This is a genomic window from Pseudomonas sp. CCC3.1 (genome assembly GCF_034347405.1).
Classification (GTDB): domain Bacteria; phylum Pseudomonadota; class Gammaproteobacteria; order Pseudomonadales; family Pseudomonadaceae; genus Aquipseudomonas.
Genome location: NZ_CP133778.1, coordinates 5048908 through 5105173, shown reverse-complemented (window position 1 = coordinate 5105173; position 56266 = coordinate 5048908). Strand labels below are relative to the sequence as shown.

Genomic DNA, 56266 nt, shown 5'->3' with positions numbered 1-56266 from the left:
CCATGCACAAATAAATCAGCGTGGTCAGGGCGTAGGTCTCAAATGCCCGGAAGTTGCGCGACTGAATGAAGTTGGCGAAGAAACTCAGCTCTTCGGTGGCAATTTGTGAACACACCGCCGAACCCAGCATCACGATGATGATTTGGCTGCTCAGCGCCGGCCACACTTTGGCCAGCGCCGGTTGCAGGACCACATGGCGAAACGCCTCGAAACGGGTCATGGCCAATGCCGCTGCCGCCTCCAGTTGACCTTTAGGGATGGCTTGAATACCGGCGCGAATGATTTCGGTGGAATAAGCCCCCAGGTTAATCACCATCGCCAGCACCGAGGCTTGCCACTCACTGATATGCAGGCCGAGGCCCGGCAGGCCGAAGAAGATAAAGAACAACTGCACCAGAAACGGCGTGTTGCGAATCAACTCGACATACAGCCCGAACAGTGCGGCGAATGGGCGGATGTTCCAGGCGCGCACCACGGCGCCAACAATCCCCAGGCTGACGCCAAGCAGCGTGCCGATGGCGGTCAGTTCAAGGGTGAACAGGGCGCCGCGTAGCAACAGGTCACTGTTTTGCAGCACCGATAAAAAGTCGAACTGATAAGCCATGATTGACCCCGTTGTGCGTGATCAGAGGTCGGCTGGTAGCGGCTCTTTAAGCCATAGCAGCGCATTCTTTTCCAGGCTGCCGTCGGCTTTGGCGGTGGCCAGAATCTGGTTCACTTTGTCCAACAGTTCGGGCTGACCCTTGTTCACGCCCACGTAAACCGGCGAGTCCTTGAGTTTTAGCTTCATGGCCGGGATACGTTTGGGGTTGCGTTCGCTGATGGTCACCATCACCACGTTGCCGCTGGCGATCAGGTCCACTTGGCCGGCCAGGTACGCCGCGATGGTCGAGTTGTTGTCTTCGAAGCGCTTGATCGTCACGCCAGCGGGGGCCACGTTAGTCAGCTCAATGTCTTCGATGGCGCCGCGAGTCACGCTGATGGTTTTACCTTTGAGGTCATCCAGCGTCTTGATTTCAGCGTCCGGCGGGCCAAACACACCGAGGTAGAAGGGCGCGTAGGCGTGGGAGAAATCGATGACTTTCTCGCGATCAGGGTTTTTGCCGAGGCTGGAAATCACCACGTCGACTTTGCCGGTGGTCAGGTAAGGGACGCGGTTGGTGCTGTTGACGGGCGTGAGTTCAAGTTTGACCTTGAGCTGGTCGGCCAGCAGCTTTGCCGTATCGATGTCCAGGCCGCGTGGTTTCATGTCGGGGCCCACCGAGCCGAACGGCGGGAAGTCTTGCGGGACCGCAACCTTTAGCGTGCCGCGTGCAATCACCTCATCAAGGTCATTGGCGTGGGCCGCAGGCTGGCTCAGCATCAGGCTGGCAAACAAGGCGCATATCAGGGCGCTGTAACGCTGGGTCATGGCAACTCTCCGAAAACAAGCGGACGGTGATGTCTGCTTCTGGACAGAGCACAGGCCATGCCAACAGCCATTGACGGGCTGAAGAGGCTGAATTCAAAAGGCTCCTGGCGGTCTGACTGGTCTGAACAGTTCGCGAGTTTTTTGCACCTCAATCGAGCATTGGGTTCAGGGCCTGAACCCCTATGGGGCGTGACTTGCCGAGCGCTGGCAATAGCTTTACAACTACGCCTTTCCTCAGCCGATCAAGCCGATTTGTGATGAATTCAAGCGCGCGCGCTGTACCCGAAGTGGCGCTGTTAGCCATTCGTAAACTGATCGATGAGCACGGATTTGCGCCGGGTGACGCGCTGCCCTCGCAACGTGATCTGGCCGTGCAGCTAGGTGTTAGCCGAGCCTCGTTGCGTGAGGCGTTGTCGTCATTGAGTGCGCTGGGCGAAGTCAGTGTGCAGCCGGGTAAAGGTGTGTACGTGCAGTCAGTGGATGAGCCCGCGGTCATCGCTACGGCTTCTGAATGGCCCTTTGCTGCACAAGCGTGCCCACAAGACATCTTTCAACTGCGCTACGCGTTGGAGGGGTTTGCGGCGGGTTTGGCGGCCGTGAGGCTGACCCGCGATGAGTTGGACGTGCTGCAAGACAATGTCGACGCCATGCGCAGCGAGTTAAAGGCCGAGGACTTTGTGCAGGCGGCCCATCTGGACTTTGAGTTTCATCAGATTATCTTGCGGGCCAGCGGCAATCAGGCCATGGCGAATATTCTGATAACGCGCGCTGATATATTTCTGGAAAGTCAGAAGTTGCCCTTTATTCGGCCCGAGCGAGCGATGGAAACCTGGCAAGAGCACCGAAAAATCCTTCGAGCATTAGCCCGACACGCCAGCGGGCCTGCGCACAAAGCCATGTGCGAGCACATCAGGCATGCGGCTTCGCGGACCGGGATCGCTTTTGTGACACCCGCAACGTCCTGAAAGGGTGCAATACCCAGACTCATGCACCGTCATAGTAAGAGTCAATGACGTGTCAGCTTCCTGAACGCGGTGATGACGGCTATGATGTGCTACGTTTTTGCTTACAACCACGGAGACTTCCATGAGCAGCGATCTTATTAAACACGTTAGCGACGCTAGCTTTGAGGCCGATGTTCTCAAGGCTGAAGGCGCTGTATTGGTCGACTACTGGGCTGAATGGTGTGGCCCTTGCAAAATGATCGCGCCCGTTCTGGATGAGATCGCCGAGACTTACAAAGGCAAGCTGACGGTTGCCAAGCTGAACATCGATGAAAACCAGGAAACCCCTGCCAAGCACGGCGTACGCGGTATTCCGACGTTGATGCTGTTCAAGAACGGCAACGTTGAAGCCACCAAGGTCGGTGCGCTGTCGAAGTCGCAACTGGCTGCATTCCTCGACGCTAATATCTAAGCGTTGATAAAAGCCCCGCAAAATGCGGGGCTTTTTCATGGCTCAAGGACTAGACGCTATGAAACTCAAGTGGTACATTCGGCCCCGCACTGGTTTCTCCACTGCCCCCTGCAAGCCGTCGCCGACGCACTCCTTATCGAATTAGTACGCGATCCTGTCGCCTTCTCTGCGGCGCGGCCTCATTAAGCCAAAAGCTTAATTTCCCCCTCCATAAATGATTACGTCATTCCTATATGAACCTGACTGAACTCAAGCAAAAGCCGATTACCGAACTGCTCGAATTGGCCGAACAGATGGGCATAGAAAATATGGCCCGTTCGCGCAAGCAGGACGTGATTTTCTCCCTGCTGAAAAAGCACGCGAAAAGCGGCGAGGAAATCTCCGGTGATGGCGTGCTGGAGATCCTCCAGGACGGCTTCGGCTTCCTCCGCTCTGCTGATGCCTCTTACTTGGCCGGCCCAGATGACATTTACGTCTCGCCTAGCCAGATTCGACGTTTCAACTTGCGTACTGGCGACACCATCGTCGGCAAAATTCGCCCGCCAAAAGAAGGCGAGCGTTACTTCGCACTGCTGAAGGTCGACACGATCAACTACGATCGTCCAGAGAACGCGAAAAACAAGATTCTCTTCGAGAACTTGACCCCGCTGTTCCCGACCGTACGCATGAAGATGGAAATCGGTAACGGTTCCACCGAAGATTTGACCGGTCGTGTTATCGACCTCTGCGCCCCGATTGGTAAAGGTCAGCGCGGTCTGATCGTTGCTCCGCCAAAAGCGGGCAAGACCATCATGTTGCAGAACATCGCGTCGAACATTTCGCGTAACAACCCGGAAGTGCACTTGATCGTTCTGCTGATCGACGAGCGCCCGGAAGAAGTAACCGAAATGCAGCGCACCGTGCGCGGCGAAGTGGTTGCTTCCACGTTCGACGAGCCACCAACCCGCCACGTGCAGGTTGCTGAAATGGTGATCGAGAAGGCCAAGCGCCTGGTTGAACACAAAAAAGACGTGGTCATCCTGCTCGACTCCATCACCCGTCTGGCCCGTGCCTACAACACCGTGATTCCAAGCTCCGGCAAGGTACTGACCGGTGGTGTTGATGCTCACGCCCTTGAGAAACCAAAGCGTTTCTTCGGTGCTGCGCGAAACATCGAAGAAGGCGGCTCGTTGACCATTATCGCCACCGCACTGGTTGAAACCGGTTCGAAGATGGACGAAGTGATCTACGAAGAGTTCAAAGGCACCGGCAACATGGAACTGCCTCTGGACCGCAAAATCGCTGAAAAACGCGTCTTCCCTGCGATCAACATCAACCGTTCCGGCACACGCCGTGAAGAGTTGCTGACCGCTGACGACGAGTTGCAACGCATGTGGATTCTGCGCAAGCTGTTGCACCCGATGGACGAAGTCGCCGCCATCGAGTTCTTGATCGACAAGCTGAAACAGACCAAGACCAACGATGAGTTCTTCCTGTCGATGAAGCGTAAGTAATTCGCCGGAAGCTAAGCAAGAGCCGGGGAAACCCGGCTTTTTGCTGTCTGACCTTTCTTGATCAGGTCTTGATTTGGGCAGCTCTCCCTTCAGAACACGCGGCTTGGGCGCTACACTCGTTGCCCCAACGCCACGGCCAACACGAGGCTCAAGCATGCAGTATCGCGACTTACGCGACTTTATCAGCGGCCTGGAAAAGCGCGGCGAACTCAAGCGCATCCAGGTTCCGGTGTCTCCCAAGCTGGAAATGACCGAAATCTGCGACCGCACGTTGCGCGCCAAAGGTCCGGCTTTACTGTTTGAAAATCCGATAGGTCACGACATTCCTGTGCTGGGCAACCTGTTCGGCACGCCTGAGCGCGTGGCCTTGGGCATGGGCGCCGAAGCCGTCAGCGAGTTGCGTGAAATCGGCAAGCTGTTGGCGTTCCTCAAAGAACCTGAGCCGCCTAAAGGCCTGAAAGACGCGTGGTCCAAGCTGCCGATCTTCCGCAAAATCATTTCCATGGCCCCGAAAGTCGTCAAAGACGCGGTGTGCCAAGAAGTCGTGATTGAAGGCGATGACGTCGACCTGGGGCTGTTGCCCGTTCAGCATTGCTGGCCGGGAGACGTGGCACCTTTGATCACGTGGGGCCTGACCGTGACCAAAGGCCCGAACAAAGATCGCCAGAACCTGGGCATTTATCGCCAGCAAGTCATTGGCCGCAACAAAGTCATCATGCGCTGGCTGAGCCACCGTGGCGGCGCGCTGGACTACCGTGAGTGGTGCGAAAAACACCCAGGCCAGCCGTTCCCGGTCTCGGTGGCGCTGGGTGCCGATCCGGCAACCATTTTGGGGGCCGTGACCCCGGTGCCAGACAGCTTGTCCGAATACGCCTTTGCAGGCCTGCTGCGCGGCAATCGTACTGAACTGGTGAAGTGCCGCGGCAATGACCTGCAAGTGCCCGCCACGGCTGAAATCATCCTTGAAGGCGTGATTCACCCCGGCGAAATGGCCCCCGAAGGCCCGTATGGCGACCACACCGGTTATTACAACGAAGTCGACAGCTTCCCGGTGTTCACTGTTGAGCGCATCACCCATCGGATCAAACCGATCTATCACAGCACCTACACCGGCCGTCCACCGGATGAACCGGCGATTCTGGGCGTGGCACTCAACGAAGTGTTTGTGCCGATTCTGCAAAAGCAGTTCCCGGAAATCACCGACTTCTACCTGCCGCCCGAAGGCTGCTCGTACCGCATGGCCATCGTGACCATGAAAAAACAGTACCCGGGACACGCCAAGCGCGTAATGCTGGGTGTGTGGTCGTTTTTGCGTCAATTCATGTACACAAAATTCGTTATCGTGACCGACGACGACATCAATGCTCGCGATTGGAACGACGTGATCTGGGCTATCACCACGCGCATGGACCCCAAGCGCGACACGGTGATGATCGACAACACGCCAATCGACTACCTTGATTTTGCCTCGCCGGTGTCAGGCCTTGGGTCGAAGATGGGCCTGGATGCAACTAACAAGTGGCCGGGTGAGACCACCCGCGAATGGGGTCGGGTCATCGTCAAGGATGAAGCAGTCACTCGCCGTATCGATGACATCTGGAATCAATTAGGAATAGATTGATGCGTGTAACCTTGCAGCCTTCAGGCGCCGTGTTGGAAACCTTGCCTGGCGAGCGGATTCTGGATGCGGCGCAGCGCCTGGGCTATGAATGCCCGCAAAGCTGCCGCAATGGTAATTGCCATGTGTGTGCGGCCTTGCTGGTTGAAGGCCAAGTGGAGCAGGCGGGAGCGATACGCGACCACGGCGAGGTCTATACCTGCCTGGCGGCGCCGCTTGAAGACTGTGTGGTGTTGTGGGATGGCGTGCTTGCGTTGGGAGAATTACCGGTGCGTAGTCTGGCGTGTCAATTGACGGAATGTGTCGAGTTGGGTGGCGATGTGTGGCGGGTGCGCTTGCGTGCGCCTGCGGGTAAGGTGCCGCGTTACCACGCCGGGCAATACGTGATGCTGGAGCGTGAAAACGGCGAGAAATCGGCGTTCTCGTTGGCCAGCGCGCCGCACTCGGGGCGTGACCTAGAACTGCATGTGCTGGTGCGTGAAGACAGCGCCCGCAGCCTGATCGAGCAGCTGCAACGCAACAAAATGGTCCGCCTTGAGCTGCCGTTTGGTGACACGCATTTGTCTGAATTGCCGGACGGGCCGCTGGTACTGATCGCCGCGGGTACCGGCATGGCGCAAATGCACAGCCTGATTGAGCATTGCCGCGCCAACGGTTTTACGCACCCCGTGCATCTGTATTGGGGCGTACGTCGCCCTGAAGATTTTTACGCGCTGGAAGCGTGGGATGCCTGGCAGCAGATTCCTAACCTGTTCCTGCATAAAGTCGTGAGTGACTTGTGCGGCTGGGAAGGGCGTTGCGGGTTGTTGCATGAAGCCGTGTGCGAAGACATCAGCGACCTCAGCGCCGTCTATGTATACGCCAGCGGCTCGCCTGCGATGATTTACGGCACCCTCGACGCCTTGCTTGAAGCCGGCATGGACGCGCACCAAATGCGCGCCGACGTATTTGCCTACGCGCCACGGCCTTGAGTCCGCCTCAGAAACGTATCCCGGTGGTAATCATTGCGGCATTGAAACCGAGCAGCACCAGCTCGGTGGCTACAGGGCCGTAATGAATTCCTACCGAGGGGATAATCACCGGGGCCACGCCGAAGCGGTTGAGCGGGATCTTGTCTTGATATTTGCCGTGGTAGCCTTCCAGCAAACCTGCCGTCAACTTTAAATACACCGGATAAGTGTCGCTCTCAAAGCGTTTACCCGCGTAGGCGTAATACGAGCGTTGGCGAAATGAGTTGCGAAAAGTGGCGCCGCCCACTAACCAGCCAGAACCATCATTGCGCTCAATGCCAATAAGGTCTTGATTGTTGTTGTGATCAGGGTCTGGCGAAAAGTGCCGTGTATAGACACTGGTTTGTAAGTACCAGAAACCCTCATCTTTGGTTTGTTGCGTGTTGTCCTGTGCCATCGCTGAGCTGGCTTGAGCCAATAACAGCAGATCGCAGATCCCGAAGCGTTTCATTAGTGGGGCCTCTGTTGTCACGGTAATGCGCGTAGGGCGAGCCACTATACAGACGTGTGTCTGTTAGTCGGCTGAACCAGAACTCGATATAACACTGAGTTTAGACGTTAGTACCCAGTTGTCTGCCATACGTCTTGCCGCGCGGGTCATTTCATTTTTAGTGCTATAAGATTCGTAACGTTATTTCTTAGTTTGCTGCATGTAATGCCTGTAGGACTCCATGCCTTCTGTGATAACTACTCCCGAATCTGTTTGTTTAAACATGTCTTATCCGCCGCGACTTGATCTTGGGGCGCCTCTGACCCCGGAGCAGCTCAAACAATCCTTGCAAGCCACCATGGCGTGCCATCAAGGTGGCCCCGTCTGGTTGTTCGCCTATGGCTCGCTGATTTGGCGCCCTGAGTGTTCGGCGGTAGAGCGCGTGCGTGGCCGGGTCCATGGCTATCATCGCGGGCTGTATTTGTGGTCTCACGAGCACCGCGGCACCCCGCAACTACCCGGCCTGGTCTTTGGCCTGGACCGTGGTGGCTCGTGCAGTGGCTTTGCCTATCGCCTGCCTGAAGACAACCTTGAAGCCGCGCTCAATGCTCTGTGGCTGCGTGAAATGCCCGTCCCCTCCTATCGACCGCACTGGCTGACCTGCCGACTCGAAGATGGCAGCCAGGTACAAGCGTTGGGTTTTGTACTGGAACGGCATCTGCCCAGCTATGCGGGCAACCTGCCAGACGGCGTACTCAGCCAGGTATTGGCCAGCGCCAGCGGGCGTTACGGCACCACCCGTGACTATGTCGAACAGACCGTCAGCGCCCTGCGTAACCACGCCATGCCAGACCGCAATCTGGAAGCACGCCTCAAGCGCTGCGTGTTGGCCAAGCCGTAAGGTTTGGTTTAAGGGTTCTGTCCGTTTAATCGGAGCCATCCCACAACAGGATCAGAGCTGATGGGCTGAGAAACCTGGCAATACATTTCTATCATTCCTCCCTTGTGTGCTCATGTGAGCGCAGCGTCCGGGGGGAAGGTGATGAAAGGATTAGTCGGGTTAGTGATGATGTTCATGGCACTGAGTACGTGGGCAGAGGAGTGGTATCCCGACGTTAAGCACATGGTCGAGCCTGAATACCCCACTGAGCTTCAGCGTATGGGTGTGACTGGAATGGCAAAGATCAAGGTTGAGGTCAAAGCCGATGGTTCGGTGGCTGATCCGAAAATCGCTTACAGCACCCACCCCTTCTTTGCGGGGGCTGCCCTTAAGGTCATTAGGGAGTGGCGGTTCGCGAGTCGGCCGCTGACGGGGGATAACCCACAACAGATAAGCGTCGTCGTGCCATTTCAGTTTGAGATTGACCGTGTGGGGCGAGTCAAGCGTGCCGACGAGGCGCCGGATATTGCGAGCGCAACTTGCCTGCAGTTCAACCGGGAGGTTAACCATCTCCTACGTAGAGGGGTGAATATGCCGCTGGCGGAACTGACATTATTTGAACTCACCCAAAAGCACTTGATGGACGGTTTTTTTGCAGAGAAATACGACAATGAGTCGTTAGCACTCGGTTTGTTCGATCTTTCACAAAGCATGCTCAACGTGACGAATATTTGTCAGCGCAAGATCACCCGCAAGTTTGCCGACCAGTTACCGCCCAGCGTCAAAGCCTTGCTGGTGTCCGCAGGCATACCGATTAAACGCGAGTAAACCTACGGCTTTTGCAGCGCTGGCCGATAACGGTAGACAGGTTCGCAAGCTGCCCCGGTATGCTTGCAGCCAAACCGTGCAAAGGAGCGAATTGTGAAAGCGTGGATCGTATTGATGCTGGCTCTGGCCATGCCGATGATGGCGACGGCTGAAGAAGCCGAAGAGGGCGCGGCAAAGGTCAGCTACATCACCTTGAGCCCACCGTTTGTGGGCAATTACGGGCTGGACGGCAGCGCGAAGCTCAAGGTCTATAAGGCGGATATTTCATTGCGCGTGACGGGAGCCGAAGCGGCCAAAGCCGTTAAAGCCAATGACCCGTTGATTCGTAACCAATTGGTGAGCTTGTTTACCCAGCAAACCAGCGAAAGCCTGGGCAGCGTCGAGGCCAAGGAAAAGCTGCGCCAGGAAGCCCTCAAGCAAGTCCAGCAAGTGATGAACGACGAGACCGGCAAGCCGATGGTCGAAGATTTGCTGTTCAACAACTTGATCGTTCAGTAAACGATTCGAGCCTATGCAAAACCTGTAGGAGCGAGCTTGCCTCGCGATCTCTTAACGATTAAAAGATCGCGAGCAAGCTCGCTCCTACAGGAGTGGTGTGCGTTTTACGACGCCAAACTCTTGCGGAACCGCGCCAGCGCGACGGCAAAGAACACCAGACCAATCGCCGTCAGTGCCAGCAAGTCCGGCCACACCACATCAACTCCCGCACCCCGAAACAGAATCGCCGCGCTCAAGCTCACAAAGTGAGTCGAAGGCGAGCATTGCATCACCCATTGCAGCCACTCGGGCATGCTGTCCAGCGGCGTGCTGCCGCCCGAGAGCAGGAGCATCGGGATGATCACCGGAATCGCCAGCAGGCCAAACTGCGGCGTTGAACGGGCCAGCGTAGCGAGAAAGATCCCCAGCGCCGTACTGGCAAACAGGTACAGGGCGGTGACCATCAAAAACAGCGTCAAGGAGCCGGCCAGCGGTACGCCGAGCGCCCATTTGACGATGACTTCCAGCGACACCCAGGTGCACAGCACGACCACCAGCATGTTGCTCCAGATTTTTGCGAGCATGATTTCCAGTGCCGTGAGCGGCAGAACCAGCAAGTGGTCGAGGGTGCCGTGCTCGCGTTCACGCAACAGCGCGGTCCCCGTCAGCACGATGGCCAATATCGTGATGTTGTTGACGATCTGAATCACCGCCAAAAACCAGCCGCCTTCCAGATTGGGGTTGAACAGCGCTCGGCTGCTGATCAGCGCTGGCGCTTTTGCAGCCGTGCCGCCTTGCCCGGCATAGTCGAGTAATTCACGCTGGAAAATCTGCCCGATATACCCCGCGCCCATAAACGCTTGGCTCATGGCAGTGGCGTCGACGTTGACCTGCACGGCGGGTTCGCGTCCTGCCAGCAAGTCAGCCTGAAAGTTGGCCGGCACGTTGATCACGAACGTGTAGTCGCCGTTGTCCATCGCCTGATCCAATTGGTCATAGGGCAAGGCTTGCGGGGTTTTAAACTCCGGCGGCAACAGTGACTCGCTGAGTTTGCGCGACAGGGCGCTGTGGTCTTCATCAATGATGGCGACGCTGGCGTTGTGCACGCCAATGATGGAGCCTGCCGCTGGCATGTAAATCGCCACCGTAAAGGCGTACAGCAAAAACAGCAGCAGCACGCTGTCGTGGCGCAGGCTGGTGAGTTCTTTGAGGCCCAGACGCAGGATGTGCGAGAGCTTATGCATCAGACCTCCTGCTTCTTGAGCATGATCAGGCTCAGGCCGGTGAAGGCAATGAAGAACCCGAACAGCGCCAGGCATTGTGGCCACAGCTGGCGCAGGTCCAGCGCTTTGGTGAAGGTGCCCACGGCAATGTCGAGGAAGTGCCCGGCCGGGAACAGCATGCCCATCAACGCCGCAGAGCCTTCGAGCGAGGAGCGCGGAACGATCAGCCCCGAGAACTGAATGGTCGGCAGGCTGGTGATGATCATGGTGCCCAAAATGGCAGCAATCTGGGTGCGGGTGAACGCGGAAATCAGCAGGCCCATGCTGGTGGTCGACAGCACATAGAGCACGCCGCCGAACGCCAGCGTGAGGCCGCTGCCTTTAAACGGCACGCCAAACAGCCAGCGGTTCATGGCCACCAGCAAGGCCAGGTTGACCAGGCTGACGGCCAGATACGGCGCCTGTTTGCCTAATAAAAATTCCAGCCGGGTCAGCGGAGTGGCGTAGAAATTGGTGATCGAGCCCAGTTCCTTTTCACGCACGATGCCTAACGCTGTGAGCATCGCCGGGATAAACGCGAGAATCAGCGCCATGACCCCGGGGCCGATGGCATTCACACTGATTACGTCTTGGTTGTAGCGAAAGCGGGTTTCGAGCTTGGCGGCGGCCTGTTTATTCTGTGCCAGGCTGCTCAGGGCACTCAATTGCGCAAGGTTGGCTTGATGCACGGCCTGAACGTAGCTGCGGCTGGTCTCTGCGCGAAACGGCATGCCGCCATCGAGCCAGGCCGCGACGGTGGGCTGGCGTCCGGCATACAAATCACGGCCAAAGCCCGGTGGTATTTCCAGTGCGATTTTGATTTCGGAGCGTTGCAGGCGTTTGTGCAATTGATCGGCACTTTGAATCGGCGCGTGCTCTTCGAAGTAACGTGAGCTGCGAAAGGCTTCGAGGTAGGCTCGGCTTTGCGGGCTTTGATCCTGGTCGTACACGGCAAAGGCGAGGTTTTCGACGTCCAGCGAAATGCCGTAGCCAAAAATAATCATCATGAACACCGCGCCTAACAGGGCGAAGGCCATGCGCACCTTGTCGCGTAAAAGCTCTTTGGATTCACGGCTGGCCACTGCGATCAATCGCGACAGACTAAAACCGCTTTTACTCGGCGGCGGTGGGGCGTTGGCGACGGGTGTGGCAGTGGTTTCGGTTTCAGCAGAAGGGCTGGCGCCTTGATCGTTTTGCGCCTGCTCCAGGCAGGTCACGAACGCAGCCTCCAGGGTGTCGCCCTTGAACTGTTGTTGCAGCGCATCGGGCGTGTCGCAGGCCAATACTTTGCCCGCGTGCATCAGCGAGATGCGGTCGCAGCGCTGGGCTTCGTTCATGAAGTGGGTCGACAGAAAGATCGTCACCCCTTGGTCCCGCGACAGTTCGATCAGCAGTCGCCAAAAGTCATCGCGCGCCGCCGGGTCGACGCCAGAGGTGGGTTCGTCAAGGATCAGCACTTCGGGGCGATGCAGCACCGCCACCGCCAATGACAAACGCTGGCGCAGACCCAGCGGCAATTCGCCGGACTGCTGCTCGGCCACTTCACCCAGGTCAAAGCGCTTGATCAACTCGTCGATGCGCGCTTGGCTGTCCTCTTTGGGCAGGTCAAACAGTTGCGCGTGCAATACCAGGTTTTGCCGAACGCTCAACTCGCCATACAGCGAGAAGCTTTGCGACATAAACCCGACGCGCTTGCGGGTGGCCAAGTCTTTGGCGTTCACCGGGTTGCCCAGCAGTTTGGCGCTGCCTTCGGTGGCGGGCATCAAACCGGTCAGCACTTTCATGGTGGTGGTTTTGCCACAGCCGTTGGAGCCCAAAAAGCCGAAAATTTCGCCTCGACCAATGGCAAAGCTGACCTTGTTCACGGCGGTGAAATCGCCAAATTTAAGTGTCAGGTCGTGGGCTTCAATGGCGATGTCGCTGTTATCACTAGTGCGGGGCGGGATCACCAGCGGCTCGTTGCTGTGGCCGCTGTCACCCTGAAAGTGGGTAAAGGCCTCATCCAGCTTGCCGTTGGGTGTGACGGCGGCCAGCTCCTGGCTTAACCCGGCAGCAATCAACTTGCCACGGTCGAGCATCAGGCAGTGTTCAAATTGCTCGGCTTCTTCCATGTAGGCCGTGGCCACCAGCAGCGTCAGTTGCGGGCGCTCGCTGCGTACGTCTTCCACCAACTCCCAGAAGCGCCGCCGTGACAGCGGGTCAACGCCGGTGGTGGGTTCGTCGAGAATCAGCAAATCAGGTTCGTGGATCAGCGCACAGCACAGCCCGAGTTTTTGCTTCATGCCGCCCGAGAGCTTGCCCGCCGGGCGATCGGCGAAGCGCTCAAGGTCAGTTGCCTTGAGCAACTGCTCCATGCGCTGTTCGCAGTCGGCTTTGGACAGGCCGAACAGGGTACCGAAAAACCGGATGTTTTCGCTGATCGACAGTTCGGGGTAGAGGTTGCCGCCCAGACCTTGGGGCATGAAAGCAATCAGCGGGTACAGCGTGTTGCGATGGTGGCGGTTATCAATCGGGCCGCCGAGCACTTCAAGCGTGCCTTGCTGAAGTTTTTTGACCCCGGCAATCAGCCCGAGCAGGCTCGATTTGCCGGCACCATCCGGGCCGATCAAGCCGCAGCGCGTGCCTTTAGGCAGGCTGAACGCGATGTCGATCAGCGCCTGCTGTTTGCCATACCGGTGGCAGATGCCACTGGCGTTGAGTGCCAGATCGCTCATTGCAGATTAGCCGGCCAGTCCACATCGGCGGTTCGCACATATCCGGCTCCCGGCATGCCCGGCTTGGCTTGTGGGACGGCCGCGGGGTCGGTCAGGCGCAACTTGACGCGAAATACCAGTTTTTGCCGCTCGTCACGGGTTTCAACTTCTTTGGGCGTGAACTGCGATTTGGCGGCGACAAAGGAGATTTTTGCCGGCAGTGCGGTGTCGGGCAGGGCGTCGAGCACGATGCGCGCCTCTGCACCGACCGTCAGTTTTCCGACGACCGAGGCGGGCAAGTACAGGTTCATGTACTGGTCGCCGGGGTCGATCATCATAAAGACCCTACCACCCGAGCCCAGCACTTCGCCGGGTTCAGCCAAGCGCAGTTGGATGATGCCGTCGATAGGCGCCCGCAGGCTGCTGTCTTCGATTTCGCTGGTGAGTTGCGCGACCTGGGCCTGGCTGGAAACAATGGCCGCTTTGGCGGCAGCCACTTGTGCCTGCGCGGCGGTCACGGCGGCATTGCTGGTGTCGAATTGCGCCTGTTGCTGATCGACTTGCTGGCCGCTGGCGAAACCGCGCTGTGCCAGTTGGCGGGTGCGTTTTAGTTCTTGGCTGGCTAGCAGTTTTTCACTTTGGCGCAATTGCACATTCGCCTCATTGGCGGCCATCGCCTGGCGGGCGCGTTGCACTTCGGCTTCTGCTTGTGCGCGGCTGGCTTCCAGGGTACGGGTGTCCATGCGGGCCAAGAGCTGGCCCTTGGTCACGCGATCGCCTTCGTCGACCAGCACGTCGGCCAAGCGACCGGGAATTTTGGCGGCGATCTGGACTTCTGTGGATTCAAGTCGACCATTGCCCATGCTGATGCCTTCGGGGAGGCGGTCATGCTGGGATTTCCAGTAACCGAACCCGCCTGCTGCGACCAGCAGAATAGCCAAAGGAATAACGAAATAATGGGAAATGCGGTGATTCTTCGACATGCCGACATCCTGTGTCACAGAGCGCTCTAGTTTGACCGTTTCAAGCCATAGAGGACTTGATGCCAGTCAAAGGAAGTTGAGAGCGTAGACGTGAATACAGAATGTTGCTTGATGTGAAATAGATTGATGGCGCGTGAAGTGTGTAGCAGCTGCCGAGCCTGCGAGGCTGCGTCCGACTGCATAGCAGTCGTAAAACCAAGCACTGTGGTGTGTCAGTACAACCTTGCATTTAGCGTTTACGATCGCTTCGCAATCGGACGTAGCCTCGCAGGCTCGGCAACTGCTACGGAATTGGCTTTCAGCGCACCCTAGAATCGCCTATAGCAACCCCATCACCACGGCCCATTGTTCAGCCGTTACCGGCATCACCGACAGGCGACTGCCTTTTTGCACCAGCGGCATGTCAGACAGTGCGCTTTGCTGTTTCAGGTAGTCGAGCGTGATGACCTTGGGGAAGGTGTGCACGTGCGCCACTTGCAGTGCGCTCCACGGGTTTTTCTCGGCGCTGGCCTTGGGGTCGAAATAATGGCTTTCAGGGTCGAGCGCGGTCGGGTCCGGGTAGGCGGCCTGAGCGATGCGGCCAACCCCGGCGATGCCAGGCTGCGGGCAACTGGAGTGATAAAAGAAGAACTCGTCGCCCACCGCCATGGCGCGCATGAAATTGCGCGCTTGATAGTTGCGAACACCGTCCCAACGGGCTTCGCCAATCTTCTGCAAATCCTTGATCGAGAACTCGTCAGGCTCGGATTTCATCAACCAATAGGCCATTTTTTCTACTCCTGAAACATGACGTGGTTATTTTGTCTGGCAACATTTTGATAAACCGACAGTCGGTTGACACCAGCGTTTGCGTGTCCGTTCGTGTTGCCTCAGAATGCCGGGATTTTAAGCTTGACGCTGCTGCACGGCCTATAACAAAAACCGTTGCTGTCATCGTGTTGATTTGCCTGAAGGGGGGCAATCGATGAAACGCAAACCGGATTTACTGTGGGTTTTGGTTATTTTGTTCGGTTTGGGCGTGGTTACAACGGGTTATGCGCAAAGCCTCTGGTCAAACTCCAGCGATGCGCCGATTGAACTGGCACAACAGCAAGTACAACCTTTTAAACGCTAATTACTCATGAACTAAGGCATCGTTTAACAGTGATGCCTTGGCACTCAGTGGGCGACGTACCACTGTTTGTCCGAGACCGTGCCGTGTAACGGCACATCCCAACTGGCTTGCGCCAGACTCCCGACTTTTTGACATTCATGGGCCAGCCCCAGCAGCGTCGGTTTGCGCCAGCTTTGGCGACGCGCCTGATACGCCAGGCTGCGGTCATAAAAGCCGCCGCCCATACCCAGCCGGCCACCGGTTGCATCAAATCCCACCAATGGAAGCAGTACCAGGTCGAGTGCCCAGACCTTGCGTTGGCGTGCGTGGTTGATGCGCGGCTCAAGAATACGGAAACGGTTGGGGATCAGCTTTTCGCCCGGCGCAATACGCTGGAACACCATCTTGGTTCTGGGCCAGGCGCTGAGCACCGGCAGGTAGGTGATCTTGCCCCGTCGCTGGGCTTCACGCAGCAGCAGGCGCGGGTCGATTTCGCCGTCTGTGGGCAGGTACAGCGAGATGTGTTTGGCACGTCGAAACAGCGGGTGTTGCGCCAATTGGCGGTACAGGCCACGGGCTGCCTGGCGTTGCTCGCTGGGCGACAATTCGCGGCGGGCCTTGCGCAGCAGTCGGCGAAGTTGCGGGCGGGTAGGCGTCGCAGGTTCGGTCATGATGGCGTGCTGTTCGAGATCGAGCCCACCGGGCGGTTGGCTCGTAGAAAGCCAATGCCAGCAGAAAGAGTCTGGCATTGCGCTAGAAAATCAGGCTCCCCGACGTACCGCTGTCGGCTTGGCCCTTGAACCCGAAAGTTCAAGGTGGAAGTTGCAGTAGACCTTAAGGCTTTCCGTCTAGCGGACATGCACACCGGTCCAACGTGCAAGCTCCAGGGTAGTGCGAATCGGCTCAGGGACATCGCTAACTGGCGAATACTCCAGGGAGTGGCGCGAGTATACCCCAAAGAAACGTTTTGAATCAGCTCTGACGTTCGTTCTGATCAGTGGCCAGCACCAAATCGACCCGATCCAGCAGGTCGCGCACTTGTTCGCGCGTCGCGGTGCTGGTCTGTACCTCTGGCGCTTCCTGCTTGTGCAGCAGGTCGTGGGTAATGTTCAGGGCCGCCATCACGGCGATGCGGTCGGCACCAATCACTTTGCCGCTGCTGCGAATTTCGCGCATTTTGCCGTCCAGATAACGGGCGGCGCTCACCAGGTTGGCGCGTTCTTCCTGGGGACACATGATCGAATACTCTTTATCGAGGATGTGTACGGTGACGCTACTGCTTGTACTCATGAGTCTTGCTCCAGGGCTTTGAGACGCGAAATCATCGATTCCACCTTGTGCCGGGCGATTTCGTTTTTTTCAATGAGGTGCGCGCGTTCCTCGCGCCAAGTCTTTTCCTGAGCTACTAAGAGTCCGTTTTGACGTTTAAGTTGCTCGACTCGCGTAATCAGCAACTCGAGTCTAGCCATCAGTGCATGCAGGTCGGTGTCTTCCATTGTGTCCTACTGTGTATTTTCTGATGGATGGCGACTGTCAACCGAGTTGACGCCTCGATGGTCTAGCCCGTCTGCCGATGCTAGGATACAAGGCCTCCATTCTAGACATAGCGCCGCTTGGCGCCTAGCTGACCATGCCTATTCAGAACTCTCCGTATCAAGCCTTTGCCACCCTGCTGAATTCCAGCGGCCATAATGTTTCGCCTGCAGAACTGCACGGCCTGTTGTTGGGCCGCAGCGCTGCTGGCGCGGGCTTCGACCACGATGGCTGGCTGGCTGACGCGGCCGAGCTGTTCCAAAGCGAAAGCGAAAGTGAAAGCGATAAAGAAATCAGTGACAACGTACGCAATGCCTTGATCGGTTTGCAAGAGATGGTCAAAGGCGAGCTGACCGGCGATGACATGACGGTCGTGCTGCTGTTGCCAACCGATGACGCGCCACTGTCCGAGCGAGCCATTGCGCTGGGCGAATGGTGTCAGGGTTTCTTGGCCGGTTTTGGCCTGAACTATCGTGATAACGCCTTGAGTATTGAAGGCAAAGAAGTCCTGCAAGACCTGGCGGCAATCTCCCAAGTGCAAGACGCCCTGGAAGAGTCCGATGATGGCGAAAGCGACTACATGGAAGTGATGGAATACCTGCGTGTTGCGCCGTTGTTGTTGTTCACAGAAACAAAAAAACCTGTTGAGCCAGCACCCGCCAAGCCTTCGTTGCACTGATTGATCTTCAAGAAGGAACCCGTCTGCCCATGATCCATATCCCGAAAGCGGAATACACACGTCGCCGCAAGGCGCTCATGGCGCAGATGGAGCCCAACAGCATTGCGATCTTGCCTGCCGCCGCAGTGGCCATTCGCAATCGCGATGTCGAATATGTGTACCGCCAGGACAGCAACTTTCAGTACCTGAGCGGTTTTCCCGAGCCGCAGGCAGTGATCGTCTTGATCCCTGGCCGTGTGCATGGCGAATACGTACTGTTTTGTCGCGAACGCAATGCCGAGCGTGAGCTGTGGGATGGCTTGCGTGCCGGGCAAGACGGCGCGATCTGTGACTTTGGTGCAGACGATGCCTTCCCGATTACCGACATCGACGACATCCTGCCGGGGCTGATTGAAGGCCGCGACCGGGTGTATTCGGCAATGGGCAACAACCCTGAGTTCGACCGCCATCTCATGGAGTGGATCAACGCCATTCGCTCCAAGGCCAGCCTCGGCGCTCAGCCGCCAAACGAATTCGTTGCTCTGGATCATCTGCTGCATGACATGCGCCTGTATAAATCGGCGGCAGAGATCAAGGTCATGCGCCACGCGGCGCACATATCGGCCCGTGCGCATATCCGTGCGATGCAGGCCAGCCGCGCCGGGCTGCACGAATACAGCCTGGAGGCCGAACTGGATTACGAATTTCGCAAGAGCGGGGCCAAAATGCCCGCCTATGGCTCAATCGTCGCCTCGGGTGACAACAGTTGCATCCTGCACTATCAGGAAAACGACGCTGCGCTCAAAGACGGCGATCTGGTTTTGATTGATGCCGGTTGTGAAATCGACTGCTACGCCAGTGACATCAGCCGTACGTTCCCGGTGAGCGGCAAATTCTCTCCTGAGCAAAAAGCCATTTACGAGCTGGTGCTGGCGGCGCAAGAAGCTGCATTCACCGAAATCGCGCCTAATAAACACTGGAATCAGGCTCACGAAATCACCGTTCAGGTCATCACCGCCGGGCTGGTTGAGCTGGGGCTGCTGCAAGGTGACGTCGACGAACTGATCGCCAGCGAAGCCTATAAACCCTTCTACATGCACCGTGCTGGCCATTGGCTGGGGCTGGATGTGCATGATGTCGGTGAATACAAAGTCGGCGGTGAGTGGCGCGTGCTGGAACCTGGCATGACGCTGACCGTCGAGCCCGGCATCTACATCAGCCCTAACAACCTGCAGGTCGCGAAAAAGTGGCGCGGTATTGGCGTGCGCATTGAGGACGACGTGGTGGTCACCAAAAACGGTTGCGAGATTCTGACCGGCGACGTGCCGAAAACGGTCGCCGAGATTGAAGCCTTGATGGCAGCAGCACGAGCGAACGCGGCATGAGTCGATTCAATCTGGCGATCATCGGTGGCGGTCTGGTCGGCGCGAGCCTTGCGCTGGCCTTGCAGGCCGGGGCCAAGGCGCGGGGCTGGAAGATCGTCCTGATCGAACCCTTTGCTCCCGGCAACACCTACCAGCCGAGCTACGACGCTCGTTCGTCGGCACTGAGCTACGGCGCCCGGCTTATTTATGAGCGTCTGGGCCTGTGGCCAGCGATTGCCGAGCGCGGCGAGCCGATCAAAGACATCCACGTGTCCGACCGTGGGCGTTTCTCCACGGCACGTTTGTCGGCCAGCGAAGAAGGCGTGCCAGCACTCGGCTATGTCGTCGAAAACGCTTGGCTTGGGCAATGCCTGTGGAAAGGTCTGGACCCGGATGTGATCAGTTGGCGCTGTCCGGCTGAAGTTATCCACATGCAGCCGATTGAGGCGGGTTATCGCCTGACCCTCAATGATGAGACCACGCTCGATTGCGACCTGGCGATATTGGCCGATGGCGGACGTTCCGGCTTGCGTGAGCAGTTGGGCATCCATGTGCGTAAACGGCCTTACGACCAAAGCGCATTGATCGCCAACATCACCACCAGCCAGCCCCACGATGGCATGGCCTTCGAGCGCTTCACCGATGAAGGGCCGATGGCGTTGTTGCCGTTGCCCGATAACCGTTGTGCGCTGGTCTGGACCCGCCTCGGCATGGACGCCCAGCGTCTTGCCGCGTTGGACGAACGCAGCTTTCTCAGCGAGTTGCAGGGCGTGTTCGGCTATCGTCTCGGCACCCTCAAACAGGTGGGCGCCCGGCACTTGTACCCGCTCACGTTGATTGAAGCCGAAGAGCAGGTGCGCCCGCATCTGGTGGTGTTGGGGAACGCGGCGCACAGCTTGCACCCGATTGCCGGTCAGGGTTTCAACCTGTCCCTGCGTGACGCCCAAGCCTTGGCCGATGCCTTGCTGGCGAGCGACAAACAGCCCGGCGATCTGCCCACGTTGCTGAGTTATCAACAGCGCCAGCAACTGGATCAACACCTGACCATTGGTTTCTCGGATCAAGTGACACGGCTCTTTGGCAGTGATCAGACGCTGATTTCGTTTGGCCGCAACCTGGGCTTGCTGGGCCTCGATTTATTGCCACCGGCCAAGCGCTGGTTTGCCCGTCAGGCCATGGGCCTGGGCACGCGCGCAGACAGCTGATAGCGGCCGGGACGTATTGTTCGTCCTGCGTCGATCCATTTTTAGAGGCGGCCCTGGCCGCTCGCGAGACAGGCTTAAAGCATGGAAATGCGCGCAGATCTGCTGATTGTCGGGGCCGGAATGGTCGGAAGCGCCCTGGCGCTGGCGCTCAAAGACAGTGGGCTGAACATTCTGCTGCTCGACGGCAGCCCGCTCAGCGTCAAACCCTTTAGCGCCCAAGACCCGTTTGAACCTCGGGTCAGCGCCTTGTCGGCCGCCAGCCAACGCATCCTGCAACGTCTTGGCGCGTGGGACGGCATCCGTTCGCGGCGTGCCAGCCCGTATTCGCACATGCACGTGTGGGACGGCAGCGGCACTGGGCACATCCATTTCTCGGCGGCCAGCGTGCATGCCGAGGTGCTGGGTCACATCGTCGAAAACCGCGTGGTGCAGGACGCCTTGCTGGAGTGCTTGCAAGGCACCGATATTCAGATGCTGGCCAATGCGCGTCTGGAGCAAATGCGCCGCTCGGGTGACGACTGGCTGCTGACCCTGGCGGATGGCCGTACCTTGCGCGCGCCGCTGGTGATTGCCGCCGACGGCGCCAACTCGGCGGTGCGCCGTCTGACCGGCTGTGAGACCCGCGAGTGGGATTACCAGCATCACGCCATCGTCACCAGCGTGCGTTGCGCCCAGGCGCATCAGCAGACCGCCTGGCAGCGTTTTACCGATCACGGACCGCTGGCGTTTCTGCCGCTGGAGCGAGAAGGGCAGCAAGACGGGTGCTCGATCGTCTGGTCGACCACCCCCGAGCACGCTGAAAAATTGATGGCGCTGGACGACGAGGCATTTTGCCGCGAGCTGGAGTTCGCCTTTGAAGGCCGTCTGGGCGAGGTGCTCAGTGCCGACCCTCGGGTGTGCGTGCCCTTGCGTCAACGTCACGCCAAACGTTACGTGGCCGAAGGTCTGGCATTGATCGGCGATGCGGCGCACACCATTCATCCACTGGCGGGGCAGGGTGTGAACCTGGGCTTCCTTGATGCGGCGGTGTTGGCCGATGTGTTGCTGCACGCGACTGATCGCGGCGAGCGCTTGGCCGATGTGCGGGTATTGAGTCGTTTCGAACGGCGCCGCATGCCTCATAACCTGGCGCTGATGGCGGCCATGGAAGGCTTTGAGCGACTGTTCCAGTCCGACTCGCTGACCGCCCGGCTGGTGCGCAACACCGGCTTGAAATTGGTCAACCAAATGCCCGAAGCCAAAGCCCTGTTTGTGCGCCAGGCGCTGGGCCTCACCGGCGACTTGCCGCCGTTGGCCAAAGCCTTCTAGGCAACCCTCTGCGCGAGCGCGGCCCCTGTAGGAGCGAGCTTGCCTCGCGATCTTTTAAAGATCAAAAGATCGCGAGGCAAGCTCGCTCCTACATAGGGTTTTTGGTTATCTGCAACATCTGGTAACGCCTCCGGGGCGAGTTCGGTTGAGATGGCAAATGTGATTCACTACCATTTACGCCCGATTCGCATTAGAGAGACCGCCCTCCATGCTGGTACCCAAGCGTCTACTGACTGCCCTGGCCCTTACCCTGTTCGGGAGCAGCGTTTTTGCTGCCGATGAAGTGGTGGTTTATTCCTCGCGTATCGACGAACTGATCAAGCCGGTATTTGACGCCTACACCGCTAAAACCGGAGTTAAGGTCAAATTCATCACCGACAAGGAAGCGCCGCTCATGCAGCGCATCAAGGCTGAAGGCCAAAACGCCACGGCTGACCTGTTGCTGACCGTGGATGCGGGCAACCTGTGGCAAGCCGAGCAAATGGGCATCTTGCAGCCGCTCAAGTCTGACGTGATCGACAAAAACATCCCGCCGCAATACCGCTCCTCTTCCCATGAGTGGACGGGCCTGAGCCTGCGCGCGCGCACCATCGCGTACTCCACTGACCGGGTGAAGCCAGACGAGCTGTCGACCTACGAAGCCCTGGCTGACAAAAAGTGGGAAGGCCGCTTGTGCCTGCGCACGGCGAAGAAGGTCTACAACCAGTCGCTGACTGCCACCATGATCGAAGTGAATGGCCCGCAAAAAACCGAAGAAATTCTCAAGGGCTGGGTGAACAACCTGTCCACTGACGTGTTTTCCGATGACATTGCGGTGCTGGAAGCGATCAACGCCGGGCAGTGCGACGTGGGTATCGTCAACACCTACTACTACGGCCGCCTGCACAAGCAGAAGCCGGATCTGGCCGTCAAACTGTTCTGGCCGAACCAGGCCGACCGTGGTGTTCACGTGAACTTGTCGGGCATCGGTCTGACCAAATACGCCCCGCACCCTGAAGCCGCCAAAGCGCTGGTGGAGTGGATGACCACCCCTGAAGCCCAAGCGATTTTTGCTGGCACTAACCAAGAGTTCCCGGCCAACCCAAGCGTTGCGCCGTCGGCCGAAGTGGCCAGTTGGGGGAGTTTCAAAGCCGACGAACTGCCGGTAGAAGTTGCAGGCAAGCGTCAGGCCGAAGCGATCCGCATGATGGACCGTGCTGGCTGGAACTGAGTTCGCTTTAGCGCATAACCTGTGGGAGCGGGCTTGCCCGCGATAGCATCATCGTGGTTTCTGTTGAAACCGAGGTGTTTGCATCGCGGGCAAGCCCGCTCCCACATTTGCATTTGGCACTTTCACACACCTTCCGAGAGTTTTTCGTGGCCCATCCTGCCCAACGTCGCTGGTATCCGCTGGTCTTTGTCATTGCCGCTCTGGTGCTGTTGCCGCTGAGCGTTTTGCTGCTGTCCTGGCAAAGTATTGATGCTCAGATCTGGAGCCACCTGTGGGACACGCAGATGCCACGTCTGCTGGGCAATACACTGACGCTGATCGTCGGCGTCGGCATTGGGGTAACGCTGCTCGGGGTCAGCTTGGCGTGGCTCACCAGCCTCTGCGAATTCCCTGGCAGGCGCTGGCTGGACTGGGCGCTGATGCTGCCGTTTGCGATTCCCGCCTATGTGCTGGCGTTTGTTTTTGTCGGCCTGCTGGACTTCGCCGGGCCAGTGCAAACCCTGCTGCGGGAATGGTTTGACATGGGTCTGCGACTGCCGCGCGTCCGTTCGACGGGCGGCGTGATCACCGTGCTGATTCTGGTGTTTTACCCCTACGTGTACTTGCTGGCGCGCACCGCCTTTTTGGCGCAAGGCAAAGGCCTGATGGAAGCTGCCCGCGTGCTGGGGCAAAGCCCGTGGCAGGCTTTTTGGCGTGTCGCATTGCCCATGGCCCGCCCGGCCATCGGCGCTGGTGTCGCGCTGGCACTGATGGAAACCCTGGCCGACTTTGGCGCTGTGTCGGTGTTCAACTTCGACACCTTCACCACCGCGATTTACAAAACTTGGTACGGCTTCTTCAGCCTGTCGACCGCCGCTCAACTGGCCAGCTTATTGTTGCTGGTGGTGATGGTCGTGCTTTACGGCGAGCGTCGGGCGCGCGGTGCCAGCCGTGCCAGCAACGAGCGGCCGCGGGTCACGGCCTTGTATCACTTGCGTGGCCCCAAGGCATGGCTGGCCAGCGGCTGGTGCCTGCTGGTATTTGCCTGTGCGTTCGTGATTCCGATGCTGCAACTGGTGGTGTGGTTTTGGCAGCGCGGGCGTTTTGATCTGGATGAGCGCTACACCGGGTTAATTCTGCACACCCTGTATTTGGGCAGCATGGCCGCGCTGATCACCGTGTGTGTGGCGCTGGTGCTGGCGTTTGCCCGACGTCAGGCACCGACTCCAGCGATCCGCGCCGGGGTCAGCCTGGCCAACCTCGGCTACGCCCTTCCGGGCTCGGTGCTGGCGGTGTCGATCATGCTGGCTTTCAGCTATTTGGATCGCGAACTGGTGATCCCCGTGTCGGGCTGGCTGGGGGGGGCAGGCAAGCCGCTCTTGCTGGGCAGCTTGTCAGCCCTGTTGCTGGCGTATCTGGTGCGCTTTATTGCGGTCGCTTACGGCCCATTGGAAAGTAGCCTGGCGCGCATTCGGCCTTCCTTGCCTGAGGCAGCGCGCAGTTTGGGGGTGAGTGGCCCGCGACTGTTTTTCAAAGTGTATCTGCCGTTATTGCTACCGGGCACATTGAGCGCAGCGCTGCTGGTGTTTGTCGATGTGCTCAAAGAGATGCCCGCCACGCTGCTGATGCGCCCGTTCGGCTGGGATACGCTGGCGGTACGGATCTTTGAGATGACCAGTGAAGGTGAATGGGCGCGAGCGTCCCTGCCAGCATTGACTCTGGTTCTGGTCGGTTTGCTACCGGTCATCGGCTTGATTCGTCGCTCGGCCTATCAAAACAGCTAGGTGTCAGTCCTCCTGCATACGGCTACAATGCGCGGCATTCGGTGCGGTCTGTCTGTCAGGCCAGGTTGTTTGTTAAACACGGTAAGACCACTTTCAACGGTCGGAAATGTTGCGCAAGCCTGTCCGCACCTTCGCCAAGCCCGGAAGGAGAAACCCATGGGACAGCGTACGCCTCTGTATGACCTGCATCTCGCCCTAGGCGCGAAAATGGTCGATTTTGGCGGTTGGGATATGCCCTTGCATTACGGCTCGCAAGTTGAGGAACACCATGAGGTGCGCCGCGACTGTGGGGTTTTTGATGTCTCGCATATGACCGTGATTGACGTCACCGGGGATCAAGCCAAGGAATGGCTACAGCATTTATTGGCAAACGATGTCGGCCGTCTGAACACACCCGGCCGAGCCCTTTACAGCGCCATGCTCAACGAGAAGGGCGGAGTGGTTGACGACATGATCGTCTACCTCATGCCTTCGGGTTATCGGCTTATCGTCAACGCCGCCACCCGCGACCAGGACCTGGCCTGGATGAACGGCCACCTGGACGGTTACGCCGTGCAGTTGCACGAGCGCCCCGAGTTGGCGCTGCTGGCCATCCAAGGCCCGCAGGCACGGCACAAAGTGGCTGAGTTGGTGAGCCAGGCCCGTGGCCAGATTATTCAGCAACTCAAGCCCTTTGAAGGGCAAGTCAGCGGTGACTGGTTTATCGCTCGCACCGGCTATACCGGCGAAGACGGCCTGGAAATTGTGCTCCCGGCCGACCAGGCGCCCGGGTTTTTTAACGATCTGGTCGGCGCTGGCATTTCCCCTATCGGTTTGGGCGCGCGCGATACCTTGCGCCTGGAAGCCGGCATGAATCTTTATGGGCAGGATATTCACCTGTCTGTCTCGCCACTTTCAGCCAACATGGCCTGGACCGTTGCCTGGGAACCTGCCTCGCGCAGGTTCATCGGGCGCGAAGCGCTAGAGGCCGAAAAAGCCAATGGTTCAGGGCTCAAATTGGTGGGTTTGGTGCTCGAAGAGCGAGGCGTCCTACGTGCTCATCAGGTCGTTCGTATCGCTGATGTTGGCGAAGGAGAGATAACCAGTGGTAGTTTCTCTCCTACGCTAAGCAAATCGATCGCTTTGGCGCGAGTTCCAATGGCGACGGCTGACCGTGCCGAGGTTGAAATTCGTGGCAAGTGGTACCCGGTTCGCGTGGTTAAACCGACTTTTGTTCGTCTTGGCAAAGCCTTGATCTAACGTTTACTGGCAGGCTCGCACACGGTGTGAGCCGCTGACTTTTCTTCTGAGGACACTGAATATGAGCAATATCCCTGCGGACCTGCGCTTTGCTGAAAGTCACGAGTGGGCACGTCTGGAAGCTGATGGCTCGATTACCGTCGGTATCAGCGATCACGCTCAAGAAGCGCTGGGGGATGTGGTGTTTGTCGAGCTGCCGGAAATAGGCAAAGTCTTCGCAGCAGGCGATACGGCTGGCGTGGTTGAGTCGGTAAAAGCGGCTTCGGATATTTACTCGCCGGTATCGGGCGAAGTAATTGCGGTCAATGACGGTCTGGCGGATGCCCCTGAAGGGCTGAACGACGATTCGTACGCCAACTGGATCTTCAAGCTCAAGCCAGCCGACACCGCTGAGCTGGAAAAACTGCTGGACGCTGCAGGCTACAAAGCCGCCATCGGCGAGTAAACCTTCGGAATCTGTAGCCGCTGCCGCAGGCTGCGATAAGGGCCGAAGGACCTTCGCTCTTGAAAGAGCGGGGCCGCTTCGCAACCCATCGCAGCCTTCGGCAGCGGCTACAAAGGTTATGCGTCTTTCAGTACGGCTTTAACTGCCGCCACAGAGCGCTCCACATCGGCTTTGGTCATTGCCGTGAACATTGGCAGCGACACGATTAAACGTCCTACACGTTCGGCAACCGGCAACATCCCTTCTTTGAAGCCCCGCGCACGGTACAAGCTCAGCAAGTGAATCGGCGGGTAGTGATAACCCACGCCGACGCCCAGTGCCTGCATCTCTTTCATAAAAGTCGCACGTGCAGGCTCGCCGTCTTTGCGCTCTGGCAGTACCAGTTGGAACAAATGCCAGTTGGTGTTGGTGAAGTCCTTCACAGGCAATTGCGCGCCGTATTCGGCTTCGAAGTCGGGACCGAAGCATTCGAAATAATGTTTGGCCAATTCCCGACGATGGGCGGTAATCGCTTCAATATGCGCAAACTGGCCCAGGCCAATGGCTGCGGCAATGTCGGTCATGTTGAACTTGCCACCCAACACGTCCACATCCAGCCCGTCAAAACCGGTGCGGGTTACGCCTTGCAGACGATATTTCTCGGCCAGGCGCGCCTCTTCTTCGTTGTTCAGCACCAGGCACCCGCCCTCAGACGAGGTGATGTTCTTGTTGGCCTGAAAACTGAACGACACAAAATCACCGCGAGCGCCGATGCGCTGCCCTTGCCAGCTCGAACCCAAGGCTTGAGCGGCATCTTCAACCACGCGCAGGTTGTGCTTTTTAGCCAGTGCGTAGAGTGCGTCCATGTCCACCGGCAAGCCCGACAGGTACACCGGAATAATGGCTTTGGTGCGAGGTGTGATCGCGGCCTCAAGTTTGGCCAGGTCGATATTGCGCGTGACCGGGTCAATGTCGGCAAACACCGGCGTGGCGCCCACTTCAATGATCACGTTGGCGGTGGCCACCCACGAAATAGGTGTGGTGATGACTTCATCGCCAGCACCGATGCCCGCGATGCGCAGGGCGATTTCCATGGTGCAGGTGCCAGAGTTGAAGGTACGCACCGGGCGCCCGCCGAAGTACTCGGACAATTGCGCTTCGAACGCCTGAACCTTTGGCCCGCTGGTGATCCAGCCCGAGCGCAACACGTCGCCCACGGCAGCAATAGTGGCTTCGTCAATAGTGGGTTTGGAAAACGGCAGGAAAGGCAGAGAACTCATAGAGGCTAGACGTCCGATGTGAATTTGGGTGAGTAAAGCATACCCAGAGCATGGCTCACATCAGGTGAATTTTCTGTATAGAGGCTGAATGAGCTAGTAGGAGCAACTGTTCCGTAGCAGTTGCCGAGCCTGCGAGGCTACGTCCGATTGCGCAGCGATCGTAAATGCTAAACGCACGGTTTAACGGACACACCGCGTGGCTTGGCTTCACGACTGCTGGGCAGTCGGACGTAGCCTCGCAGGCTCGTCAACTGCTACGGGTTTATGAACACAGAGGTGATTACTCCGCCGTGGCGTTTTTAACCAGAATCGCGTTAGCCAGGTCCATGTCGCTGACTTTCAGGTTCGGGTTGTCAGCGCGCACTTGCTGCATGGCCGATTCAAGGTAGGGGCCACGAATTTCACCATTGCTGGCCACAAAGCTGCCCGCGTCATCTTGAGCGGCAATCACTTTGCGGTCTTTCTTGAACGTCAGGTAGGTCGAACCGGTGGTCGCCCCAGAAGACAGGACGTTACGCCAGAAGCTGTCGGCCATGACAGAGCCAACAGGAAGGGACAACAGTGCAACAGCGGCGACAGCATATTTAAGGCGCATGACGGTAACTCCGAATAGGTTAGCTACCTGTTTGATTGTAGTTAGCGACCCGGAGTTCCGTAACGTTATGTCGCAATTTCTACGCTTAACACCGTGCCGTTTTGCGCTGTGACGCGCACGGCCGTTCCCACTTCGGCGTCTGGCCCTACCGCCATCCACACGCCATCACCGACTTTGATCTTGCCTCGTCCTTCAACAATCGCTTGCTGCACGACAAACGTACGACCAATCAATTCGTGGCCACGGCTGTTGAGTTCGGGCTGATTGCTGTGGGCGATGGTGTTGCGTTGGCGCTTCCACCAAAACACCGCCGTGAGAATCGCTAGCACGCCAAACAGCGGGAGTTGCAGCGCCCAGGACAGGGCGGGGATCAGAAAGGTCACCGCCCCGACGATGATGCCGGCAAGGCCCACCCACAGCAGATACCCACCGGCGCCGAACACTTCCAGAATCAACAGGACGGTGCCCAGTGCCAGCCAGTCCCAGTAGCTCAGGTTTTGCAGGAACTCCCACATGTATCAGGCCTTTTTGTTGTCAAAGGTGGCTTTGACTATTTCTCCGATGCCGCCCACTGCGCCAATGACTTGGCTGGCTTCCAGCGGCATGAGGATGACTTTGCTGTTGTTGGCCGATGCCAGCTTGCCCAGTGCATCGATGTATTTTTGCGCCACAAAGTAATTGATCGCCTGCACGTTGCCGGTGGCAATGGCTTCGGAAACCACCTGCGTTGCCCGGGCTTCTGCTTCGGCCTGGCGCTCGCGGGCTTCGGATTCAAGGAAGGCTGCCTGGCGACCACCCTCGGCTTCGAGGATCTGTGCCTGCTTTTTACCTTCGGCGGTCAAAATCGCCGAGGCGCGCAGGCCTTCGGCTTCAAGAATTTGCGCACGTTTGATCCGCTCGGCTTTCATCTGACCACTCATCGCGGCCATCAAGTCTGCCGGTGGGCTGATGTCTTTGATCTCGATACGGGTGATCTTGATGCCCCAAGGCGCGGTGGCCTCATCGACGGTACGCAGCAGCTTTTCATTGATCCCGTCACGTTGGCTGAGCATCGCGTCCAGCTCCATTGAGCCAAGCACGGTACGGATGTTGGTCTGTAGCAGGTTGCGAATGGCGTGTTCGAGGTTGTTGACCTCGTAGGCGGCCTGGGCCGTGTTGACTACCTGGAAAAAACACACGGCGTCGATTTGCACGGTGGCGTTGTCGGCGGTGATGACTTCTTGTGGCGGGATGTCCAGCACGCTTTCCATTACGTTGATCTTGCGCCCGATGCGGTCCATGACCGGGATGATAATGTTCAGGCCAGGTTTAAGGGTATTGGTGTAGCGGCCAAAGCGCTCAACGGTCCATTGGTAACCTTGCGGCACGACCTTGAACCCCATGAATAAGATGGCGATCGCCAGCGCGACAAATAACAGAACCACAGTACCTACTTGCATAACCATTCCTTGTTTGTGATGTACCAGCGGGGGAAGCCCCGGCCGCAGACTACCTGCACGCAAACAGTCCAACTGTTTAAATTTTAGTCAAAATAATTCAACTACGCCGGGGTTACGCGTAATACCTCCTCCAGAGTGGTCATGCCGCTGGTCACTTTATGGGCTGCGGCGATTCTCAGCGGGCGCATGCCTTCAAAGCAGGCTTCGCGGCGCAGGGTGTTGATGTCTGTTTGCGGGCCGATCAGGGCGCTGAGTCGGTCGCTCATCTGCATGATTTCGTACACCCCGGCGCGCCCGCTGTAGCCGGTGTCCCGGCATTCCATGCAGCCATTGGCCCGGCACGTATGTGTTGGCAGCGGGTTAGACCAGGTGGGGGCCAGGCTTTTCCAGTCGCCCGCCAGCATTGGCTGCTCGCTCTTGCACTCGGGGCACAGCGTGCGCACCAGCCGCTGGGCCATGACACCCAGCAGCGTGGCTTTGATCAAGTAGGGGGCGACTCCCAGCTCTTGCAGGCGGCTGATGGCGCTGGGTGCGTCGTTGGTGTGCAGGGTGGAAAGCACCAGATGACCGGTCAACGCAGCCTGAATGGCAACTTCGGCGGTTTCCAGGTCGCGTATTTCGCCGAGCATGATGATGTCCGGGTCTTGTCGCATCAGCGCCCGCACGCCGTTGGCGAAGGTCAGGTCGATATTGGTCTGCACCTGCATCTGGTTAAAGGCGGGCTCAATCATCTCGATCGGGTCTTCCAGGGTGCACAGGTTGATTTGCGGCGTGGCCAGTTGCTTGAGCGTTGCATACAGCGTGCTGGTTTTACCCGAGCCGGTCGGGCCGGTGATCAGGATGATGCCGTTGGGCTGGCGGATCATGTGTTCCCAGCGTTGCAGGTCTTCGGCGCTGAAACCCAGCTGGTCGAAGCTTTTGAGCAGCACCTGCGGGTCGAAAACACGCATCACCATTTTTTCGCCAAAGGCGGTCGGCAGGGTGGCAAGCCGCAGTTCTACTTCTGCCCCTGCCGGGGTTTTGGTTTTGATTCGGCCGTCCTGAGGTTTGCGCTTTTCGGCGACATTCATCCGGCCCAGGCTTTTAAGGCGGCTGACGATGGCCATCGTGACCTGAGGGGGAAATTGGTAGACGTTGTGCAGCACCCCGTCGATGCGAAAGCGCACACAGCCCTGCTCGCGGCGCGGCTCGATATGAATATCGCTGGCGCGCTGCTCAAAGGCGTACTGAAACAGCCAGTCGACGATATTCACAATGTGGGCGTCGTTGGCATCGGGCTCCTGACTGCTGGTGCCGAGGGTGAGCAGTTGCTCAAGGTTGGCCGGGGTGCTGGCTTTTTGATCATTGAGCGCCGCCCCCGTGACTGACTTGGCCAGTTGGAAAAACTCCACGCTCAGGCGCTCGATCTCCAGAGGGTTGGCAATCACACGCTTGATAGGGCGCTTGAGCACGTGCTGGAGGTCTGCCTCCCAACTGCTGACCCAGGGTTGAGCGCTGGCAATGGTGATGGCCTGATCATCTGCTGCCACGGCGAGGATTTTATGCCGTTGGGCGAAGGCGAACGACATCAGCCCGGTGACTGTCGCGACATCAATCTTCAGCGGGTCGATGCGCAGATAGGGCTGCTTGTACTGCTCGGCAAGCCACGCGGTCAGTGTTTCGATATCGAGGGTTTTGCCGGGGCGGCTGGGGTCATCGAGATGTTGATTGGCCAAAAATACCAGCGGGTGCAGGGGGCTGTTGAGTGACTCTCGGCTCGCGATCAGCGCCTGTTCAGCACAGCCTTGCAGCAGGCGGCCTTGGGCGAGCAGGGCGGGCAGTAATTGTTTCAGGCTAAGCCACTGATCATGGGGCGGGGCGTTGCGCATAAAAGCTCCTGGGGACGGCTTCAAACACCGGCGCGGACTTATCCGTGTCTGCACCGTGAAGCGTGAAGCCTAGTCACCCAGAGGAGGCCTTGGGTTGCCCAATGGTTGCGAGCTGTTACCCAGTGAGTGCGGCCATGGCGGGCTGAGCCGGTTGCAGCGTCATGTCGAACACACTGACCAGATTGCGCAATTTTTCGCCTATCACCTGAGCGCGGTGCCAGCTTTGCTCATCACTGAGAATTTCAATGCTGAAGCTGTCGTGATTGCGCACCACATCGACTTGCTGAGGGATCAGCTGTTGCAAGGCAAATAGATTAAGCACCCGGCACAGCACATCGGCGTCCGCCTCGGCCTGAATCCGAAACAGCACCGCGCAGGGAGCCGCATGGCTGGCCCAAACGTCGGGGCGGGTTGAGGGGTGGACGGCTTCCAGAGACGGCATGCGATGACTCCTGATTAGGCTGCAGAAATATTTACACGCCGCGCAGGGTATTTCTTATCTAAGATGCATTTATTACGCGCTTAAAAGACTTGATTAAGTCGTCACTTATTTATTTGAAGGTATTTTTATGCTGGGCGAGTTAGACGCTTACGACCGGCGCATCTTGGCGCTGCTTCAAGAGGACGCCTCGCTGTCCAGTGCACAGATCGCCGAACAGGTGGGATTGTCACAATCGCCGTGCTGGCGGCGCATTCAGCGAATGAAGGACGAAGGCATCATTCGTGGGCAAGTCACCTTGCTGGATCGCAAGAAAATCGGCCTTAACACGCAGATATTTGCCGAGATCAAACTCAACGCTCACGGGCGCTCCAACTTCACCGAGTTCACCGATGCCATTCGCGGTTTTCCCGAGGTGCTGGAGTGTTACGTGCTGATGGGGGCGGTGGATTTTTTGCTGCGCATCGTCACCGCAGACATTGAAGCGTATGAGCGCTTCTTCTTTGAAAAACTGTCGATGGTGCCGGGTATTCAGGAAGTTAACTCAATTGTTGCGCTGTCCGAGATCAAGTCCACCACCTGTTTGCCGGTTTGAGCAGAACGCAAAATGGCCTCCACCAGGGAGGCCGTTATCAGGGTTTACACCTGGCTGTCAGTGAACAAACAGCGCAATCAAAATAATGATCGGGATTGGGATACCAAGGAAAAACAGCAGAAGTGAGCGCATTTTTATTCTCCAGGATTAACGATCAACTGAGTGAGTGACGGGACGATCAAGGTAGGTCACAGCATCACGGCGACGCCCGCCGAAGGTGGCGCACAGGCTGGCAAAAAATGCACCCAGCAACAGCGTGATAAACATCCACAGCGTGGTCCAGGCCGCCACTTTGGCGGCAGTGTCAGCCGCTTGCTTAGCCTTGACCTTGGCGTCTTCAATGGCTTGGTGCGCTTTGCTGTAGACCTGGTCAACCCGTTGCTCGGCTTCTGGCTGGGTCAGGTTGGTCCGTTGGGCAACGATCTGTGCCAAGTAGGAGCGGTCTTCGGTGCTCAGTTGGCCGTCGTTGCTCAGGCTGCGTACAAAGATGCGGGTCACGATGCCGTGAGCGGCGTCTTCGCTGACCGCGGTGCCGCGATCATCGCGAAACAGCGTGTCGATGAAATAGTCTGAGCTGTCGCCTGAACCCTTTTTGGCGTGTGCGCCGGCGGCGCTGCTTGCTGCGGCCACGGCGCCCGAGGCAACGTTGGCGGAAGCTTGCACGCCGCTGCCGATCACGCTGCTGACAGAGCCTGCAATCAGGGTTGCGGTGACAAGCGTGGCGACTGCCCATGACAAAAAGCCGTGGGCCGTGTCGCGAAAGTACACTTCATCGCCATGCATGTTGGACCATTTGACCCGCAAGCGACCGGCCAAGTAACCGCCCATGCCCGAGGCAATGACCTGGGTTGCGGCGAGCCAGACAATAGCGGTCAGGCCTAAGCCTTTGGCGCCAATACCTTCGCCCGCCCAAGGTGATACGGCAGAAAAGCCCAAACCTGCTCCCAGCATTATCAGCAGCAGGGAGAGTGAGGCAGCGGCAGCGGCGCCAGCAAAGATAGCGGCCCAGGAAACCCCTGAGTGGCTAGAGGAGTCTTGCTGGGCTGCGGGATAGTGCTCTGAAGTCCCGATCATTATTGTTCTGCTCCTGAAATGGTATGAAGTGCAACCTTCGTTCAGGAAATTGCAGGTGCTGTGCCAAGTGTCGATTTGACATAAAAGTCATAATTTTCAATTGGTTATGTTTTTTAGTGATCGGCGCAGTCATGCAGCATGCATGATTCAAGCTAAAACAGGCGGGCGTAATGCACTGAAACAATTTGCTGGGCGGGGGTGGTGGTTGTGCATAAACAAAAACGGGAGACCTGAGGTCTCCCGTTTGATGGCATCAATCGCGGTGATGCTTTTTTTTGTGATGGCCATACGCATGGCCACGGCCCCGGTGATCGTCGCGGTAGTAGCGTCGGTTATCGCGCTGACTGGAGCGGCGATCATTGGCATCGCTTTTATTGCCCATGTAATTGCCCAGCGCGCCCCCGGCGCCCCCGCCAGCGGCTGAGCCGACCAGTGCGCCGGTGCTGCCGCCGACACTGCGACCCAGCACGTTGCCGCCTGCTGCGCCCAGTGCGCCACCAATGGCGGCTTCGCCACGGCTGCGTTTGTCTGCACCCACAGCACTGCCTGCCGCGCCGCCGACGCCTGCGCCAATGGTCGAACCTGTTGAGCCGCCGAGTTGTTGCCCGACTACGGCGCCAAGCACCCCGCCTAATGCGCCGCCTACACCGGCTTCGGTGGTGCCACCGGCCGAGGCTACGCCACTGACCAGGCCAAGGGACAACAAGAGAATCGAGGTGAGCTTCATAAGTGAGCCTTAAAAGGATGACGGCGCGATCCTGAGGCTGGAGAGGAATGCTTACAATCGGAATCCGACGAGTAACACGAGTTGTACACAATTACCTAAGTTATTGTTTTTGCTGGGGAACTTAATGGTATTTACACGGTCTGTTTATTGTTCAGACAGGCCGGCTTCTTAGGAAATCGGCCTTTTTTGCGCCTGAAATTTGTTGCTGCCGACGCTTTGTGGGAGCTGGCTTGCCAGCGATTGCTGCGACACGGTCAGGCCTATAAATTGCGTTGCTTGTATCGCTGGCAAGCCAGCTCCCACAGATTTAACTCGCCTTCGCCATAATCAGCTTCGAAGGGCTGGCCGCCTCAAGGCAGATCGCCACGAACTTGGACGTTGGCGTATGGCTGCCATCCCCCGTGCTTTCCAGCGGCACCAGCGGGTTAACCTCCGGGTAATAGGCCGCGGCCTGCCCGGCGGGAATATCAAACGCCAGCAAGGTGAAGTTCTTCACCCGGCGCTCATGCTGGTCATCCCAGATCGAAACGATGTCGACTTTCTGTCCCGGCTTGAAGCCCAGGCGGATGATGTCGGCTTCGTTGACGAACAGCACGTCACGCTGGCCCTTGACCCCGCGATAACGGTCGTCGAGCCCGTAAATGGTGGTGTTGTACTGGTCGTGCGAGCGCATCGATTGCAGGATCAGATCAGGCAATTGCCCGGTAGCGCGGGTGCGGGCATCAACCAGGTCCTGCGGCAATTCGTTGATCCGGAAGTTGGCGCGCTGGGTCGGGGTGTTCCACTGCCGGGCACCCGCAGCGTTGCCCAGGTAGAAACCGCCGGGGTTCTGGACGCGGGTGTTGAAGTCCTTGAAGCCGGGAATGGTATCGGCGATCAAGTCACGAATGCGCCCGTAGTCGGCCACCAGCCAGGTCCAGTCAATCGGATGCGTGCCCAGCGTGGCGGCCGCAATCCCGGCAATGATGGCAGGCTCGGAGTGCATCTGAGTCGACAGCGCTTTCAGTTGGCCATTAGAGGCGTGAACCATGCTGAACGAGTCTTCAACGGTCACCGCCTGCGGGCCTTCGGCCTGAATATCGATGTCGGTACGCCCCAGGCACGGCAAAATCAGCGCCTCTTTGCCGTGCATCAGGTGGCTGCGGTTGAGCTTGGTGCTGATTTGCACGGTCAGGTCGCAATTGCGCAGCGCTTGGGCTGTGCGCGGGCTGTCTGGCGTGGCTTGGGCAAAGTTGCCGCCCAGGCCGATAAACACTTTGGCCCGACCTTCGAGCATGGCGTGAATCGCTTCAACCACGTTGTGGCCGTTTTCACGCGGGACTTTGAATTTGAAGCGGCGTTCCAGTGAGTCCAGGAACGCCACGGGTGGGCGTTCGTTGATGCCCATTGTGCGGTCGCCTTGCACGTTACTGTGGCCGCGCACCGGGCACAGGCCTGCGCCAGGGCGGCCGACATTGCCGCGCAGCAGCATCAGGTTGGCGATTTCCTGAATGGTTTGTACCGAATGCCGGTGCTGGGTGATGCCCATCGCCCAGCACATGATCACGTTTTTACCTTTGAGGTACATACGGGCGGCGCGCTCGATGTCGACCAGGGTGAGCCCCGATTGCTCGACGATGTGCTCCCAGGATGTGGCGTCCAGGCTGGAGATGTAATCAAGTACGCCAGAGGTGTGCTCATTCAAAAAAGCGTGATCGAACACCGCCGGTTCGCCTGCGGCCAGGGCGTCGCGCTCCCATTGCAGCAAGAACTTGGCCATGCCGCGCAACAGCGCCATGTCGCCGCCCAGTGCTGGGCGCAGGTAGGCGGTGTTGGTCGGGCGGTCGCCGTTGGTGAGCATTTCCAGCGGGTGCTGTGGGTGCTGGAAGCGTTCGAGTCCGCGTTCTTTCAGCGGGTTGACGCACACCACTTGAGCGCCGCGTTTAACGGCTTCGCGCAGCGGTTCGAGCATGCGCGGGTGGTTCGTGCCGGGGTTCTGGCCGAGCACGAAAATGGCGTCGGCGTGCTCAAAGTCGTCGAAGGTCACGGTGCCTTTACCGACCCCGATACTTTGCGCCAACGCCACGCCGCTGGCCTCGTGGCACATGTTCGAACAGTCCGGGAAGTTGTTGGTGCCGAACGAACGCACAAACAACTGATACAGATAAGCCGCTTCGTTGCTGGCGCGCCCCGAGGTGTAGAACTCGGCCTCGTTGGGGCTCGACAGGTTCAGCAAATGCTTGGCAATCAAGCTGTAGGCGGCATCCCAGCTGATTGGCGTGTAATGGTCGGTTTCGGCGTTATAGCTCATCGGCTCAGTCAGGCGGCCCTGATATTCGAGCCAGTAATCGCTTTGCTCCAGCAACGCACTCACGCTGTATTTGGCGAAGAAGGCCGCATCCACGCGGCGCTTGGTCGCTTCCCAGTTCACCGCCTTGGCGCCGTTCTCGCAGAACTTGACCAGGCCGCTTTCCGGCGAATCGCCCCACGCGCAGCCGGGGCAGTCGAAGCCGCCGTTCTGGTTGGTCTTGAGCATCATGCGCAGGTTTTTCAGCGCGTTGTCGCTGGTCAACCAGGCTTGCGCCACACTGATCAGCGCACCCCAGCCACCCGCCGGGCCGGTGTAGGGCTTATAGCGTGGCGTTGGGGTTTTGTCGGCTTGATGATGAGTGCTCATGGCTGAATCTCCTGCACCGGGCTGTACACCCGTGGCGCGCTTTTTTGCGGCAGATGAATAAGGTTGAGGTTGTGGCGACGGGCCCATTGCAGCGCCAGGCCCGTAGGCGAGGACAGGCTGATCAGGGTTTGAATCCCGGCACGCAACACTTTTTGAATCAGTTCAAGGCTGCAACGGCTGGTGACAATGGCGGCACCGCCGGTCAGGTCGATGTGCTGGCGCACCAATGCACCGATCAATTTATCGAGGGCGTTGTGTCGGCCAATGTCTTCGCGCCCCATCAGCAGTTGGCCTTTGCCATCCATATAAACAGCGGCATGCACGGCGCCGCAGTGTTGGCCCAGCGGCTGAAACGCGCTGATGCGCTGGCGCAAGCCGTCGAGCCATTGAGCGGGCGGCAAGGGAGCGCCGGGCAGTACGTTAAGGTCGGGCAGCGCCTGCTCGACCGCTTCGACGCCACACAAACCGCAGCCGCTGGTGCCCGCGAGTTGTCGGCGTTGCTGTTTGAGGTTCCAGAACGCCCGACTGGCAATTTCGACGTGCGCGTACTGCGCCGAGCCTGCACCTGTGAGCTTGAGATCGTAGATTTCGCTGGCGTGATGAATGATCCCGCTGCCCAGACTGAACCCGACGATAAAGTCTTCAAGGTCGGTGGGGGTGACCAGCATCACGGCCTGGCTGATGCCGTTATAGGCGATCGCCAGAGCGACTTCTTCCGCCAGGGCCGTTTGTGCAACGCTGCTGTGGTCGAGCGTGACGTAGTGATAGGTCTGGCTGGCAGCTGGCGCGGGCGATGTGGTGGCGGGCGCCGCGCACAGGGGGCGCTTGGCGTTCATAGGGCATTACCAACGGGTGAACTGACCCTAAGCCTAGGCGCGACACTCTGTCGCGTCTAATCGCTAGCGTTGATCTATTGATAGATGCCGTCGATCAAGATGGATTGAGTGATTTTTGGTACAGCGCAAAACAGGCCTCAGCCAATGCCGAGCGCGGGGCTTCGCGGCGCATGATCAAACCCAGTCGCGCCAGGGTTTTAGCGTCTTCGATGGGGTGCAGGCGCAAGTCGTCCGTGAGTGCTTGCAGCCCGCCCTCAAGGGGCATCACCGCACAGCAAAAGCCGCCGTGCACTGCTTGCAGAAGTTGATGAACGGCATCGGTTTGTAACAAAGGATGCGGCGTGAGGCCCCGGCTGTGAAAGTTGTGATCGATGGACTGACGAAAGTGCATGCCGCCGCTGAGCAGGCCCAGAGGCAGCTCAATCAATGCCTCCCAGCTCAAGGGTTGTTCACCAAAGTCAAAGTGCCGTTGGTCGTAAAGTAGCCCCATGCGGGTTTCACCCAGCGCTTGGGAGTCGAAGCGCTCATGGTCGAGGCGGTCCAGATACGACACCCCCACGTCCAACTGGTTGCTGGCCAGTTGTTCAAGGATCTGCTCGGAGCTGAGTGCGGATAACTCAAAGCGCAATTCAGGGTGTTCGTGATGCAGGCGTTGCAATAAAGGCAGCGGATCAAAGCTCGACAGTGGCACCACGCCCAGACGCAATGTGCCGATCAGATTGCCGCGCCAGGCGGCGGCTTCGGCCTGCAAGCCATCGTAGGCGGCCAGCACCGTTCGGGCCCAGGCCAGCACGCGTTCGCCGGGGGCGGTAAAGCTTTCGAAGCGCTGACCGCGATTGACCAGTTGCAGGTCAAGTTCCTGCTCAAGGCTGCGCAAGCGCATCGACAAGGTGGGCTGAGTGATATGGCAACGGGCAGCGGCCTGACCGAAATGCCGGGTTTCATCGAGGGCAATGAGGAATTTCAGTTGCTTGATGTCCATCGTTGCTCCGCGAATGTTGGTCTACGCTTACGGATCTGGATATTCCAACCCTAGGAGCGTGACGCATGAGTATTTTTAGCTTTGTGAAAGAAGCTGGCGAAAAATTGATCGACCTGCTGACACCGGGTAATGCCAATGCCAGTGACGAGCTTAAAAAGCACGTGGAACAAGTGGGGCTGGGTAATCCTAATATCAAAGCCGAAGTTGATGGCGACAAGATTACCCTCAGCGGCGAGGTGGCCACCCAGGCAGAGAAGGAAAAAATCATTCTGGCGGCGGGCAACATTGAAGGCGTGGCCAGCGTTGACGACCAGATCACAGTGACCGAGCCGACCGTTGTGGCTTCGCGTTTTGTCGTGGTGAAAAAAGGCGACACCCTGAGCGCGATTTCGCTGCAGGTGTATGGCGATGCCAATAAGTACAACAAAATCTTCGAAGCCAACAAACCACTGCTCAAAGACGTGAACAAAATCTATCCGGGGCAGACGCTGCGTATTCCTGAGTAACCCCGCGCGAACTGTAGGAGCGAGCTTGCTCGCGATCTTTTGATCTTTTAAAAAGATCGCGAGCAAGCTCGCGCCTACACGTTTTGTGTGTTTTTCAAAGCCCTTCCAGCAACTCGCGATAATCCTCCAGTGCCTCAAACTCTTCGGTGTCTTTCGGGCCTTTTTTGCTGTCGGGCTGTTTGACGGCCAACAAGTGGCCTACCCCAAACGCGCGGGCGCTGCGCAGAATCGGCAAGGTGTCGTCGATAAACAGGCTGCGGCTCGGATCAAAGCCAATATCGGCGTGCAAGGCATCCCAAAACTGCGGGCTTTCCTTGGGGAAGCCGTAATCGTGGGAGCTGATCAGGCGCTCGAAATACGGCGCCAGTTCGATGCGCTCCAGTTTCAGCGACAACGAGTCACGGTGCGCGTTGGTGATCAGAATCACCCGCTTGCCAGCCTGCTTGATCGCCGCTAAAAAGGTGTCTGCATCTGGGCGCAGGGCAATCAGGTGCGCCGTTTCGAGCTTGAGTTCGCGCACTGGAATTTTCAGCTCGCGGCTCCAGAAGTCCAGGCAGTACCACTTCAACTGGCCCGCATTGTTTTCAAACAGCGGCGTCAGCTCCAGATCCGCCATGGCGCGGCTGATGCCGTGCAGTTCGGCATAGCGCTGCGGCAGGTGCTCCAGCCAAAAGTGGTTGTCGTAGTGCAAGTCGAGCAGTGTGCCGTCCATGTCCAGCAGAACGGTATCAATGTCGCGCCAAGGTAACGCTGTCATGCAAAACTTCTCCCGCAGTAGAAAAACATCCGACTCAGACAATCGGAAAAGCCGGGGTATAGTAACCCGTTCATATTGAGGAGCCGCTATGCGCCAAAAACCCACCGTACTTGCCCGTGAAATTGTTGCCAGTAGTCGATTGTTTCGGGTCGAAGAAGTGCAGCTGCGCTTTTCCAATGGCGTTGAACGTACTTACGAACGGTTGGTGGGACGCGGCAACGGTTATGGCGCGGTCATGATCGTGGCGATGATCGACAGCGAACACGCCATCCTGGTCGAAGAATATTGCGGCGGAACTGACGAATATGAACTGTCGTTGCCCAAAGGCCTGATCGAGCCGGGTGAAGACGTACTGGCTGCCGCTGACCGTGAGCTCAAAGAAGAAGCGGGCTTCGGTGCCCGTCAGCTTGAGCATGTGACCGAGCTGTCGTTGTCGCCGGGTTACATGAGCCAAAAAATTCAGGTGGTTTTGGCCACCGATCTCTATGAAGAGCACTTGGAAGGCGATGAGCCGGAACCGATGCGGGTTGATCGGGTTAACTTGCGCAACTTGTCGGGTCTGATGGAAAACCCGCAGTTCAGCGAAGGCCGTGCATTGGCCGCGCTGTACCTGGTGCGGGATCTGCTGACCCAGCGCGGAGTGTTCCAGTCGTGAGTGTTGCGCATCCCTTGCTGGCTCCCGTCATTGAACTCGCGCACCGTGCGGGCGAGGCCATTCTGCCGTTCTGGCGCGCGGATGTAGCGGTCACTGCCAAGGACGATGAGTCGCCGGTCACGGCGGCCGATATTGCGGCGCACCACATCTTGCTCGACGGCCTGACTGCGCTGGACCCGAGCATTCCGGTGCTCTCGGAGGAAGACGCCAACATCGCGCAAAGCGTTCGCGCAGGCTGGACGCGCTGGTGGCTGGTTGACCCGCTGGATGGCACCAAGGAATTTATCGCGGGCAGTGAAGAGTTCACCGTCAACATTGCGCTGATCGAACAGGGCCGCGTGGTGTTTGGTGTGGTCTCGATACCCACCAATGGCTGTTGCTACTTCGGTGGTGAAGGTCTGGGTGCGTGGCGCGCCGATGAGGACGGGACCGTGCCGATCAGCGTGCGCAACACGCCGCCTGCCGGTGAACCCTTGATCGTGGTGGCCAGCCGTCGCCATTCAAGCCCTGAGCAAGAGCGTTTGCTGACAGGGCTGGAAGCGGCGGTTGGTTCATTAGAAATGGCCAACATTGGCAGCTCGTTGAAGTTTTGCCTGTTGGCTGAAGGCGCGGCCGATTGTTATCCGCGTCTGGCGCCGACCTCGCAATGGGACACGGCTGCCGCTCAAGGCGTGCTCGAAGGGGCGGGGGGTGTGGTGCTGCAACTGGATGGCCAGCCGTTCACCTACCCGGCGCGCGAATCGTTGCTCAATGGTCATTTTTTGGCGTTGCCCGCGAAGGCGCCGTGGCGTGAGCAGTTGTTGGCGTTGGCGCAAGGTTAAAAGCTACCCCTCTGTAGGAGCGAGCTTGCCTCGCGATCTTTTAAACGATCAAAAGATCGCGAGACAAGCTCGCTCCTACGGTTTTGGCGAACAGCAAGCTAGCGATGCAATACGTATTGCCCGCTAAACCGCACTGCATCATCCCCGCCGTCCGCATTGATCATGCGCGTTTCAAGGGTCAAGCGTGCGCGGCCGTGGCGTTTGTACATGGCCAAAAACTTGTTCCATGCCGCCTCTGCTGGCGCATCGCACAGCGCAATGGCGTCTTGGGTCACGGGGAGCGGGTAGCTGATGTGGCCTTCCTGAATCACGATGTGACCGTCTTCGATCCCGGCTTCTCGCAGGCTCAGGTGCAGCCAGCCCCAGCCGGCCAGCACCGCGCCGCAGTACAGGCTGCCGCCAAACATGGTGCTTTTATGGTTGATGTTGGCGTCTAGCGGCAGTTGCAAACGCAGCTGCTTGTCGTGCCAGGCAATCACCTTAAGGCCCATTTCACGGGTGAGCGGGATGTCGTGATGAAGGATGGATTCCAGGTAACGACTGTCGCGGTTCATGCAGGGGCGTCCTGTTCAGGTCAATCTAGTTCATCAGTGTGGGGGTGGCTGCCGCTCTCGAAGTTCAGCCCGTGTTTGCGCAATTTGTCATGCAGGGTTTTGCGCGGCACGCCCAGCGCTTCAGCCAGGCTGCGCATCGAGCTGTGCGAGCGTTCGAGTTCAGCGGCGATCAGGCTTTTTTCAAAATGCTCGACCTGCTCGCTCAAGCTGCCCGAGACTTCTAGGTCAGACGGTTGGGCGCCTTCGTCCGCGCCATTGTCCAGAGCCAACTCCAGGCCCAGGGCGAAGCGTTCTGCGACGTTTTGCAGTTCGCGCACATTGCCCGGCCAGCCGTGACGCAGTAACAACGCACGCTGTCCCGGCTGCAACACGTTGGGCGTCAGGCCGTGGCGGGCGCTGGCTTCGTCGGCGAAGTGTTGAAACAGCATCAACGCGTCTTCACCTCGCTCACGCAGCGGCGCGATACGCAGCGGGGCGACGTTCAGTCGGTAGTACAAGTCGGCGCGGAACCGGCCTTGATCGGCGGCCTGGCGCAGGTCTTCCTTGGTCGCGGCGATAACCCGAATATCCAGCGGAATCAGCTGATTGCCACCCAAGCGCTCAACTACCCGTTCTTGCAGCATGCGCAGCAGTTTGACCTGCACATCCATGCTCATGCTTTCGATTTCGTCGAGGAATAACGTGCCGCCATTGGCGAATTCAAACTTGCCGATGCGACGCTTTTGCGCGCCGGTAAAGGCGCCGGGTTCATGGCCAAACAGCTCGCTTTCGACCACTGACTCGGCCAGCGCGCCCGCGTTGATTGCCACAAACGGCCCGCTGCGCCGACTCGACAGGTCATGCAGCGCGCGTGCGACGACTTCTTTGCCAGAGCCGGTTTCGCCCAGAATCAGCACGTCGGCTTTGGTCGCGGCCAGCGCGCCGATTTGCTCGCGCAGACGCAGCATGGCCGGGGAGTGCCCGATCAAGCGGGTGCTCAGTTGCTGACGATCACTCAGCGCCAGGCGCAGGCTGCGGTTATCCAGCACCAATGCGCGCAGGGCCAGCGCCCGGCGCACGCTGTCGAGCAGCGCGTCGCTGGCAAACGGTTTTTCCAGAAAGTCGTAGGCCCCTGCGCGCATGGCTTGCACCGCCAGTGGCACATCGCCATGGCCGGTGATCAGCAACACTGGCAGCTCCGGGTCTTGGGCGTGCAGTTGAGCCAACAGCTCAAGGCCATCCATGCCCGGCATGCGGATGTCACTGACCACCACGCCTGCCCAGTCACGCTGAATACGCTCGGCAAGGCCCGTTGCTTCGGCCAGTGGCAAGACGTTAAGCCCGGCCAGATCCAGGGTTTGATAGAGCGCCTGGCGCAGGTGCGGGTCATCATCGATCAAGATGACCTGAACACGCGGATCAATGGGTTGGCTCATGATCGAGAGTCCTCGGATGCTTGCAAGCTCACGCCCGGCGCACCGGCGCGCAGTCGTAGGGTAATCAGGGCGCCGCCTTCCTTGTGGTTGGCGAATAACAATTCGCCGCCGAACGCACGAATCAGCGTGTCACAAATGGCCAGCCCCAGGCCCAGCCCCTGAGTGCGGGTTTTAGTGGTGTAGAACGGCTCACCGGCGCGGCCCAGAGCTTCCATGCAAAAGCCCGGGCCGTTGTCGCGAATGTACACAGTGACGCCCTCAGCCGTGGATTGGGCACTTAGCCACAAACGCCGCGGCGGCCCTTTCTCGGTGAGTGCATCCAGGGCGTTGGCCAGCAGATTGCCCAAGACCTGGCGCAAACGTGTTTCCCCGGCCTCAACCCACAGCGTGGCGGCGGGCAGGTCGCGGATCAGCTCGACCTCCATGCTGCGCCGACGTTTGGCCAGCAAGGCCAGTGCATCGTCTAACGCGGGCTGGAGAGCAACACTTTCCGGTGCGTGCCGATCACGTCGGGCGAAAGCGCGCAGGTGGGCGATGATCGAGGACATGCGCCCGGTCAATTCGTTGATCAGCTTGAGATTGCTGCGGGCGTCGTCGATGCGCTGATGATCGAGCAACACTTCGGCGTTCTCGGCATAGCTGCGGATAGCCGCCAGCGGTTGGTTGAGTTCGTGGCTGATGCTGGCCGACATGGTGCCCAGTGCCGACAGTTTGCCCGCTTGCACCAGGTCATCCTGAGCGCGCACCAGTTCTTGCTGCGCGTGCTCGCGCTCCAGCACTTCCTTGCGCAGGCGCTGGTTGAGGCCTTCAAGGTCGCTGGTGCGTTCGGCCACACGGCCTTCGAGCTCGCGGCGGGCCTTGGCTTCAAAAGCAATGCGATCCAGATAGTGACGACGGCGCTGCATCATCAAACTGATCAACAGCATGACCACCAACAACGTGGCGCCACCAATGGCCAGTACCGTGCGTACGGGGCGATCGACCAAGGTCCGTGGCGCCAGAATATTCACGCTCCAGCCGGTCTCGTCGATGATCTGGGTCTGCACCAGCCAGGCATTCATGTCGAGGCTCAAGGGCTGCAGATCGCGAGTCGGATACGGCAGGATGGCAAAAATATCCTGACGCTCTTGCGGCGACAGTTCTCGCGTGGCTTTGAAGCGCCAATCGGGACGCGAGGTCAGAATGACCACGCCGTTGTTGTCGGTTGTCAGCAATTGTTCCGGGGTGTTGCCCCACAAGCGCTCGGTGTGATCAAGGTCGACCTTGACCACCAGCACGCCCATGGTCTTGCCATTTTCGATCACCGGCGCGGCAAAGTAATAACCGCGCTTGCCGGACGTGGTGCCCAGGCCGAAGAAACGCCCCAGCTTGCCAGCCATTGCTTCGCTGAAATACGGGCGAAAAGCGAAGTTGCGCCCGACAAAGCTGTCGGATTTGTCCCAGTTCGACGTCGCCAGCGTGTTGCCGTTGGCATCGATCAGGTACATGACTTCAGCACCGGTCTGGTTGTTGATTTCCGCGAGCAACTGATTGGCGTTGGCCAAGGCTTGAGGGTCTTCCGGCTCGACCAGCAAATTGCGCAGCGCGGGTAGCTCGCCGAGGATTTGCGGCAACACCTCATAGCGGTGCAGCGTGCCCAGCAAGTTGGCGACGTAAAGGTCGAGGGTTTGACGGTTTTGCCCGGCCAGTTCACTGCGGTAATAGCGTTCGGCCAAGTGCTGCAGCGGCCACAGCAAAGGCGCCAGGCACAGCGCCAGTAGGGCCAGGCTACGCCATCGGGGTCTGCGAGGAGCTGAAGGGGTCGTGATCATACGGCGCAGTATACCTACGCTGAAACGCTGTAGAAGCGCTCTCTCAACGGGATAAAGGCTGCCGACGACACTCGGCTGGATGAACAATGCGTAGTCGTTGGCTGCCAATAAATCGAGCATTGCCCTCTGCATTCAAAATCGACTGCCTGATCGTCATGCAACGCTGATTCTCCACTGCTCATATCGAAGATAAACCCCCTATCACGCGGCTCTCGCGGCTAGTTCAGCTTCACGCTGAGCGATGGCGATTTCTAACTCTGGAGAGCGTTTGGCCCATTGCTCGGGCGGGAGGGGTTTGGACCATTCGATGATGTCGGGGTGATCAAGGGTGGGCGGAGGGGCGAGTTTCCAGACTTGAAGCATAATTGCGACTGGAGCACCAAAAAAAACGATACCTATCAATAACCACGTTGCTTTTAAAAACTCACCAGCGCGCAAGTGCTGCCAAATACCGTCCGCGCATTCGCAACAAATCCCCCAGACAATTCCTCGCCCTTTCAGGCTGTCACGACCACCTTCAAAATCGTTACCCTGAGGCAATGCGTGCGGACCGATTTCCATATAACTTCGCATGCATTCCCACAATGACATTGCGGTTTCACAACCTCCACAGTTAAAACCCCAATAGAGGTGTTTGTTATCGTCATCTGCATCAGGATCCGGATTGTCGAAACTTATAAATAACATACCCGAAGTATTTCGGCCCGCTTGACTGACTGACGAGCTCTGAGCCGCAATAGCGGTTACCGTTTCCCAGGGCACGATCCAATAGTCACCATTTTTACGGGGGACGCAGACTTCACGGCGCTGGCGGTTAAAGCGGATGGGCAAGGGAACTGGACGGAACAGCATATTAACTAACATTAGCGCAGGGATACCCGTAACAATCCCGCCTATAACAAACATGATCTGGCTAAATTCAGGCGCTAGCCCCATGAAGCCATAAGCCATTCCAAAGTACAGCAACACCAGCGGCCATAAAATCATCAGGCCCGAACCAATGCTGTAATTGCCAACATCCATAAATATGTCATTTTTACGCCAGACAGTATTCAGAACATCGACTGGTTTCTCTCCCGTTGGAATTGGAAGCGGTGCTAGATAATCTTGCTGCGAAAACAAGCTCTTCTTACTCGTACCTGCGACTGGCACGCTCATCGTTTGATTCCTGGCTGCAAGAAAATTGAGCGTTGTTGACCGCCCAGTGGATAGCGCTTTGCGCTGTCTAGCTCTGGCGTTGGGTCATTACGCAAGGCGATTACTCCAGTGGCAGCGCTCAATGTGAACGCGACACCTCGTTCTCCCCCCACAAAGTTGAGGGCGCCTAGCATTGAGGTCAATGGGGTGTGGTATCGCAAGCGCAAAGAGACTGTAGTGGGTTGCGAAGCGAATAAGTTAGGCACCGTGTTGAATGGGCCGCTCAATCGTAAACCCTGACCTTGGGTATGAGGAATCCACTCACACCGACTGTAGTGTATCCAACAGTCGCCAATATCTTGCATAGGCTCTTCACGAGCGTATTTCCCCTCACCACTTTTTATCCGCTCGCGCATCGCTAATGTATCTAGTGGATTACCGACCATGGTGATGTCTAGATAAACATTGCTGGGTTCAGCCCCTGGCAGGTCTATGGTGAGTGTTTTGATCGCACTTTTAATTACGCCTGATTGCAAAGAATTCAACACACTCTTTGGCTCTGCGGATTCAAAGCTGACTCTGGGGGTATAAAGAATGCCGTATAAACGATCAAGTTCGTCTTGCTGGGCATCACATGTTATTGGGCTAAGATCGCTGGCGCGAGATTTGGACCAGCAGCAATAATTCAGGAAATTTTGCATAGGCGTTTGCTGGAAATACCAAGCAATCAGGTACAACACACCCAATACGGCTATCAAGATATTAAGTGGCCCCATCAGCAATAAATACCCTCCGACAGCAGCGCTTGCAGTGATTCCTCCGGTAATAACCCTAAAAGTATAAGTTACGCCTATTAACGCTTGAGTTGTGAAGGCGAGAACTTGCCCGCCGACTACATTTCGACGCATCTTCAACCAAGGGTCTATAGAGTCGTGAGAGTTTTCTAGTTGTTTCTGTAAAGATAGAAACTCCATAGCAGCAGCACCTGCTGAAAGCCCACCAATTACCGTTCCAAAAAGCGTCAATACAGGTGCAACAGACCAATGGCTATTTGAAAACTTAAATGTAAAAACCCTATCCTTTACCCCTCCCCTCACCTGACTATCAATCACCGCCACCAACGCTGCCCCGGCATATAACGTCGCGGACACGGTGTCATATATCCTCTGTTGATCCATCCCCTCCAACTCACCTGCCTGCCCCAAATAATTACTGGCATTCCAGCTATTGAGCAGTAACGCTGTCAGGGCGATCAAACCACCACTATTTTTAACTGCTGGTGAATCGACTATTTTAGAAGTATGACCAAGGCCAATGGCTTTGCCCGTGGTATTGACCCATTGAGTCAGGTCTTCCGCGGCTTTGCCGAATTGCTGCAACACCTGATATTTGCCTTGGCTAATTAGTCGCAAGCCAATTTGGTGAGCCGCTCGGGTGGCGGTCATCATGGCAAGCCACGGTCCTTTCAGCGGTTCTCCCGGTTTACTGCTGAGCAACAACAATGATGCGCTCAGGCGTTTAACAAGCGTATTCCAAAGGCTAGTGGCATTGCCCGCCACCGTACTGAGGCCAGAGAGAATGTTGATACCCTCCGGCCCCAGCACCTTACTCATTGCGGCCATCGCATTAGCCTGATTTTCGATTTCCAGCGCGGCCATCAATTCAGTCGCACGGCTGCTGGTATTGACCGCCCCCTCAAGTGTGGGGCTCCAGCCGTAAAACAATTGCCGCAGCGCCCCTTCATCAGTGCTGCGGACATAGTCCGCATATTGCTCGGCCCCGATTTTGCGCAAGCACTGAGCGCTAAGGCAGGCCAAGGCCAGTTCATCCAGCCATTGGCGGTGTTCGCTATCGTCGTAATCCACAAACCATGTGCCGCTGTGGTGTCGCAGCAAGTACACGCCACGGTCGGCATAAAGAGCTTCGTGGCGGTTTTTCAGGTGGTCAAAATGTGCCGGGGCCGTTTCGTCGAGCCATTGATTCATGGCTGGCAGGTCGATGTACTCCTCAACTTTATCGCTGGCGTGACGGTTTTCGAGGTTGGCTGCTTTGGCAGCGCGGTAGTCACGAACAACAGCCTCGACTTCGGTGTGCAATGGGTACGGGATAAAGCCTCGAACAGGCGCCACAGCGGCCTTTACTTCAGCCTGTACTTTAAGCAGCAGTGCATCCGCTTCTTTATGGCCGTACTGGCGACCGCGTTGCTGGTTAATGCGTGATTCTTCTTTGAACAACTCATCCAATCGATGATGGGCCTTGAGCAAGGTTTTGCCTTGCTCTGGCGTCAATTCAATATCGTGCTCGCGATAGCGATAACTCAGGTTTCCCGCAACTTCAGCGCCGTCTTCTGTAATCAAACTACGAACAAACCCGCCAATACTCAGCCGTAAGTTGTTATCGGCTTGCCATTTTTCATGCCGAGATTCGATCAGTTCTTGTTCGTGGTTGATGTCGCGCAATACGCCGAGATCGTCATCCAAACACACCAGTACGGTGTACAAACCGCGTGATTGGCTGTGGGCGGTTTCCATCAGGCTTTGGGTCGTGGTCGGCGCCCATGACACGGCGCTCCACTCGCCCGGCGCAGGGACATCATCGGGAACCGGCGGGTACTGCGCAGCCACTTTCGCTCGCTCACTGAGCCAGTGCTGGGTGTCGGTATAGGCTTTGATCGTGTTGGGCGTTGGGTCTTTAATCGCCTCATTGCCCAATTCATCCGCACGCTTTTGCAGTGTGGGCTGATTGCGCTGGTAATCGATCGCCAACGCCAAGTCATAGGTGCTCGGGATCAACTCACCCATCACCTGCTTGGCTTCGCCCAACGGCACGCAATGCGGGGCTTGCAGGGTGTTCGCGACTTGCCGCAGGTCCAGACGGCGCATGCGTTGGGTGCGATTTTCGGGTTTGCTGAGTTGTTCGCAAGAGGTCAAGTTCAGCGGGATTTCGCTGTAGAGCATCCAGGCTTCCTGGTGCTTATCCAACGCTATACCGCTCTGAGTGCCGACGTTGATGACGGTGTCATCGCCATCCAGCTCTTGACTGCGCAACAGGTTGTTTTCAGCCATCGCATAACGCTGAAGCGGGCCGTCGCCTTGCCACACATAGAGAAAGCCTGTACGCAAAAGACGTGCTGCTATCGGGTGACTTTGGGTCTCTACGCCGGGCTGGAAGGCCGGGTGGCTGGCAGGCTCTTCGCTGAGGGCGTAACGCACCGGGACGACAAAGATCTGCGGCTGACTGGCCGGACATTGCTGCACAGTGCTGTTGATGTCGACGTGATCGCGGGCACTGGCTGCGCGTCTGGCTTCAGCCAGATTGACCACTGTGGCAAGGCTCTTATCGAAGCTCATGCCACGTTCACTTTGGGCGTAAAGCGCGCAATCAAATCGTCCACTAAGTGTTCAATCACGCGGGTGAGTGCGGGCATATCCATGACTCCTCTGACGTGAGGGCTCACTTCAAAGAAAGCAGCCTCAGCACAAAGGGATGAACGCTAAAGGAGGAACGCGCTGGCGGATGTAGGACGCATCTCTAACTCTCGGCAGAAAGAGGCCTTATTGCTAGTTGTAGGAGCAGTTCTTGCTCGGGTTTTTTTGATCTTTAAAAGCAAAAGATCGCGAGCAAGCTCGCTCCTGCAAAGGGCTTTTTCAGCGTTGCTCGGCCACGCATTCGTCGAGTGCAACGCGCCAGTCTGGCTGGCTGACGTGCCATTCGCGTACTAAACGGCTGCAATCTAGGCGCGAGTTTTGCGGGCGGGCCGCTGGCGCCGGGTAGGCGCTGGCTGGAATGGGCTCCAGCGTTGCGCACTGTTTGCCTTGGGCCGTCAGGTGCTCGGCAATGGCTTGGGTAAAGCCAAACCATGAAGTTTCACCTTGGGCGGTCAGGTGGTAAACCCCCCACGCCCCGGCCTCACCGGCTTGCCAGCGTTCGATCAAGGCCCGAGTGCTTTGCGCGATGGTGCCCGCCCAAGTGGGTGCGCCGATCTGGTCAGCCACCACACGCAGCTCCGTTTTTTTCGGCAGCAAACGTTGCATGGTCAGCAGGAAGTTTTTGCCGTGGGTGGAGTACACCCAACTGGTGCGCAGGATCAAATGCTGTCCGCCCACTGCGGCGATGGCTTGCTCGCCCGCCCGTTTGCTTTTGCCGTACACGCCCAGCGGGTTGGGTTGATCGTCTTCGGTGTAAGGCGCGGGCTTGCTGCCGTCGAACACGTAGTCGGTGGAGTAGTGGATCAGCGGAATGCCCAGGGCTTTCGCTTCTTCGGCCAATACCCCTGGCGCCGTGCCATTGATCGCAAACGCCAGGTCCGGCTCGCTTTCTGCCAGATCCACAGCGGTGTGCGCGCCGGCGTTAATGATCAAGTCAGGCGCGTGTGCGCGTACCTGAGCACGGATTTGCTCGGGTTGACTCAGGTCCAGCGCGTCGCGCCCCAGCACTATCAGCTCGCCCAACCCGGCAAGATGCTTTTGCAGTTCGATGGCCACTTGGCCGGTTTTACCGCTGATCAGGATTTTCAACCGGATCGAAGGCTGGCTCATGCGATCAGATCTTTGGCGTCGGTGAAGCCCAGGCGCTGGCCTTGGTAGCTGCCGTCCTGAACGTGTTGGCACCATTCCAGGTTGTCCAGGTACCACTGCACGGTTTTGCGCAGGCCGGTTTCGAAGGTTTCTTCAGGCACCCAGCCCAGTTCACGTTCGATTTTGCTGGCGTCGATCGCATAGCGCTGGTCGTGGCCCGGGCGGTCCTGAACAAAGGTGATCAGGTCTGCAAACTGTGCGACCCCAGTCGGGTGCTGAGGTGCCAGCTCTTCAAGCAGCGCGCAGATACCACGGACCACGTCGATGTTTTTCTGTTCGTTGTGGCCGCCGATGTTGTACGTCTCGCCGACCACACCTTCGGTTACAACCTTAAGCAGGGCGCGGGCGTGGTCTTCAACAAACAGCCAGTCACGCACTTGCAGGCCATTGCCATACACCGGCAGCGGTTTGCCAGCCAGGGCGTTGAGGATCACCAGCGGAATCAGTTTTTCCGGGAAGTGGAACGGCCCGTAGTTGTTCGAACAGTTGGTCAGCAGCACCGGCAAGTCGTAGGTGCGGTTCCAGGCACGGACCAGATGGTCAGCCGCTGCTTTACTGGCCGAGTATGGCGAGCTTGGCGCGTAAGGCGTGGTCTCCGTGAACAGATCATCGACGCCGTGCAGGTCGCCATACACTTCGTCAGTCGAAATGTGATGGAAGCGGAAGGCGCTTTTAGCGGGCTCTTGCAGCTTCGACCAATAGGCGCGGGCGGCTTCCAGCAGGCTGTAAGTGCCGACGATGTTGGTCTGGATGAAATCTGACGGGCCGTCGATGGAGCGGTCAACGTGCGACTCGGCGGCCAAGTGCATGATCGCCTGCGGCTGGAAACGCTCGATAATGGCGCTGACCGCGGCCTGATCGACGATGTCTGCTTGAACGAGTTCGTAGCGGGTATCCGTTGCGATGCTGTGCAGCGATTCAAGGTTGCCAGCGTAGGTCAACTTATCGAGGTTGAGCACTTCGTGCGCGGTGTTCTTGATCAGGTGACGGATCAGAGCTGAACCAATAAAACCGGCACCGCCGGTCACTAAAATGCGCATGTGGATATTCCCTATTCCCGGACGGACTTAAATCATGTGGCGCTGCGCAGTGAGGCGCAAGTGGGAATGGTCGGGAAAACGCTGCTTAAACTGTAGGAAAATCAGAAGCTTTGGTTTTTATATCGATTTATATCTGTTTTTAAATCGATATTTAGCGATTTGTATGCGATTAATGGATTTTATTGTGGATATTTATCGGATATAAAGGCGTTCTGCGTTAACGCAATACAGACCGCTGTCATCCGTTTGCGGTCTGGCTTTTTTATGATCCCATTCACCTCTTCGACGGTTCCCTGGAGTCCTGACGGTTATGACTACTTTGCACAGCACGCCCCGCGCTGACGGCTTCCACATGCCCGCTGAATGGGCGCCACAGACTCAAGTCTGGATGATCTGGCCTGAGCGCCCGGACAACTGGCGGCTCGGCGGCAAGCCCGCGCAGGCAGCGCACGCGGCCGTGGCCAAGGCCATCGCTCGTTTTGAACCGGTGACCGTCGGGGTGTCGGCTGCGCAATACGAAAATGCCCGTGCGCAACTCGATGTGCCGAATATCCGTGTGGTTGAGATCTCCAGCGATGATGCCTGGGTGCGTGACAGCGGGCCGACATTCGTGATCAACGACAGCGGCGACGTTCGGGGTGTGAACTGGGACTTCAACGCGTGGGGTGGCTTTGACGGCGGTCTGTACTTCCCCTGGAATCGCGATCAACAAGTGGGCGGCAAAATCCTTGAAATAGAGCGTTCTGCGCGCTATCACACCGAAGGTTTTGTGCTTGAAGGCGGTTCGATCCACGTCGATGGCGAAGGCACGCTGATCACCACGGCTGAATGCCTGATGAACCGCAATCGCAACCCGCACCTGTCTCGTGAAGAGATTGAAGACGTCCTGCGCGCGCATCTGGCTGTGGATAAGATCATCTGGCTGCCGGACGGCCTGTTCAACGATGAAACCGACGGCCATGTGGATAACTTCTGCTGCTACGTCGCACCAGGCGAAGTGTTGCTGGCCTGGACCGACGACGAGCGCGACCCGAATTACGTGCGTTGCCATGAAGCGATGAACGTTCTGGCCGCCAGCACCGATGCCAAGGGCCGTCCTTTTGTGGTGCACAAAATGCCGATTCCGGGGCCGATGCATGCCACCCAGGAAGAATGCGATGGCGTGGACAAAGTCGCCGGTAGCCAAGACCGCAACCCGTCGGAGCGTCTGGCCGGGTCTTACGTGAACTTCCTGATCGTCAACGGCGGCATCATTGCCCCAAGTTTTGACGACCCGATGGATGCGCAAGCCAAGGTCATCCTGCAAACCCTCTTCCCGCAACACGAAGTGGTGATGGTGCCGGGCCGTGAATTGCTGTTGGGCGGTGGCAACATCCACTGCCTGACCCAGCAGCAACCCGCGCCGCGCAAAGCCTAATCGATTCAGCTCCAGCCTGCGGACTGAATGGTTGCTGGGAGTAAAAGCTGGCGAGTGGATCAACGGTATGGAAATTGTGGGTACTTAACAAAATTTTCACGAAATTGACACCTTGCCTTAACGACGGCTAGGATCCGCATCAACGCCTGTGGCGATAAGCCATGCACCAACTTTTTGAAAAGACCCTTACGGAGTCTCGTAAGGGTCTTTTTTTGTTTATGTGAAGCAACCACCACTCAATGTTTCAGCTTGATACCCACAGCGCGTCTCTATTCAGAAATAAGGAAAATAAAATGTTAAACAAACGGATAGGTCTACTCGCTCTGGGCGTACTCAGTGCTACCCAAGCCATGGCTAACGATCAAGCTGACGCAAAAGGCTTTGTAGAAGACAGCCACCTCAATGTATTGGCGCGCAACGCCTACATCAGCCGTGACTACAAAGACCACAAGCAAGACAAAGCTGAATGGGGCCAAGGCTTCCTCGGCACGTTCACCTCGGGCTTCACCCAAGGCACCGTTGGCGTGGGTGTGGATGCTTTCGGCATCTACGCATTGCGTCTGGACGGCGGCAAGGGCCGCAGCGGCGCAGGCGGCATCGACTTCTTCAAGCAAGACGCTGACGGCAAAGCGGCCAGCGACATCGCCAAAGCGGGCGCTGCTGTGAAGTTCCGGGTGTCGAACACCGTGCTGAAGTACGGCGATCAAATGCCTGCTCTGCCAGTACTGATGTACGACAACTCGCGTCTGATGCCAGAAAGCTACACCGGTACGCTGTTGACCTCCAAAGAGATCAACGGTCTGGAAGTCAACGTCGGTCGTTTCACTGCCGAATCGCGTAAAAGCGCTGAAGGCCGTGACAGCGGTGATCTGAAAAGCATCAACGTGTTCGGCGGCAGCTACAAGTTCACCGACAACTTCTCGGCCTCGTTGTACGGCTCCGAGATGGAAGACGTGCTGCGCAAGCAATACCTGGGCATGACCTACGTGCTGCCGCTGCAAGACAAACAGTCCCTGACGTTTGACTTCAACGGCTACCGTACCCACGTAGATTCTGACTACGCGCGTGACGTGCTGCAGGTTAACGGCACAGACAACAAAATCTGGAGCCTGGCAACTACCTACGCTTTCGGCGCGCACTCGGTGGTTCTGGCCTACCAGAGCAGCACGGGCGAAATCGGCTACCCGTACGGCGGCTACCGCAATGCGAACGGTGTGGGTGATGGCGGTAACACCATCCTGCTGGCTAACTCCTACTGGTCTGACTTCAACGGCAAAGACGAGCGTTCCTGGCAGTTGGGTTATGGTTTCGACTTCGGTGCCGTTGGTATTCCGGGCCTGACCTACAACATTGCCTACGTTCGTGGCAGCAACATCGACGATGGTTCAGGCGATGGCCGTGGTACCGAGCGCGAAATCTTCAACCAGGCCAAGTACGTTGTACAAAGCGGTCCGGTTAAAGACCTGAGCGTGCGTCTGCGTGGTTCGTGGTTGCGCGTTTCCAGCAGCGCCAGCGACTACAACGTCGGCGGCAACGAAGTCCGTGTATTTGTTGATTACCCAATCAGCATTTTCTGATGCGACTGGCCTGACAGACAGGCCGGACATCTGAATAAAAAACGCCCCGATTGGGGCGTTTTTTTTGTGCGATTTTTGGCCCCTAGAAGGCTGTTTCTTGCGCACATTCACGCAACCAATTCATAAACACCTGCAAGCGTTTCGCAATGGCGTTCAGCGGCGGGTGTACCAGGTAATAGTCGTAAGGGCCGCACTGGCTGAAACCGCCGAAAGGCAGCACCAGTTCGCCGCGATCTACACGCTTTTGCACCAGTTGCTGACGACCGATGGCAATGCCCGCGTGGTTTATGGCGGCGGTTACGCTCAGGTCGGAGCGGTCGAAGGTCAGGGTCCGTTTGGGCAATGCCGCGAGCAGGTGGTGCTGCTCGGCCCACAATGACCATTCGGCATCAAAGGCGGCGTGGTCCCAGGCCAGCGAGTCGTGCAGGGTGGTGCAGTGCCGCAGGTTGTCCGGGTTTTCTTGCAGGCCATGACGTTGCGCATATTCAGGGCTGCACACCGGGGCCAGACGTTCTTGCATCAAGCGGTAGCTGGTGAGGCCGGGGAATTCGCCATTGGCGTAGTACAGGGCCAAGTCGATTTTGCGGGTGCGAAAATCGATGTTGTCATTGCCGACCCGCAGGTCGAGTGAAACCAAGGGGTAACGGTCGATGAAGTCCGCCAGCCGCGGCACCAGCCAGCATTGAGCGATCGAAGGCCTGACATACAGCGCGATGGACCCGGCAATTTCGGCCTGTGATGACGGTTCCAGCGCTTCGGACAGTTCGCCCATCGCGCTTTGCAGAATCTCGAAAATGCGTTTGCCTTCGTCAGTCAGGCTGATCTGTCGGGTCAGACGCTCAAACAGTTTCATCGACAGCGCCGTTTCCAGTCGGCTGATGCGGTGGCTCACGGCGCTGGCGGTGACGCACAGTTCTTGCGCGGCGCGGGCAAAGCTCAGGTGCTGGGCGGCGACCAGAAAGGTGTGCAGGTTGGCAAACTGGCTGCTGTTGAGCCTGGAACTGATACGCGGAGGAAGGTTGAGCACGGCAGTTTTCCCTAGGCTAAACATTCCGGAAGTGGCAAACGGTGCATCTTGCCACATCCGGTTTTGCGCTTGAATCAGCCCTTGCTCAGCAACTCACGGCCCTTGGCCAGGTACGCGTCCATCTCCTCGCCAGGTACCATGCTGCCGCCGGTTGCCCACACCAGATGCGTGGCTTGCGCCCAG

The 56266-nt window shown here is 57.9% G+C and carries 54 protein-coding genes and 1 other RNA gene (2 of these 55 running past the window's edge); 23 read left to right on the top strand and 32 right to left on the bottom strand.

Annotated features, from left to right (window positions below; translation table 11 throughout):
* Positions 1-604, bottom strand: partial view of an amino acid ABC transporter permease gene (locus tag RHM56_RS22310; RefSeq protein ID WP_322236145.1) — the 5' portion only. The gene continues 62 nt to the left of window position 1, outside the view; 604 of the gene's 666 nt are visible here — the first part of the coding sequence; it begins with the start codon at positions 602-604; its stop codon lies off the left edge, out of view.
* 21 nt (positions 605-625) lie between these two features.
* Positions 626-1411, bottom strand: coding sequence for a transporter substrate-binding domain-containing protein (locus RHM56_RS22305; protein ID WP_322236144.1), 786 nt, complete (start codon positions 1409-1411; stop codon positions 626-628).
* Between the two features lie 257 nt (positions 1412-1668).
* Between RHM56_RS22305 and RHM56_RS22300 the strand changes: the two genes are divergently transcribed.
* From RHM56_RS22300 to RHM56_RS22280, 5 genes are all read left to right on the top strand, one after another.
* Positions 1669-2376, top strand: a complete 708-nt coding sequence (locus RHM56_RS22300; protein ID WP_322236142.1) for a FadR/GntR family transcriptional regulator — start codon at positions 1669-1671, stop codon at positions 2374-2376.
* A 121-nt stretch (positions 2377-2497) separates the two neighbouring features.
* Complete coding sequence (trxA, locus tag RHM56_RS22295; RefSeq protein ID WP_003206727.1) at positions 2498-2827, top strand: thioredoxin TrxA; 330 nt, start codon at positions 2498-2500, stop codon at positions 2825-2827.
* A gap of 233 nt (positions 2828-3060) precedes the next feature.
* The gene (gene rho, locus RHM56_RS22290; RefSeq protein ID WP_003438291.1) at positions 3061-4320 is read left to right on the top strand and encodes a transcription termination factor Rho; all 1260 of its coding nucleotides are present in this window, start codon (positions 3061-3063) and stop codon (positions 4318-4320) included.
* A 154-nt stretch (positions 4321-4474) separates the two neighbouring features.
* Positions 4475-5941, top strand: a complete 1467-nt coding sequence (gene ubiD, locus RHM56_RS22285; protein WP_019408418.1) for a 4-hydroxy-3-polyprenylbenzoate decarboxylase — start codon at positions 4475-4477, stop codon at positions 5939-5941.
* Entirely contained in the window at positions 5941-6909 is a 969-nt protein-coding gene (locus RHM56_RS22280; protein WP_322236125.1) for a CDP-6-deoxy-delta-3,4-glucoseen reductase, read from the top strand. Before ubiD ends, RHM56_RS22280 begins: the two co-directional genes overlap by 1 nt.
* Before the next feature lie 7 nt (positions 6910-6916).
* Here the strand turns inward: RHM56_RS22280 and RHM56_RS22275 are convergent, their stop codons facing one another.
* Positions 6917-7399 (bottom strand): sn-glycerol-3-phosphate transporter, encoded by a 483-nt coding sequence (locus tag RHM56_RS22275; protein WP_322236124.1) that lies wholly within the window; start codon positions 7397-7399, stop codon positions 6917-6919.
* 220 nt (positions 7400-7619) lie between these two features.
* Here RHM56_RS22275 and RHM56_RS22270 point away from each other — a divergent pair, with 220 nt between their 5' ends.
* From RHM56_RS22270 to RHM56_RS22260, 3 genes are all read left to right on the top strand, one after another.
* Entirely contained in the window at positions 7620-8279 is a 660-nt protein-coding gene (locus RHM56_RS22270; protein ID WP_416194870.1) for a gamma-glutamylcyclotransferase, read from the top strand.
* Positions 8280-8420: 141 nt separating this feature from the next.
* Complete coding sequence (locus RHM56_RS22265; RefSeq protein WP_322236123.1) at positions 8421-9086, top strand: energy transducer TonB; 666 nt, start codon at positions 8421-8423, stop codon at positions 9084-9086.
* Between the two features lie 93 nt (positions 9087-9179).
* The gene (locus RHM56_RS22260) at positions 9180-9584 is read left to right on the top strand and encodes a flagellar basal body-associated protein FliL (protein ID WP_322236122.1); all 405 of its coding nucleotides are present in this window, start codon (positions 9180-9182) and stop codon (positions 9582-9584) included.
* Between the two features lie 104 nt (positions 9585-9688).
* Here the strand turns inward: RHM56_RS22260 and RHM56_RS22255 are convergent, their stop codons facing one another.
* The 4 genes from RHM56_RS22255 to RHM56_RS22240 form a co-directional block, all read right to left on the bottom strand.
* Positions 9689-10807: an ABC transporter permease gene (locus RHM56_RS22255; protein ID WP_322236121.1), complete on the bottom strand. Its 1119-nt coding sequence runs from the start codon at positions 10805-10807 to the stop codon at positions 9689-9691.
* Complete coding sequence (gene rbbA / locus RHM56_RS22250; protein WP_322236120.1) at positions 10807-13539, bottom strand: ribosome-associated ATPase/putative transporter RbbA; 2733 nt, start codon at positions 13537-13539, stop codon at positions 10807-10809. The genes RHM56_RS22255 and rbbA overlap by 1 nt, the downstream gene beginning before the upstream one ends.
* On the bottom strand, positions 13536-14501 hold the full coding sequence (locus RHM56_RS22245) for an HlyD family secretion protein (protein ID WP_322236119.1): 966 nt from the start codon (positions 14499-14501) through the stop codon (positions 13536-13538). The genes rbbA and RHM56_RS22245 overlap by 4 nt, the downstream gene beginning before the upstream one ends.
* Before the next feature lie 318 nt (positions 14502-14819).
* Positions 14820-15269 (bottom strand): EVE domain-containing protein, encoded by a 450-nt coding sequence (locus RHM56_RS22240; RefSeq protein WP_322236118.1) that lies wholly within the window; start codon positions 15267-15269, stop codon positions 14820-14822.
* Between the two features lie 196 nt (positions 15270-15465).
* Between RHM56_RS22240 and RHM56_RS22235 the strand changes: the two genes are divergently transcribed.
* Positions 15466-15615, top strand: coding sequence for a hypothetical protein (locus tag RHM56_RS22235; protein WP_322236117.1), 150 nt, complete (start codon positions 15466-15468; stop codon positions 15613-15615).
* A 44-nt stretch (positions 15616-15659) separates the two neighbouring features.
* On the opposite strand, the gene RHM56_RS22230 is transcribed toward RHM56_RS22235, so the two are convergent.
* The 4 genes from RHM56_RS22230 to RHM56_RS22215 all read right to left on the bottom strand — a co-directional run bounded on the left by RHM56_RS22230 (position 15660) and on the right by RHM56_RS22215 (position 17090).
* A complete protein-coding gene (locus RHM56_RS22230) occupies positions 15660-16265 on the bottom strand; it encodes a 5-formyltetrahydrofolate cyclo-ligase (RefSeq protein WP_322236116.1) in 606 nt (201 codons plus the stop codon).
* Positions 16266-16357: 92 nt separating this feature from the next.
* Positions 16358-16535: non-coding RNA, 6S RNA (ssrS, locus tag RHM56_RS22225), on the bottom strand.
* 31 nt (positions 16536-16566) lie between these two features.
* The gene (locus tag RHM56_RS22220) at positions 16567-16884 is read right to left on the bottom strand and encodes a cell division protein ZapA (protein WP_322236115.1); all 318 of its coding nucleotides are present in this window, start codon (positions 16882-16884) and stop codon (positions 16567-16569) included.
* Positions 16881-17090: a TIGR02449 family protein gene (locus tag RHM56_RS22215; RefSeq protein WP_019408406.1), complete on the bottom strand. Its 210-nt coding sequence runs from the start codon at positions 17088-17090 to the stop codon at positions 16881-16883. The genes RHM56_RS22220 and RHM56_RS22215 overlap by 4 nt, the downstream gene beginning before the upstream one ends.
* A gap of 134 nt (positions 17091-17224) precedes the next feature.
* Between RHM56_RS22215 and RHM56_RS22210 the strand changes: the two genes are divergently transcribed.
* The 8 genes from RHM56_RS22210 (at position 17225) to gcvH (ending at position 26319) form a co-directional block, all read left to right on the top strand.
* Positions 17225-17806 (top strand): YecA family protein, encoded by a 582-nt coding sequence (locus tag RHM56_RS22210; protein WP_322236114.1) that lies wholly within the window; start codon positions 17225-17227, stop codon positions 17804-17806.
* A 29-nt stretch (positions 17807-17835) separates the two neighbouring features.
* The gene (pepP, locus tag RHM56_RS22205; protein ID WP_322236113.1) at positions 17836-19170 is read left to right on the top strand and encodes a Xaa-Pro aminopeptidase; all 1335 of its coding nucleotides are present in this window, start codon (positions 17836-17838) and stop codon (positions 19168-19170) included.
* Positions 19167-20354, top strand: a complete 1188-nt coding sequence (ubiH, locus tag RHM56_RS22200) for a 2-octaprenyl-6-methoxyphenyl hydroxylase (RefSeq protein ID WP_322236112.1) — start codon at positions 19167-19169, stop codon at positions 20352-20354. Before pepP ends, ubiH begins: the two co-directional genes overlap by 4 nt.
* Positions 20355-20441: 87 nt before the next feature.
* Entirely contained in the window at positions 20442-21662 is a 1221-nt protein-coding gene (locus RHM56_RS22195; RefSeq protein WP_322241841.1) for a 2-octaprenyl-3-methyl-6-methoxy-1,4-benzoquinol hydroxylase, read from the top strand.
* 208 nt (positions 21663-21870) lie between these two features.
* A complete protein-coding gene (locus tag RHM56_RS22190; protein WP_322236111.1) occupies positions 21871-22872 on the top strand; it encodes an extracellular solute-binding protein in 1002 nt (333 codons plus the stop codon).
* A 146-nt stretch (positions 22873-23018) separates the two neighbouring features.
* Complete coding sequence (locus tag RHM56_RS22185; RefSeq protein WP_322236110.1) at positions 23019-24635, top strand: iron ABC transporter permease; 1617 nt, start codon at positions 23019-23021, stop codon at positions 24633-24635.
* A 156-nt stretch (positions 24636-24791) separates the two neighbouring features.
* Positions 24792-25874: a glycine cleavage system aminomethyltransferase GcvT gene (gene gcvT / locus RHM56_RS22180; RefSeq protein ID WP_322236109.1), complete on the top strand. Its 1083-nt coding sequence runs from the start codon at positions 24792-24794 to the stop codon at positions 25872-25874.
* A gap of 61 nt (positions 25875-25935) precedes the next feature.
* Positions 25936-26319: a glycine cleavage system protein GcvH gene (gcvH, locus tag RHM56_RS22175; protein ID WP_322236108.1), complete on the top strand. Its 384-nt coding sequence runs from the start codon at positions 25936-25938 to the stop codon at positions 26317-26319.
* Between the two features lie 116 nt (positions 26320-26435).
* Here the strand turns inward: gcvH and RHM56_RS22170 are convergent, their stop codons facing one another.
* The 6 genes from RHM56_RS22170 to RHM56_RS22145 form a co-directional block, all read right to left on the bottom strand.
* Positions 26436-27578, bottom strand: a complete 1143-nt coding sequence (locus tag RHM56_RS22170; RefSeq protein WP_322236107.1) for a DegT/DnrJ/EryC1/StrS aminotransferase family protein — start codon at positions 27576-27578, stop codon at positions 26436-26438.
* Positions 27579-27858: 280 nt separating this feature from the next.
* Positions 27859-28173: a DUF2388 domain-containing protein gene (locus RHM56_RS22165; RefSeq protein ID WP_322236106.1), complete on the bottom strand. Its 315-nt coding sequence runs from the start codon at positions 28171-28173 to the stop codon at positions 27859-27861.
* 65 nt (positions 28174-28238) lie between these two features.
* Entirely contained in the window at positions 28239-28688 is a 450-nt protein-coding gene (locus RHM56_RS22160) for an NfeD family protein (RefSeq protein ID WP_322236105.1), read from the bottom strand.
* A 3-nt stretch (positions 28689-28691) separates the two neighbouring features.
* Positions 28692-29612, bottom strand: a complete 921-nt coding sequence (locus RHM56_RS22155; RefSeq protein ID WP_322236104.1) for an SPFH domain-containing protein — start codon at positions 29610-29612, stop codon at positions 28692-28694.
* A 101-nt stretch (positions 29613-29713) separates the two neighbouring features.
* On the bottom strand, positions 29714-31480 hold the full coding sequence (locus RHM56_RS22150) for a GspE/PulE family protein (RefSeq protein WP_322236103.1): 1767 nt from the start codon (positions 31478-31480) through the stop codon (positions 29714-29716).
* A 115-nt stretch (positions 31481-31595) separates the two neighbouring features.
* Positions 31596-31922 carry a hypothetical protein gene (locus RHM56_RS22145; RefSeq protein WP_322236102.1) on the bottom strand — a complete coding sequence of 109 codons (327 nt, stop codon included), beginning with the start codon at positions 31920-31922 and terminating at the stop codon, positions 31596-31598.
* Between the two features lie 127 nt (positions 31923-32049).
* On the opposite strand from RHM56_RS22145, the gene RHM56_RS22140 reads away from it, so the two are divergent.
* Positions 32050-32514: an Lrp/AsnC family transcriptional regulator gene (locus tag RHM56_RS22140; RefSeq protein WP_322236101.1), complete on the top strand. Its 465-nt coding sequence runs from the start codon at positions 32050-32052 to the stop codon at positions 32512-32514.
* Between the two features lie 147 nt (positions 32515-32661).
* Here RHM56_RS22140 and RHM56_RS22135 read toward each other — a convergent pair whose 3' ends face one another.
* The 5 genes from RHM56_RS22135 to RHM56_RS22115 form a co-directional block, all read right to left on the bottom strand.
* Positions 32662-33588 (bottom strand): hypothetical protein, encoded by a 927-nt coding sequence (locus RHM56_RS22135; protein ID WP_322236100.1) that lies wholly within the window; start codon positions 33586-33588, stop codon positions 32662-32664.
* Between the two features lie 253 nt (positions 33589-33841).
* Positions 33842-34315: a glycine zipper domain-containing protein gene (locus tag RHM56_RS22130; protein WP_322236099.1), complete on the bottom strand. Its 474-nt coding sequence runs from the start codon at positions 34313-34315 to the stop codon at positions 33842-33844.
* Positions 34316-34622: 307 nt separating this feature from the next.
* Positions 34623-36971: an FdhF/YdeP family oxidoreductase gene (locus RHM56_RS22125; RefSeq protein ID WP_322236098.1), complete on the bottom strand. Its 2349-nt coding sequence runs from the start codon at positions 36969-36971 to the stop codon at positions 34623-34625.
* Positions 36968-37807: a formate dehydrogenase accessory sulfurtransferase FdhD gene (gene fdhD / locus RHM56_RS22120; RefSeq protein WP_322236097.1), complete on the bottom strand. Its 840-nt coding sequence runs from the start codon at positions 37805-37807 to the stop codon at positions 36968-36970. The genes RHM56_RS22125 and fdhD overlap by 4 nt, the downstream gene beginning before the upstream one ends.
* 94 nt (positions 37808-37901) lie before the next feature.
* A complete protein-coding gene (locus RHM56_RS22115; RefSeq protein ID WP_322236096.1) occupies positions 37902-38789 on the bottom strand; it encodes a LysR family transcriptional regulator in 888 nt (295 codons plus the stop codon).
* 65 nt (positions 38790-38854) lie between these two features.
* Between RHM56_RS22115 and lysM the strand changes: the two genes are divergently transcribed.
* The gene (lysM, locus tag RHM56_RS22110) at positions 38855-39295 is read left to right on the top strand and encodes a peptidoglycan-binding protein LysM (protein ID WP_322236095.1); all 441 of its coding nucleotides are present in this window, start codon (positions 38855-38857) and stop codon (positions 39293-39295) included.
* A gap of 94 nt (positions 39296-39389) precedes the next feature.
* On the opposite strand, the gene yrfG is transcribed toward lysM, so the two are convergent.
* On the bottom strand, positions 39390-40052 hold the full coding sequence (gene yrfG / locus RHM56_RS22105; RefSeq protein ID WP_322236094.1) for a GMP/IMP nucleotidase: 663 nt from the start codon (positions 40050-40052) through the stop codon (positions 39390-39392).
* A gap of 88 nt (positions 40053-40140) precedes the next feature.
* Between yrfG and nudE the strand changes: the two genes are divergently transcribed.
* Both nudE and cysQ read left to right on the top strand, forming a co-directional pair.
* Positions 40141-40707: an ADP compounds hydrolase NudE gene (gene nudE / locus RHM56_RS22100; protein WP_322236093.1), complete on the top strand. Its 567-nt coding sequence runs from the start codon at positions 40141-40143 to the stop codon at positions 40705-40707.
* Complete coding sequence (gene cysQ, locus RHM56_RS22095) at positions 40704-41528, top strand: 3'(2'),5'-bisphosphate nucleotidase CysQ (RefSeq protein ID WP_322236092.1); 825 nt, start codon at positions 40704-40706, stop codon at positions 41526-41528. The genes nudE and cysQ overlap by 4 nt, the downstream gene beginning before the upstream one ends.
* A gap of 98 nt (positions 41529-41626) precedes the next feature.
* Here the strand turns inward: cysQ and RHM56_RS22090 are convergent, their stop codons facing one another.
* The 7 genes from RHM56_RS22090 to rfbB form a co-directional block, all read right to left on the bottom strand.
* Positions 41627-42082: a thioesterase domain-containing protein gene (locus tag RHM56_RS22090; protein WP_322236091.1), complete on the bottom strand. Its 456-nt coding sequence runs from the start codon at positions 42080-42082 to the stop codon at positions 41627-41629.
* 20 nt (positions 42083-42102) lie between these two features.
* Positions 42103-43497, bottom strand: coding sequence for a sigma-54 dependent transcriptional regulator (locus RHM56_RS22085; protein WP_322236090.1), 1395 nt, complete (start codon positions 43495-43497; stop codon positions 42103-42105).
* Positions 43494-45308, bottom strand: a complete 1815-nt coding sequence (locus tag RHM56_RS22080) for a sensor histidine kinase (protein ID WP_322241840.1) — start codon at positions 45306-45308, stop codon at positions 43494-43496. The genes RHM56_RS22085 and RHM56_RS22080 overlap by 4 nt, the downstream gene beginning before the upstream one ends.
* Positions 45309-45509: 201 nt before the next feature.
* A complete protein-coding gene (locus RHM56_RS22075; protein WP_322236089.1) occupies positions 45510-46466 on the bottom strand; it encodes a hypothetical protein in 957 nt (318 codons plus the stop codon).
* Entirely contained in the window at positions 46463-49795 is a 3333-nt protein-coding gene (locus RHM56_RS22070) for a toxin VasX (protein WP_322236088.1), read from the bottom strand. Before RHM56_RS22070 ends, RHM56_RS22075 begins: the two co-directional genes overlap by 4 nt.
* Before the next feature lie 297 nt (positions 49796-50092).
* A complete protein-coding gene (rfbD, locus tag RHM56_RS22065; RefSeq protein ID WP_322241839.1) occupies positions 50093-50962 on the bottom strand; it encodes a dTDP-4-dehydrorhamnose reductase in 870 nt (289 codons plus the stop codon).
* A 17-nt stretch (positions 50963-50979) separates the two neighbouring features.
* Positions 50980-52062: a dTDP-glucose 4,6-dehydratase gene (gene rfbB / locus RHM56_RS22060; RefSeq protein WP_322236087.1), complete on the bottom strand. Its 1083-nt coding sequence runs from the start codon at positions 52060-52062 to the stop codon at positions 50980-50982.
* Between the two features lie 310 nt (positions 52063-52372).
* Between rfbB and aguA the strand changes: the two genes are divergently transcribed.
* Together aguA and RHM56_RS22050 are read left to right on the top strand one after the other, a co-directional pair.
* Positions 52373-53479 (top strand): agmatine deiminase, encoded by a 1107-nt coding sequence (aguA, locus tag RHM56_RS22055; RefSeq protein ID WP_322236086.1) that lies wholly within the window; start codon positions 52373-52375, stop codon positions 53477-53479.
* Between the two features lie 293 nt (positions 53480-53772).
* Complete coding sequence (locus RHM56_RS22050) at positions 53773-55056, top strand: OprD family porin (protein ID WP_322236084.1); 1284 nt, start codon at positions 53773-53775, stop codon at positions 55054-55056.
* A gap of 82 nt (positions 55057-55138) precedes the next feature.
* Here RHM56_RS22050 and dsdC read toward each other — a convergent pair whose 3' ends face one another.
* Positions 55139-56083, bottom strand: coding sequence for a DNA-binding transcriptional regulator DsdC (gene dsdC / locus RHM56_RS22045; protein WP_322236082.1), 945 nt, complete (start codon positions 56081-56083; stop codon positions 55139-55141).
* A gap of 74 nt (positions 56084-56157) precedes the next feature.
* On the bottom strand, positions 56158-56266 hold the end of the coding sequence (dsdA, locus tag RHM56_RS22040; protein WP_322236080.1) for a D-serine ammonia-lyase. The gene runs 1244 nt beyond the window's last position; 109 of the gene's 1353 nt are visible here — the last part of the coding sequence; its start codon lies beyond the right edge, outside the window; it ends in the stop codon at positions 56158-56160.

Excerpts from the sequence above, each read along its gene's own strand:
- RHM56_RS22140 (WP_322236101.1), top strand. The coding sequence starts at position 32,050 with ATGCTGGGCGAGTTAGACGCTTACGACCGGCGCATCTTGGCGCTGCTT.
- RHM56_RS22115 (WP_322236096.1), bottom strand. The coding sequence starts at position 38,789 with ATGGACATCAAGCAACTGAAATTCCTCATTGCCCTCGATGAAACCCGG.
- RHM56_RS22195 (WP_322241841.1), top strand. The coding sequence starts at position 20,442 with ATGCGCGCAGATCTGCTGATTGTCGGGGCCGGAATGGTCGGAAGCGCC.
- trxA (WP_003206727.1), top strand. The coding sequence starts at position 2,498 with ATGAGCAGCGATCTTATTAAACACGTTAGCGACGCTAGCTTTGAGGCC.
- RHM56_RS22270 (WP_416194870.1), top strand. The coding sequence starts at position 7,620 with ATGCCTTCTGTGATAACTACTCCCGAATCTGTTTGTTTAAACATGTCT.
- ubiD (WP_019408418.1), top strand. The coding sequence starts at position 4,475 with ATGCAGTATCGCGACTTACGCGACTTTATCAGCGGCCTGGAAAAGCGC.
- lysM (WP_322236095.1), top strand. The coding sequence starts at position 38,855 with ATGAGTATTTTTAGCTTTGTGAAAGAAGCTGGCGAAAAATTGATCGAC.
- fdhD (WP_322236097.1), bottom strand. The coding sequence starts at position 37,807 with ATGAACGCCAAGCGCCCCCTGTGCGCGGCGCCCGCCACCACATCGCCC.
- RHM56_RS22170 (WP_322236107.1), bottom strand. The coding sequence starts at position 27,578 with ATGAGTTCTCTGCCTTTCCTGCCGTTTTCCAAACCCACTATTGACGAA.
- RHM56_RS22080 (WP_322241840.1), bottom strand. The coding sequence starts at position 45,308 with ATGATCACGACCCCTTCAGCTCCTCGCAGACCCCGATGGCGTAGCCTG.
- RHM56_RS22265 (WP_322236123.1), top strand. The coding sequence starts at position 8,421 with ATGAAAGGATTAGTCGGGTTAGTGATGATGTTCATGGCACTGAGTACG.
- RHM56_RS22280 (WP_322236125.1), top strand. The coding sequence starts at position 5,941 with ATGCGTGTAACCTTGCAGCCTTCAGGCGCCGTGTTGGAAACCTTGCCT.
- RHM56_RS22215 (WP_019408406.1), bottom strand. The coding sequence starts at position 17,090 with ATGGAAGACACCGACCTGCATGCACTGATGGCTAGACTCGAGTTGCTG.
- RHM56_RS22150 (WP_322236103.1), bottom strand. The coding sequence starts at position 31,480 with ATGCGCAACGCCCCGCCCCATGATCAGTGGCTTAGCCTGAAACAATTA.
- RHM56_RS22090 (WP_322236091.1), bottom strand. The coding sequence starts at position 42,082 with ATGAACCGCGACAGTCGTTACCTGGAATCCATCCTTCATCACGACATC.
- RHM56_RS22125 (WP_322236098.1), bottom strand. The coding sequence starts at position 36,971 with ATGAGCACTCATCATCAAGCCGACAAAACCCCAACGCCACGCTATAAG.
- RHM56_RS22075 (WP_322236089.1), bottom strand. The coding sequence starts at position 46,466 with ATGAGCGTGCCAGTCGCAGGTACGAGTAAGAAGAGCTTGTTTTCGCAG.
- RHM56_RS22275 (WP_322236124.1), bottom strand. The coding sequence starts at position 7,399 with ATGAAACGCTTCGGGATCTGCGATCTGCTGTTATTGGCTCAAGCCAGC.
- RHM56_RS22305 (WP_322236144.1), bottom strand. The coding sequence starts at position 1,411 with ATGACCCAGCGTTACAGCGCCCTGATATGCGCCTTGTTTGCCAGCCTG.
- RHM56_RS22300 (WP_322236142.1), top strand. The coding sequence starts at position 1,669 with ATGAATTCAAGCGCGCGCGCTGTACCCGAAGTGGCGCTGTTAGCCATT.
- RHM56_RS22240 (WP_322236118.1), bottom strand. The coding sequence starts at position 15,269 with ATGGCCTATTGGTTGATGAAATCCGAGCCTGACGAGTTCTCGATCAAG.
- RHM56_RS22135 (WP_322236100.1), bottom strand. The coding sequence starts at position 33,588 with ATGATCGGGACTTCAGAGCACTATCCCGCAGCCCAGCAAGACTCCTCT.
- rbbA (WP_322236120.1), bottom strand. The coding sequence starts at position 13,539 with ATGAGCGATCTGGCACTCAACGCCAGTGGCATCTGCCACCGGTATGGC.
- pepP (WP_322236113.1), top strand. The coding sequence starts at position 17,836 with ATGATCCATATCCCGAAAGCGGAATACACACGTCGCCGCAAGGCGCTC.
- RHM56_RS22165 (WP_322236106.1), bottom strand. The coding sequence starts at position 28,173 with ATGCGCCTTAAATATGCTGTCGCCGCTGTTGCACTGTTGTCCCTTCCT.
- gcvH (WP_322236108.1), top strand. The coding sequence starts at position 25,936 with ATGAGCAATATCCCTGCGGACCTGCGCTTTGCTGAAAGTCACGAGTGG.
- yrfG (WP_322236094.1), bottom strand. The coding sequence starts at position 40,052 with ATGACAGCGTTACCTTGGCGCGACATTGATACCGTTCTGCTGGACATG.
- RHM56_RS22050 (WP_322236084.1), top strand. The coding sequence starts at position 53,773 with ATGTTAAACAAACGGATAGGTCTACTCGCTCTGGGCGTACTCAGTGCT.
- RHM56_RS22160 (WP_322236105.1), bottom strand. The coding sequence starts at position 28,688 with ATGTGGGAGTTCCTGCAAAACCTGAGCTACTGGGACTGGCTGGCACTG.
- RHM56_RS22210 (WP_322236114.1), top strand. The coding sequence starts at position 17,225 with ATGCCTATTCAGAACTCTCCGTATCAAGCCTTTGCCACCCTGCTGAAT.
- RHM56_RS22070 (WP_322236088.1), bottom strand. The coding sequence starts at position 49,795 with ATGAGCTTCGATAAGAGCCTTGCCACAGTGGTCAATCTGGCTGAAGCC.
- RHM56_RS22190 (WP_322236111.1), top strand. The coding sequence starts at position 21,871 with ATGCTGGTACCCAAGCGTCTACTGACTGCCCTGGCCCTTACCCTGTTC.
- RHM56_RS22145 (WP_322236102.1), bottom strand. The coding sequence starts at position 31,922 with ATGCCGTCTCTGGAAGCCGTCCACCCCTCAACCCGCCCCGACGTTTGG.
- RHM56_RS22220 (WP_322236115.1), bottom strand. The coding sequence starts at position 16,884 with ATGAGTACAAGCAGTAGCGTCACCGTACACATCCTCGATAAAGAGTAT.
- ubiH (WP_322236112.1), top strand. The coding sequence starts at position 19,167 with ATGAGTCGATTCAATCTGGCGATCATCGGTGGCGGTCTGGTCGGCGCG.
- rfbB (WP_322236087.1), bottom strand. The coding sequence starts at position 52,062 with ATGCGCATTTTAGTGACCGGCGGTGCCGGTTTTATTGGTTCAGCTCTG.
- RHM56_RS22255 (WP_322236121.1), bottom strand. The coding sequence starts at position 10,807 with ATGCATAAGCTCTCGCACATCCTGCGTCTGGGCCTCAAAGAACTCACC.
- RHM56_RS22245 (WP_322236119.1), bottom strand. The coding sequence starts at position 14,501 with ATGTCGAAGAATCACCGCATTTCCCATTATTTCGTTATTCCTTTGGCT.
- RHM56_RS22130 (WP_322236099.1), bottom strand. The coding sequence starts at position 34,315 with ATGAAGCTCACCTCGATTCTCTTGTTGTCCCTTGGCCTGGTCAGTGGC.
- RHM56_RS22235 (WP_322236117.1), top strand. The coding sequence starts at position 15,466 with ATGAAACGCAAACCGGATTTACTGTGGGTTTTGGTTATTTTGTTCGGT.
- rho (WP_003438291.1), top strand. The coding sequence starts at position 3,061 with ATGAACCTGACTGAACTCAAGCAAAAGCCGATTACCGAACTGCTCGAA.
- RHM56_RS22085 (WP_322236090.1), bottom strand. The coding sequence starts at position 43,497 with ATGAGCCAACCCATTGATCCGCGTGTTCAGGTCATCTTGATCGATGAT.
- gcvT (WP_322236109.1), top strand. The coding sequence starts at position 24,792 with ATGGGACAGCGTACGCCTCTGTATGACCTGCATCTCGCCCTAGGCGCG.
- RHM56_RS22155 (WP_322236104.1), bottom strand. The coding sequence starts at position 29,612 with ATGCAAGTAGGTACTGTGGTTCTGTTATTTGTCGCGCTGGCGATCGCC.
- aguA (WP_322236086.1), top strand. The coding sequence starts at position 52,373 with ATGACTACTTTGCACAGCACGCCCCGCGCTGACGGCTTCCACATGCCC.
- RHM56_RS22230 (WP_322236116.1), bottom strand. The coding sequence starts at position 16,265 with ATGACCGAACCTGCGACGCCTACCCGCCCGCAACTTCGCCGACTGCTG.
- nudE (WP_322236093.1), top strand. The coding sequence starts at position 40,141 with ATGCGCCAAAAACCCACCGTACTTGCCCGTGAAATTGTTGCCAGTAGT.